Raw genomic sequence first — 57,671 nt, 5'->3', positions numbered from 1 at the left:
TCTTTCACTAACATCATTTAAAATAGTATAACCTAGAATATAATCATCAAAATTAGAATTATCATCTAATTTATAAGCATCTTTTTTAAGTATAAATGCAAGTTCGCATTCATAGTCTAATTTTTCGCCTTTTATATCAAGTATTTCAAATGGATTTGAAAACTCATTTACTCTTTTTGCAAAATACACTGCTTCTTCTCTTTTGCCATCAAACTCAACACCTTTAAAAGCGTAGCTTTCTTTTGCGTGTTCAAGATAATTAATTCCTAAGCAAATAATATCTTGATAAGGAGCTTTAATAGGTGCAAGTAATTTAACTTCACTTAACATAAAAGCATCTTCAATTAAGTCTAATTTATCAAAATAAGAAGTATAATTTTTAAAATATCCAACCTTACCATTATCTCCTAAATGCCCATGATAAACAACATTATCTTTAATAAATCTAATCAATTTCATCTTAACCCCTTTTTACTAGATTTTCTAAAATATATTGCTCTAATTTTGTTTTTGGAATGTTTTGTTCTTTTGCTTTTGTATAAATTTCTACTAAAACTAAATTATATTTATCGTATTCAAAGTGTGGCAAGTGAAGTTGCCAAGCTGCTTTTATTTGTTTTAGGCTTGCTATTTTTCTAGTATAAATTTTAAAAATATCAAAGCATATAAAAATAGCTGAAGTTACAAAAACAGCACTTAAAATACTAAAGTGAAAATCAATTTTTTCAAATAAAAAATGAGTTGCTAGTGTAAGCGGAGCAAGAACAATAAAACAAAAAATAAAATATATAAAATAAGTATTAAAATAATTAAACTTAAAATGAAGCTTAGCAGGGTCAATTAGCATTCCCTCATTATAAAGTAAATTAGCTTCTACTAAATCTAAAAACTTAACAGGTTCATTTGAAAATTTAAAAAGCTTATTTATTAATAATTCTTTCATTTTAATCCTTAAAAATTTCATTATATTTTGCAGCTGAGAGTTCAAAAAATTCTTTAGCTTTTTCTTCGCCTAAAGATTTTTTAACACATTCTTCAAATTCTGGTAAAAGATTTAATAATTTATCTTTTAGCTCATCGCTAGCTAAGGTTTTAATATTATTTAAGACTGAAATTAAAGCTAAGGCTTTTTGCTTATCACTTTCAGGCATTAAATTTGCGTATTTATTAAAGATTTCTTCTAAACTTTCGCAAAGCAAGGCACATTTTTCATTTTCGTTATTAATTAAACTAAGCACTTCTTCTTTTGTAAAATTAGGAGTTTTTATCTCTTCCTTTCTTACAAAATCTCCATGTTTATCAAGCTCAGCTAAAACTTTTTTTAAAATTGCTGCAAAAATAGCAACTACTATAATAGTGCCTATTATATAAAGTCCATATTCATCCATTTTTCAACCCTTTTTTAAAAACATTATCATAAATGCTTAAAGCAACTGCAATAAAAATTATAATAAATGATATTAATTTATCTTGATTTATTGGCTCATTGTATAAAAAAATAGCAACTAAAAAAGAAATTATCGGGCAAATATATTGCATATATGAAAGCAAGGTTAGGCTTAATTTTTGCGTTGCATAATTAAATCCTAACATAGGCAGTAAAGTTACAAGCCCACTAAGAACTAATAATAATCCTAAATAATCAATATCAAAATGAGCTAAAGTTCTTGGAATATAAAATAAATATATTAAAGCAAAAGGAGCTATTAATAAAGTTTCAAGAAAAAAGCCATAAATACTACTAACATATACTTTTTTACGAATTATGGTATAAAAATTAACAAGCAAAGCTAAAGTAATTGAGAGTATTGGCAAACTTCCTAAAGTAAATACTTCATGCAAACAAGAATACAAAACCAAAACAATACTAATTACTCCTAATTTACTCATTTTCTCTTTTAAAAATACTCTAGCAAATAATATCCCAAACAAAGGGCTAATAAAATAACCCAAAGAAGTTTCCAAAATCAAATTCTTTTGAATCATATAAATATAAAGACCCCAATCTCCACTAATTAAAGCCCCACAAAGAAATAAATTAATAGCCATTTTTAAAGATTTTAATTCACTTAAAGCTTTTTTAAATTGCCCTATAACTATTAAAAATATAGCTAGAAAAATAACAGACCAAATAATCCTATGTGACATTACAACAAAGGCATCAAGAGTATCAAGTTGTTTATAAAAAATAGGAACTAATCCCCAAAAAGTAAAAACAATAAAAGCTACAAAAAATCCATAATTCATTAAAATTGTTCCTTAAAATGTAAAACTTATCTCATATAATCATAGTTTATCAAAATAAAAAAGGAGAAACAATGACTTGGTCGCTAGATTCATACAAAAATTATAAAGCACTTCAGCAACCTGTTTATGAAAATAAAGAAGAATTAGAAAATGTGGTAAATGAATTAAAATCATATCCACCTTTAATTTTTGCAATGGAAGCAAATGAGCTAAAAAACGAATTAGCAGCAGTTTGCAGGGGGGAAGCATTTTTACTTCAAGGTGGTGATTGTGCTGAGAGTTTTAGCGATTTTAGTGCAAACAATATTAGAGATTTGTTTAAACTTTTTTTACAAATGGCTTTGGTTTTACAATTTGGTGGGTCAAAAAAGGTAGTAAAAATCGCTCGTATGGCAGGACAATTTGCAAAGCCTAGAAGCTCTGATTTTGAGAATAAAGACGGAATAAGTTTGCCTAGCTATCGTGGAGATATTATAAACGATTGTGCATTTTGTGAAAGTGCAAGAAAACCAAAAGCAAAAAAAATGCTAAAAGCATATATGCAAAGTTCTGCAACACTTAACCTACTTCGTGCATTTAGCGTAGGTGGACTTGCTGATTTAGCTCAAGTTCATAAGTGGAATTTAGGCTTCGTAAGACGTGCTGATATTGATGATAAATACGCTGAACTTACGCAAAGACTAACTCAAGCGCTTGATTTTTTTAAAGCTTGTGGAATTACTAGCTTAAATGATTCAAGATTACATGAAACAAAGATTTATACAAGCCATGAAGCATTACTTTTACCTTATGAAGAAGCACTTACAAGGATTGATAGCTTAAGCGGTGCTTATTATGATTGTTCGGCTCATATGCTTTGGATTGGCGAAAGAACTCGTGGGCTTGATGATGCTCATGTTCATTTTTTAAGTGGAGTAAAAAATCCAATAGGCGTAAAAATAGGACCAAATGCAAGTGCTAGCGATATACTTGCACTTGCTGATAAGCTAAATCCGCAAGATGAAGCAGGAAGACTAAATATAATTATTAGAATGGGTGCAAGTAAGATTAAAAACCTTGAAAATATCTTTAAAGAACTTAGTAAAGAGCAAAGAAATATAGTTTATAGTATAGACCCAATGCACGGAAATACTCAAAGTATAAATGGCTATAAGACTAGAAAATTTGATGATATTTTAGATGAAGTAAAGGCGTTTTGGCATATTGCAAGAGCAAATAATATAAATCCTGGTGGCGTTCATTTTGAAATGACAGGGCAAAATGTTACCGAATGCTTAGGCGGTAGCGTTGGAGTTAGCGAAAGTGATTTAGCAAGACGCTATGAAACTCAGTGCGATCCTAGATTAAACGCTGATCAAGCGCTTGAACTTGCATTTTTAATAGCTGAATTAATGAAGCAAAAATGAAAAACATTGTTCTAATAGGTTTTATGGGCTGTGGCAAAAGCACAACAGCAAGAAGATTAAGTAAAATTATTAAAAAAGAAGTAGTTGATACTGATTATGTAATAAAACAAAGAACAGGGCTTGAGATTAAAGAAATCTTTGCTAAATATGGCGAAGAATATTTTAGGAATTTAGAACAGGAATTAAGAGATGAATTAGCCACTAAAAGTGATTTAATCATCTCTTGTGGTGGGGGTTTTGCTAATTTACAAGACTTAAGAAAAATGGGTTTTGTAGTGTTTTTAGACCTTAGTTTTTATAAAATCGCAAATAGGCTAAAAAACGATACAAAACGCCCATTATTTGATGAAAAGGCAAAATTACTTTACGATAAAAGAATGCCGCTTTATAACAATGCTTGTGATATAAAAGTAAATATTTTAAATCTAAAAGCAAGAGAACTTGCTAAGATTTTAGAAATTTTTTTAGGCACAAATATTACAAACGATGTTAGAAAGGCTTTTATAAAACCAAATGCAAATCGTAAAGCAAAGCCTATTAAAAAAGATAAATTTAAACTAAATCCTAAAATTAAAATAAATTACCAACTATAACTAAAAGCTAGTCTTAAATCAAAATAATTAGGAATTTGGCTAGATACTTTACATACATCTTTATCGCACTTGCTTGATTTTAAGCCACTTGCAAGTGCTAAATCAAACACATTAAATAAATTAAATCCGGTGGTTAAAATTAAACCTTCATCTTTTTTAAGATCATAAGCAAATCCGCCCCTTAAATTAAAACTATCATTAAAATTGTATTTGATACCGCCGCCTAAAAGTTGTGATTTTGGCTTTCTAGTTGATAAAGTATTATTAGAAGTTAAATCACTATCAAAAGCAAAAGTATATTTATCATACATATAAGCAAAGCCTAATCTTATCTGATGATTTAATCTTATATATTCATTATTATGAAATTTTATCTTAGGTGTATTTATATTTTTAATCACTAAACCTGTGCTAAAATCTTCATAACTATATAAAAGACCAAAATCAAGCCCTATTGTATTTGTAGTCCTTGCGTTGTTTAAATCTTTTCTTATATTTAAATCACTTGAGTTTATTCCATTAATATCAAGTTCTATGCCTTTATTTATAGAATAAGCTTTAATATTCATATATTTAAAACTAGCCCCAACACTTAATTCTCCAAAAGGCAATGCAAAACTATTAGCATAAGCAATAGGCACTTCTGTTGTCATTAAAGTTGTTGCTTTTAAAGGATTTTTCACCCCTTTTTGCAAGGCTGAATTATTTAAATACTCACTCTCACTAACGCTACTAGCATATAATTTATCACCTATTTTAAATAGCTTTAAATAAACAAACTCATCTTTATCTTTTACTTTAATAATCAAACTACTCTTATTAGAATTAAGACCTGCATAAGTATTAATATGAATGCCATTAAACACGCCTAAAGATAAAGCACTATTAGAGCTTAAACTTTGATTATAAGTAATTGCACTCATAATATTTGCATTTATTTCATTATCATAAACAGCATTATAGATTAAATCTAAATCATTTGTTGTATTGTTATCTAAAAATGTTTTTAAATCTATATTTCCTATACTTAATAATAATTCATCTAAACTAGCATTACCATCTTTTGAAACTTTAATAACTTCTAAAACATTAGAAGTATCATAATCATTTATAATATTTTCTAATAAAGCTTTATCAACGCCTAAATTATTTAATTCATTACTAGTATTATTTGTAGAAATTAATAATTCTTGTCTTATTAAATCATTTAGACCTTTATCTTGCAATAATTTATCTTGAATGCTTATTATCGTATCATCAAAAGAATTTGAATTATGATTCTTCTCATCATTAAAAGCATTTGCCAAAAGGTTTAAATCTTCGTTATTGCTATTTAAATTTCTTGCTATAAAATCATCAATAACACAATCAATGTTGCCAAATTTATCATTGTTAGCTCTAGCAGTAGAGATTGTAAAAATATTCTTAATTTTACTAACGCTATTTTCTATATTTTTATTTGTATCTTTACTTATATTTGATAATTCTAACAAATTTTTTTGGTAAAAATTAGCACCAAAAGTAAAATTTATACCATTTTTCGTATAAATAATACTAGATGGATTATAATATAAAGCATAATCATTGTTCTTTAATGCAACCCCTGCATAACCCATACTAATAGAATCATTACCAACGCCTATAAATTCCAAAGCCAAAGCATTAGCACAAATTAAACTAAATAAAGTGATTTTTTTCATAATAATCCTTGTTTTTTATATATTATACATAAAAAACAAATCATATTTATAATTTTTTAGGGGCATTAAGCCCCTTATATTAGCCGTTAAACTTAGTGTTATAATCAAGATAAACAACATGAGTTGCAAGGTATTCATAAAGTCCGTGCTTACCATCAGCACCACCTATACCACTCTTTCTAAATCCTGCGTGAAAGCCTTGCATAGCTTCAAAGTTTTCACGATTGATATAAGTTTCACCAAACTTAATCTCACGGCAAGCTCTCATTGCTGTGTTTAGATTTTCCGTATAAATACTACTTGTAAGACCATATTCACAATCATTTGCCATATCAATAGCTTCATCTAAAGTATCAAAGCTTGTTACTGGTAAAATCGGAGCAAAGATTTCTTTTTGCATGATATCACTCTTATGATCTGCATTACTTAAAAGTGTTGCAGGATAGAAGTATCCGCTTGTATCTGTAATCTTGCCACCAACTTCAAGTTTAGCACCTTGCTCTAATGCACGTTTTAGCATTGCATCAGCATTTTTAACCCCTGCTTCATTAACAAGTGGTCCCATATCAAAATTACCTTTTGCAGTATTTCCAAATGTAATTTTGCTAAATTCTTCTGCCATTTTGTTAATAAACTCATCATATCTTGATTTATGCACATATACGCGTTCTGCACAATTGCAAACTTGTCCGTTATTGCAAATTCTACTTGCTTTAATTGCAGGAATTACTAAGTCCATATTTGCATCTTTACATACGATTGCAGGTGCTTTTCCACCAAGCTCAAGATTTACCTTTATAACATTTTTTGCAGCTGCTTGCATAACCCTAACTCCAGCTTCAACGCTACCTGTTACACTTACCATTCCAATAAGTGGGTTTGAACTAAGCTCATCGCCTACTTCACTACCTTTTCCACTTACAAGCGAGAAAACGCCTTTAGGAACTCCAGCCTCATGAGCAAGTTTTGCAAACTCAAATGCGTTATTTGGAGTTTCGCTACTTGGCTTAATTACTATTGTATTTCCTGTAACAAACGCAGGTGCAAGTTTTCTAACTATTAAGAAAAATGGGAAGTTCCAAGGTAAAATCCCCGTTGTAACACCGATTGCTGTTCTAAATAAGAAAATATTCTCATTTGCTCTATCACTTTGAATAATTTCGCCTTCATAAGTTCTAGCAAAACCTGCCATATAGTCTAAATAATCAGCTGCAAAATCAATCTCAACCTCAGCTAAACCTCTAACTTTTCCTTGCTCTTCTTGTAAAATATCAGCTAGTTTTACTCTATCACGGCGAATTAATTGTGCTATTTTTTTAAGATATCCTGCACGCTCTATAGCTGGAAGCGCTTCCCACTCTTTACCTGCTCTTTTTGCTGCTTCAAGCGCTCTTTTAGCGTCTTCTCTTGTGCCTAGTGGATATTCACTAACTTGCTCTTTTGTAGCAGGATTATATACAGCTGCCATTTCTCTTTTTTCGCGTACGAACTCACCATCAATATACATTTGATAACTTTTCATAATGTCTCCTTTAAAAAATCATTTTGAAATATCTTATCAAGGTTTATTAATCATTTTTGTATATTCAAAAAATTTTATGATTTTTTTACGAGAATGTGAAAAATTGTAACAAATTTAAAAGAATTTGAAATAGGAATTTCAAAATGAAATTCCTAAAATCTTAAGCTTTTTGATTGAAATCTTTGTATAATTTAATTAAATTTGTAGTTGAACTATCGTGTTCGTGACTTATATCACTTCTTAATTCTTCTAAAATTGTCTTAGCTAAAGTCTTGCCTAATTCAACACCAAATTGATCAAAGCTATTTATCCCCCAAATCACACCTTGAACGAAAATTTTATGCTCATAAAGTGCAATTAAACTTCCTAAATTTCTAGGGCTAATTCTTTCTAATAAAATCGTATTGCTAGGGCGATTTCCCGAAAACTCTTTATGTGGGATTAGCTTTTCTATCTCGCTATCACTTAGGTTGCTTTGTTTTAATTCAGCTCTTACTTCTTCTTTAGTTTTACCTTTCATAAATGCTTCAGCTTGAGCAAATACATTACTAATTAATATTTCATGATGTTCTGGCATATCATGTGGCTTTTCTAAACTTACAATTAAATCAATAGGACTTATGTGAGTTCCTTGATGAAGTAGTTGAAAGAATGCGTGCTGAGCGTTTATTCCTGTTTCGCCCCAAATAATAGGAGATGTTTCATAATTAATTAATTCTCCATTTTTACTAACTTGCTTTCCGTTACTTTCCATATCAAGTTGTTGAATAAATCTTGGAAAATGCTTTAAATACTCATCATAAGGAGCGATTATATGTGAACCACCACCATAAAAATTAATATACCAAATACCTATTAAAGCCAAAATCACAGGCAAGTTTTTAGAATACTCAGCCGAGCTAAAGTGTGAATCCATTAAATACGCACCTTCTAGCATTTGCCAAAAATGTTCTTTTCCTAGATAAATCATAATAGGAAGACCAATTGCTGACCATAAACTATAACGCCCGCCTACCCAGTTCCAAAACTCAAACATATTATTACTATCTATACCGAATTCTTCAACTGCTTTTTTGTTAGTTGAAACTGCTACGAAATGCTTAGCTACAAAGCGTTTATTAACAGCATGATTTAAAAACCACTCTCTTGCTGTTAAAGCATTTGTTAAAGTTTCTTGAGTTACGAATGTTTTTGACGCTATTATAAAAAGCGTAGTTTCAGGATGAACGTTATCTAATACATTTTGTAATTTTGAGCCATCTACGTTTGAAACGAAGTGCATTTTTAGTCTTGGATGTGCGTATTTTTTCAAAGCATCGCAAGCCATTAAAGGTCCTAAATCAGAACCACCAATTCCAATATTTACAATATCAGTTATTACTTGATTTGTATAGCCTAACCATTCACCTGTTCTTACTGCGTGCGAAAATTTTTCCATTTTATTTAGCACTGCATTTACATCATCCATTATGTTTTCATTATCTACATAAATAGGAGTGTTTATGCGATTTCTAAGAGCAATATGTAAAGCTGCTCTATTTTCTGTGGTGTTAATCTTTTTACCACTAAACATATCTTTGATATTTTGCTCTAAATTAGCTTCTTTTGCTAAGTCAATTAAAGTATTTAAAATCTCATCATCTATTCTATTTTTAGAATAATCAACCTTAATTCCACCAACTTCTAAAAAGTATTTATTAGCCCTATTGCTATCTTTTGCAAATAGTTCTTTCATGTGAGTATCTTTTGAATTATTATATAAACTCCATAATTTCTCAAAACTTTTTAATTTACTTAACATTTTTATCCTTTAAATGATTTTCTAAAGCCACACTCGCTCCATTTATCCCCGGGTAATTTGATAAAACTACAAAAACAGGAATAGCTGCTAAATAGCTATCAAATCTACCTTTATTCTCAAATCTTGCTCTAAATGATGAATGCTTAAAATATTCTAAAATCTTTGGAATTATTCCACCACAAATATAAACACCACCCCTAGCACCTAAGGTTAATGCTAGATTTGATGCAATTGTTCCTAACATTGCGCAAAATATATCAAGGCTTAATCTACATAAAGCTGATTTTTCACTCAATGCAAGTTCGCTAATCTTACTTGCACTTAGAGTTTCGTTTATGCCTTCTTTGTGTGCTAGAGCTTCATAGATTAATTCAAGTCCCATTCCACTAAGCAATCTTTCAGCTGAAACATGACCAAATTTATTTTTTGCATAATGCCAAATCATTGATTCTATCTCATCAAAAGGTGCAAAGCTAACATGCCCGCCTTCGCCTGAGAGTGCGATATAGCCATTTTTACTAGGTATTAATCCGCTAACACCTAAACCCGTGCCTGGTCCTAAAACTGCTTTAGGAGAGTTTTCTTCTATAAAAGAGCCACCAACTTGCACTAATTCATCATCTTTTAATTTTGTAATAGCAAGTGCTTGAGCTGTAAAGTCGTTTAATACTAATAAAGTTTCAAGCTTAAGTGCTAATCTTGTAGTGCTAATTGAAAAAGCCCAATGATTATTTGTCATTTGAATATAATCACTAGTAACCGGATTTGCCATAGCAAATGCAGCGTGTTTAATTTCAAGATTTTTATCCTTTAAATAGGCTTTTACTGCATCTACAATTGTCTCATAATCTTTGCATTGTAAAACTTCAATATTTTTTATAATTCCTAATTCAAATTCTATGGCAAATCTAGCGTTTGTCCCACCAATATCGGCTAATAATCTTGGATATTCATTTTGCGTAATAGACATCTAAATTTCCTTTTGAATTAATTACAAAACTTATAGGGTATTTTTTGTTTTGCTCTTTACAAGCATTTAAAAATACTTGATATTTTTCATCGCCACTTATGTTTAAAAATATTCTTTTTGCTTTTAAAATACTTTCTAAACTAAGGCTAATCCTATCATAATTTGAAGTTTTTACTATGTGATAAGCTGTATTTGTATCGCTTAATAATTCATCTAAATTAGCTGCTGTTGGAAATATTGAAGCAGTATGAGCATCAGTTCCCATTCCTAAAATCAAAATATCAGGAGTTTTATAAATACTATTTGCATAGCTTTTTAAGGCATCAAAATCATTTATTAATTCATCTTTTATACAAGTAATAAAATTTGCCTTACTTGCATCATTTTGTAATAAATATTCTTTAACTAGATTTGTATTACTATCATTATGATTTGTAGGAACTATCCTTTCATCTACTAAAAATATATTTACCTTACTCCATTCTAATTTTTCACGGCTAAGCTTAGCAAATAAATCCTTTGGGCTCTTGCCACCTGATACATAAAAATTAACTTCGCCTTTATTATTAATACATTCATTTAGCGAAAAAACTAATTCTTTATATAAAGCAACTTCGCTTATGTTTTTGTCATTAAAAGTAAATAATCTCATAATTTAAACTCGCAATCTTTAAAATTTATACCATTTGTATATGCAGGGTATTCTTGCATATTAAAGTCTTTATCATCAATTACGCTTTGAACCCATTTCCAAGCACTCTCAAGCTCTTCTTTTTCATTAAATGAACTTAAATCCTTATTGATTACATTTAGTATTAATCTCTCATAAGGTGGCATTTTTTCAATATCGCTAAATCCGATTTCAAATTCCTTGTAATTATCATTAATATTAAGCAATAATTTCATCTTAGGATTTGGTTGGATTTCTATATATAAATAGCCGTTATTTTTAAAATTAATCGTAAAATACACCCTATTTTCAGCCATTCTCTTACCAGTTCTAAGATAAATCGGCACACCTTTATAATTTTCTTGATTTGAGCTTGTTTTAATAGCTACGAAAGTTTCAGTCAAGCTATCTTTTGCTACATTTAATTCATCTTTATAGCTTAGGCTATCTTCGTTTTTAGTATATTGAGCTTTTATAACATCACTTTTGTTTATTTTTTCTAAAGAGTTAAAAAAGTCTAGCTTTGCCTTTCTAATATTTGTAGAATTAACATCTATCATAAATAAAGCTAACATTTGTAGCATATGGTTTTGCAACATATCTCTTAAAGCACCACAGCTATCATAAAATTCTCCACGACTTTCAACCCCAAGTCTTTCTAATACGCTAAGCTCAATGCTTTTTACATAATCTTTATTTAAAAAGGCATTAATATGTGGATTATTTTTTCTAAATTCTAATAATTCTTTAACCATATTTTTACCAAGATAATGATCAATTCTATAAATCTGCTCTTCTTTATAGTATTTTGCTACGCTTTCATTAATTGCTCTACATTCATCAAGGCTCATTCCTAAAGGCTTTTCAAGAACTATTCTAACATTTGCTTCATTCATATTAAGCTCGCTTAGATTTTTACAACAAGTGATAAAAAACTCAGGCGAAATAGAAAAATATATAACATTATCAACGCCATTTCTTAGGCACATTTTAAGCTTTTTAAAATCATCAATACTATTAATATCAACGCTTTCATAAGTGATTTTTTCTAAAAAACTGTTCCATTTTGTAATATCTTTTAAATGTATTTTTGATTTATCATTTAATTTTTGCTTAAATTCATCTAAGCTTAATTTACTTCTGCCTGTTGCAATGATTTTAAAATCTTCGTGAAGTAAGTCGTTTAAAAACGCATCATAAAGTGAAGGAAAAATCTTCCTTAAAGCCAAATCTCCAGTAGCTCCAAACAATAAAAAATCAAAATTAATCTTCATAAAGTTTCCTAAAAATTAAATTATTTTTGTAAATATACAAAAAAGGATTTAACATTAATAACGTTTATTTATCTATAATAAATCAAATATTTTAAATAGAAAAGAGTTTTTATGACAAATGCAAAATTATTAGAAATTACCGAAAAAATAATAAAAAGAAGCGAAAAATCAAGAAAAGATTATTTAGACTTAATAGAAAATGCAAATTCTAAAATAAATCGCAGTAAATTAGGCTGTGCAAATCTAGCTCACGCTTATGCTGCAATTCCTAAGAGCGTAAGAGAGAAATTAAACAACGCAAATAGCACTCATTTAGCGATAATTTCAAGTTATAACGATGTTTTATCAGCTCATGAGCCTTATAAAGATTATCCTTTAAGCATAAAACAAGCTTGTATTAAAGAAGGCGTTAGCGTTCAAGTTGCAAGCTGCACTCCTTCAATGTGTGATGGTATCACTCAAGGTTATGACGGAATGCAACTTAGCTTATTTTCTCGTGATGTAATCGCAATGAGCACAGCAATTGGACTATCTCATAATATTTTTGATGGTGCATTTTACTTAGGAGTTTGTGATAAGATTGTTCCTGGACTTTTAATGGGAGCGCTTAGATTTGGGCAATTACCTGCTATGTTTATTCCAAGTGGTCCTATGCCAACAGGAATTAGCAATGCTGATAAAAGTATTGCTAGAGAAAAATACGCTCAAGGTTTAATTAGCAAAGAAGAATTATTAAATACTGAGATGAAAATGTATCATAGCTCAGGCACTTGCACATTTTATGGAACGGCTAATTCAAATCAAGTTATGATTGAATTACTTGGACTTCATATGCCAAACTCAGCCTTTATAAATCCTAATACAAAACTAAGAGAAAAATTATTAACTTATAGTGCAAAGCATTTTGCAAAAGGTGTAAAAGATAAAAGCATTTTACCAATAGGAAAAATGATAGATGAAAAAAGTATAGTAAATGCTATCGTTGGACTTATGGCAACAGGAGGTTCAACTAATCACACCTTACATTTAATAGCTATTGCAAAAGCTGCGGGAATTATAATTAATTGGGATGATTTTAATGATATTTCAAATATTACCCCACTTTTAGCTAAAGTTTATCCAAATGGCAAGGCTGATATAAATGACTTTTATGAAGCAGGTGGATTATCATTTGTAATAAATGAATTATTAAATAATGGCTTATTACACGATGATGTAAATACGGTAGCTGGATTTGGCTTAAGTAATTACACAAAAGATCCTATCTTAAAAAATGATGAAATTACTTATGAAAAATGTCTTGAAAAAAGCAGAAATGCTGAGATAATTACAACTTATGATAAGCCATTTAGCACTACTGGTGGGCTAAAGGTTTTAAGTGGAAATATAGGTCGCTCGGTAATTAAAGTAAGCGCAGTAAGCAATGATAATTTATATATAAAAGAAAGAGCGATTGTATTTAATGACCAACTTGAATTAATGGCAGCTTACGAAAAAGGTGAATTAAATAAAAACTTCATAGCAGTTGTAAAATATCAAGGCCCTAAGGCAAATGGTATGCCAGAGCTTCATAAACTAATACCACCTTTAGGAGTATTAATGTCTAAAGGATACAAGGTTGCATTAATTACTGATGGAAGAATGAGTGGAGCAAGTGGCAAAGTGCCTGCTGCAATTCATACAAGTCCTGAAGCATTGCTTGATGGAAATATTGCAAAGATTAAAGATGGGGATTTAATAGAATTTGATGCAATCAATGGCACTTTAAATGTATTAGAAGATGATTTTTTAACTAGAAATATAAATCATATTGATTTAAGTGCAAATGAATTAGGTAGTGGTAGAGAGCTTTTTAAAGCTTTAAGAAATAATTGTTTAAGCGCCGAAGAAGGCGGAGTAAGTTTTTAAGGAGAAGAAGATGAATGCAAGAGAAATTTTAAAAGTAAATCCAGTAATTCCTGTAATTGCTATTGATGATATAAATGATGCTTTGCCTTTAGCAAATGCTTTAGTTTTAGGTGGTGTAAGAGTGCTTGAGATAACCCTAAGAACTAATGCAGGACTTAAGGCAATTGGGCTAATTAGCAAAGAAATTCCTGAAGCAATTGTTGGAGCTGGAACGGTAATAAATGCTAAGCAATATAAAGATGTTGTAAATGCTGGTGCAAAGTTTGCAATAAGTCCAGGAATAAATGAAAAATTACTAAGAGAAATTGATTATAAAATACCTTTAATAGCAGGTATTGCAAGTCCTGGAGAGCTAATGCTTGGGCTTGAATATGGTCTTGATACATTTAAGCTTTTTCCTGCTAGTGTTGTTGGTGGTGTGCCTATGTTAAAGGCTATTTATGGACCATTTAGCGATGTTAGATTTTGCCCTACTGGTGGAATTAGCGAAAGCAATGCTAAAGAATATTTATCACAACCAAATGTGCTTTGTGTTGGGGGTTCTTGGCTTGCACCAAAAGAGCTTATAAAAGCTAAAAAATGGGATGAAATTAGCGAAATAGCAAGAAATTCATTAGAGCTTAGAGCTTGAGAATTTAGCTAATTGCTAAATTCTTGAATAAGTCTAATTCCTAATTCAAATTCCTTGCTGATTTCTTTGCTAAATCTAAAATCGTGCAAGTATAAAAAAAGTGAATTATCTTCATAAATTAGGCTTATTTTTTTGTTTAATTCTTTTGCGATTTGACTTATCTTTTCAAGTTTTTTAGGTGTAAAATACTCATATATTTTAATTTTATCTTCACAATAAACTTGAAAATATTTATTAAAATCCGTGTTATCTAGTTTGCATAAGCCATAATTTTTATCTAATTTTTTAAAAATCTTGCTTGAATGTATAGCAAAAGGCTTTTTATCTACATTATCTTTTTTAAACAAAACTCCATTAAAAAGCTTTATTTTATTCTTTTCTTCTTTTTTACTAATATTAAGCTTTGCAATACTTAAATCATCTTTAAAATAGACATAATCAACTCTTAAATCATCATAATTTATATGCTTTATTTTTATATTTTTGCTTAATTTATCAAAGCCATTTGAGATAAAAAACGGCTCAATAATATTTTTATGATTAATATAAGATATTAAAAACGATGTGATAATTATAGTTAGTATACCAACAAACAAAATAGCAACATTTTCATAATTTTTAAAAATATAAAAACCTGCATATAAAACAACTAAAATAACCCCGATTATTCTTAAAATATTTAAAATACTTATCATTTTTACTCGCTAAATTCTTGTATTATTTTTAATAAACTAACATATTCTTTTTTAATATTTGATGTAAAGAAAAAATTATGGATATAAATCTCAAAATAATCTTTACTATAAATTATGCTAAATTTTTTATTAATATTACTTGCAGCTTTTACAATATTTGCTAATTTTTTAGGGGTAAAAAACTTAAAATCATTTATCAAATCATTTGAATATACGCTAAATTTCTTATTAAATTCTATATTATCACTAGCAAATGATTTTTCAAAAAACACCCACTCATCTTGATATAAAGACATAAGCCTTTTGCTTGCAAATATTCTAAAATTATGCTTTATTTTTCTATTAACTCTTACATAAACACCAAAAAACAAAACATCAAGATAAGAAAAATTATAAAAAGGTTCTAAATCTTTAAACTCATAAAAGCAAAGTCCTAAAATATCAATATCATTATTTTGATAAGAATAAAAAATCTTAGCTTTTAAAGGCTTAATCAAGGAGTTTTTATATAAATCTTTATTATGAATTATTTTAAAATTTTTATAAAAAAATGGTATTACATAAACATAAAAATTAAAACCTAAAACAAATAAAATTACCAAAAACCACGCTATAAACAAATATATTAAAATGCTAATTTCATTAAAATCATTTAAAAACTTATAAAATTCATAGCCTATTAAAGCTATGAAAAATAAGCTAATGATTTTAATCATTAAATAAATCTTTTACATTTGGATTAATTTTAGCTTGCTCGCTTGCTTCGTAAAACTCAGCCTTTTTAAAATTAAACATATTAGCAATTATTATCGTTGGAAAACTCTCACAAGCGCTATTATAAGCATTTACAGAAGAATTATAAGCTCTTCTAGCTGCACTAATTTGCTCTTCACATTCTCTTAAAGCGTTTTGAAGATTTAAAAAATTCTCACTAGCTTTAAGCTCAGGATAATTTTCTACTTTTACATTAAGACTTTTTAAAGCTTGGCTTAATTCATTGTTTATATTAAATTTTAAAGCTTTATCATTTATATTTAATGCGTTTTCTCTAAGTTTTGTAATGTTTTCTAAGGTTTGGCTTTCGTGTTTTAAATATTCTTTTAAAGACGCTACTAAATTAGGGATTAAATCATATCTTTGATTTAGCAAAACCTCAACACTTGAATAAATACTTCTTACATCATTTCTTTTAGAAATTAATGAATTGTATGTGCTAATTCCTAAAACTAAAATCAAAACAACTAAAGCTAAAACTACATAAATTACTTCCATAAAAACTCCTTTTTTAGCTAATTATACAAAGATAAGCCCTAATAAAGAATTTAAAACAGGAATTTGACATTCCTATTTTAAATTCCTAAAACTCAATTCTAATTGTCTTTACCTTGCCGTTAAATTTATAATCATCTTTATTTAAAGAATTTACTCTATTAAGCTCTTCACAAGCTTGATCTAGGCCATTTTTACAAGCGATTTTATAATAATCTTTCATATCTTCTAAACTACCATCAAAATCAAAGTGTAAAAACTGCTCTACCATTTTAGCCTTTTGCATACAAATATCACTATCAATTTCACAAGCTTTTAGGTTATAAATTTTATATTTTCCATTATATTTATCGGCGTTTAAATCTGCATATTTTAAACACGCATTTGCGTTCTTTTCATCACAAAGTTTGGTTAAAATCTGCTCATTTTCGCTGCCTTTATCTATGGCTTTTTGGCAATTATTTGTCTTTAGACATTCTTCTTCAGCTGCTTTTAACTCACCTGCTTTAAGCTTTTTATATTCATACTCTACGCAAGATTCATAATCGCCCGCATCGCAAGCTTTTTTAATATACTTTAAATTATCCCTAAAATTATTTGCCACAAAAATACAAGCCTTTATAAAATCAAGCTCGCAGGCTTTTTCGAGATTTTTTTTCATAGTTCCTCTTGCTATATTTCTATAATTCATCACATATTCAAAGCAAACATTAGGATAATCATCACATAATTTATCTTTTAGTTTTTCAACTTTATTATCATCTTCATTTTTAGTAATCATTGTAAAATTATTTGCACAAGCTTTTTTGTAATTATAATCATTTGTGTTTAGACAAAAATCTATCTTACTAGGTGCTTTTGAAATCTCATCTAAACACGATATCAAATCACCACTTTTGCACTCATAATCGCTATTTGCATAGACAAAAACCAACAAGAAAACAATCGATAAAAGCTTTTTCATAACAATTCCTTTTCATAAATTGGCATTAAATAAGTTTTTGATAATTCCTTGCATAAATTCTCATCGTGTTTGCAAGTAAAATCAATTAGCTTTTTTACTTTTTCGTAATTATTGCTTTTATATTCAAGCATACAAGCGTCTTTGCAAAAATTTATATTATCATTAAAACACAGATTTTCATAAACTGGCGAATATTTAAGATAAAATTCCTTACTAATATCATTAGCCAACATATAATCCTTACAAGCTTTTAGATTATTTATAGAGCATTCTTCATCTTGTGGTTTATCATAATCTTTAGCTAGTTTGTCGTATTTTTTCATAGCTTTATAATCTTTTTTATCACTGCTAAGTTTTGCTAAATATTTACAAGCAAGGCTAATTTTGTTCATACAAGCATAATCTAAATATTTATATTTTTTAGCTTCATTTTTCTCTTTTAGGGCTAATTCTAAGCATAAGCTAGGATTTTTTTCACACATCAAATCATCATCTAATCTATATTTATACTGCACGAAAACATAGCAAAAATCATCGTTTTTATGATATTCATTTTTGCATTTTTGCTCTAAAAAATTATAAAAATATTTTTTATCTTTATCGCTTTCGTTTTTCATAGCGTGCAAAATATCAAAGCAGCCATATCTATCTAAGCAATCTAGCTCTAATGCCTTGTAATAAAGGCTTTTATCTTTTAACTGAGAGTTTTCATAAAGCGTTTTTATATACTTGCAATACTTATGTTTTTTCTCCTTGCAAGCATTTAAATACAATTCATTTAGCTTATTAGCCTCATCTTCGCTAAGCGATAAATATATCTCATTTACCCCAGCACATACATCGCTAAATTTAGCTAAAAACTCGTATTCATTAAGGTATTTTGAGTAAAGCTCTTGACATATTTCATTAGCATTTAAGCTAAAAAACACTAAAAATATTAATAATTTTTTCATTTTTCAACCTTTTTAAATATACAAAAATTCTCTTCTAGCAAACACGCCTTTTTATATAAATCATCTGCAAAAATCTTTAAATCATCTATATTTAAAGCCAGTGTAAAACAAGCCTTAGAATTATCATCTAAACAAAGATTATAAAGCTTTTCATATTTTTCATTTGTTTTTACAAAATATTTTAAATTTTTGTGCTTTATGCTTTGTTTTCTAAGATAATCGCAGGTGTATTTTTTGCCGTCTTTACAATATCTTGCAAGTCTTTCGTAATCTATCACTTCATCATCAAATGAAGCCACGCAATCAAAATCATTGCCGTATTCACAAGATAATTTATTATAAAACCTACTTTTATTTATATCTAAAATATAAATATCAGCAAGCTTATTACAAGCTTTTGCATAGGCTAATTCGCATGATTTTTCTAAATACATTTTACCATCAAAATACTTTAATCCTAGCTCATAGCAAGCTTTTGCATCGTTATTTTTGCAAGCTATTTTAAGATTTTGTAATTCTTGATTTTTTGCCAAAATATCATCAGCTAAGAGAAATTTATTTAAAAGTATAAAAAATATAATATATCTCATAAAAATCCTCAGTGGAATTTGAAATAGGAATTTAAAAATTCCTATTGTATGTAATGTAAAGAGTTTTTAAGCTTTTTTAATCTTTCTAAGTCTTTGTGCTTTAATATAAGCAAAGCTTCAATTACTTGAACATATAAGGCTCTTAATTCTACTAATTCATCTTGATTTAGGGTATTTAGCCAGCCACTTGAAATCTTTTCTTCAAGCTCGCTAGCTAAATTGCTAAATTCATCAAAATCATTATTTACTAATGCTAATTTAATTTTAGTAATCAATGTTTGCTCTCTAAGTATGAAATTACGCTTAATGCAGCGTTTGCTCCATCAGCTGCAGCACACACAACTTGTCTTGGTGCATCAACTCTTAAATCACCAGCAGCAAAAAGCCCTTCAACACTTGTTCTCATTCTTAAATCAACCTTTACAGCATCTCCTACCATTTCACATAAATATGAGCCATCGGTTTGTTTTAATACTTCATTTCTTACATCAAGTCCAACGAATGTAAATATTCCAGGAACTGCTAAATCTTTTTTACTTCCATCATTAAATACGATTTTTACACCTGTAACACCAGCGTTATCGCCTACAACTTCTTCTACTTTAGCGTTTAAAATAAACTCAATTTTTTCATTTTTCTTAGCTCTTTCAACGGTTGATGGAGCTGCACGAAAGCCTTCTCTTCTATGGATTAAATATACTTTAGAGCATAGATTTGCTAAATAAAGTGCTTCTTCAAGTGCTGTATCGCCACCACCTAAAACAGCTACTTCTTTTTTTCTATAAAACGCACCATCGCAAGTTGCACATGTGCTTACTCCACGACCAAAAAATTCATTTTCACCTTTAAATCCTGCTTTTTTAGGTGCTGCACCTGTGCAAACTATAACAGCTTTTGCATCTTCGCTTGAATTATCGCTAAAAATAATTTTAAAATTTTCGCCATTTTTTTCAACTCTAGTTACTTCTTTTTGCTCAATTTTAAGACCAAATCTAGTGCTTTGCTCAGTCCAAGGCATCATAAAGCTAATTCCATCCATTACGGTAGCAACCCCTGGATAATTCTCCATTTCACTTGAGCTTGTAATTTGTCCGCCTGGCATAAATTTTTCATACATTACTACATTTTTAAGCCCACCACGAGTAGCATAAAGCCCTGCACTAAGACCTGCTGGACCTCCACCTATAATTGCTAAATCTAACATAAAATTCTCCTAATTAATAATTTTTATTATTTAATATTATCTAGCTTAAGTTAATCAAGTTTTAAAAAATTATCATAATTTATTTCGTTAGCAAATAACCTAATTCTAAATTTATTATATTTTTTATTTATAGGACTTCTGCTTTCATCAAACTCAGCTATTTTTATACCTGCAATATCGCATAATAAGTGTATTAAATCATCACTCATAAATGCTAAATCTTTAGATAATATTAATTTATCTAAAAGTTCTTTATGATTTGTTTTAAAAGAATTTGAATAAAGAATTATAAAAGGAATATCAGCAATTATTTTATCACTTACTCCATGTCCTAATAATGATTTTGTCTTATCATCATATAAACTTTCTGCATGATCACTTAAATAAATTATCAAAGTATCATCATCTTTAAATCTTTCATAAATTGAATAAATAATATAATCAGTATAAAGTATAGAATTATAATATTCGGATATGCTTTTTTTATCTTTTATATTTTCTTTTATATCACTTTCGCTAAATTTTGAAAATGTTTTAGGATAGCGTTTTTTATAATTTCCATGATTTCCTAAAAGATGAATGCTAATAAAATTATTATCGCTTAACTTTAAATCATTTAAAATAGGAAGTAAAACTTCATCATATTTTGCATAAGCTAAAGTTTCGCTTGAGCTTATATATTGATTAGAAAAATACGCAAAATCACTCATTATTCCGATACTTGCAGCGTTATTACCCCATTCGCTTACATAATCTTGATTTGAAATCCAAAAAGTTTTGTAATTTGCTAATTTAAAAAGATTTACAATATCTAAATTTTCATAAAATTTTCTTTCTTTTAAATTATCTAAATTAGCAAAATTAAGCATCACACTCATAACTGGATTTGTAGATGAATAAGGAGCTATTACATCAGAATAAATTATTTTATTTTCAATACTTAATAAATTAGGTGTTGTGTGTAACAATTGTCCATAATCTTGATAAGCACTTCTTCTTGAGCTCTCACCTATTATTAAAACTATATTTTTTATATTTTCTAAAGCTTTTGTTTTTGAATGCGAATTTGCTATCTGCATATAAGAATTTCTCATTTTTAATGACTCAACTAAGATTTCATTATTTGCAAAAACTTCTTTATGAAATTTAATAAAAGGAATATTAAAATACCTTTCAAAATCATATTTTAAAGCTCTTCTTAAATCGTTTCCAAAGTTAATAAATAAAATCAATACAATAAAAAATAAATTAAATTTATTACCAATTTTTTTAATAATTTTAATTTTTAAAATAAAGAAAGAAAATACTAATACAAAAATTAAAGCAAAAATAGTTTTTGAATTAAAATACATTATCAAAAATTCTATGCTTTCGTTTAAATTAGTGTTAAATAAACTTTCTAAAAAACTTGGATTAATAAAAGTGTGAAAATTGATTACTAAAAAAGTCTGAATAAGAATAATTATAAGATTATAAATTATTAAAAGCTTTAAAATACCCCCCCCAAGCTTATTTAAGGCAAATTTCTTACTTATTAAAAATACTATTAAAAAAGCTAATAAAGTTAAAAATATTGCACTAATACTGCTAGGCTTTGCATACTTAATACTTAAAATAAAGTCTTGATTAATATTTATTTTAGAAAACAAAGCTAAGCAAAAAATATTGCTTAGCGTAAAATATAAAAATACTCCAAAATGCCTTAAAACAAATTCCGTAAAATTATTTTTCATTATTTCCCTTTTTTTGCAAGATATTTAGCGTAGTATTTACTATACTAAATGCTAAAGCTGTATAAATATATGCTTTTTCTACATGAATATTTAGACCTTCTACAATTAAAACCCCGCCAACTAAAACTAAAAAAGTTAAAGCAAGAGTTTTTAATTCTTGAAATTTCTCAACCAAATCGCCTATCCACTTACTAGCAAACATCATAAACATAACAGCAATAATAACAGCTAAAATCATAATGCTTAATTCATTAGCAATTCCAACTGCAGTAATCACGCTATCAAGTGAAAATACAATATCAATTAATGCAATTTCAAAAATAACTACGAAAAAATTTGCACTAGCTTTGAAATTATCGTGATTGCTAGTTTCGTGTTTATGCATTGAAATTAATTCTTTGATTGATTTTACAATTAAAAACAATCCACCTCCGATTAATACAATATCTCTACCGCTAAAATCTTGACCTAAAATACTAAATAAAGGCTTTGTAAGTTTAATAATCCAAAAGATACTAAATAAAAGCGCAATACGAGTTAGCATAGCAAAAGCAAGCCCTAAAATACGCCCACGATTTTGTAAATGTTTTGGCAATTTGCTTACTAAAATTGTAAGAAATATAATATTATCTATACCTAAAACTATCTCAAGTAATACTAAAGTTACAAAAGATAATATACCCTCAGTTGTAAAAATCCATTCAAACATAATTGTCCTTTTTATTGATTAAAAAATGCTATCCTAACCGAAATTTTTTAAAGGAGATTAAATGAGATTAGAACACGATTTTTTAGGCGAATTAGAAATCGCTGATGACATTTATTATGGAGTGCAGACTTTAAGAGCTGTTCAAAACTTTGATATTTCAGGAAAGCGTCTAAAGGATTTTCCTAGACTTATCGTTTCATTTGCAAAAGTAAAAAAAGCAGCGGCACTAGCAAACCACGAATTAGGCTTAATTAATGAAGATGTAAAAAACGCTATTTGTTTTGCTTGTGATGAATTAATTGCAGGAAAATATCAAGACCAATTTATAGTTGATATGATTCAAGGTGGTGCAGGAACTTCAACAAATATGAACGCAAACGAAGTTATAGCAAATATAGCTTTAGAAAAATTAGGACATAAAAAAGGCGAATATAAATATTGCCATCCAAATGATCATGTGAATTTATCTCAAAGCACAAATGATGCTTATCCAACATCTTTAAGAGTTGCTTTATATGATTATTTAAGCGATTTAATGAAAGCTATGAGTTATTTAAAAGCAGCTTATGAAAGAAAAGCAATTGAGTTTAAAGATATTATTAAAATGGGAAGAACTCAACTTCAAGATGCTGTTCCTATGACTTTAGGAAGAGAATTTAAAACCTTTGCTGTAATGCTTGGTGAAGATATACAAAGAGTAAGCGAAGCAAGAAGCCTTATTTTAGAAATCAACTTAGGTGCAACAGCTATTGGAACAGGAATTAACTCTCACCCTGATTATCCACCAATCGTTGCAAAACACCTTCAATACATAACAGGTGCAAATTTCGTAATAGCAGATGATTTAATAGAAGCTACACAAGATACAGGAGCTTTCGTTCAAATTAGTGGGGTTTTAAAAAGAGTTGCTACAAAACTTAGTAAAGTTTGTAATGACTTAAGATTACTTTCAAGTGGTCCAAAATGCGGCTTAAATGAAATTAACTTACCAAAAATGCAACCAGGCTCATCAATTATGCCAGGTAAGGTAAATCCTGTTATTCCTGAAGTGGTAAATCAAGTTTGCTATTATGTAATAGGAGCTGATGTAAGCGTTACTTTAGCTTGCGAAGGCGGACAATTGCAATTAAATGTATTTGAACCACTTGCTGCTTATAGTTTATTAAATAGTATTTGTATGCTTGAGCGTGCTATGAAAACTTTAGCTGATAAATGTATAGATGGTATAACAGCAAATAAACAAATATGCGAAGATTTTGTGATGAATAGCATAGGAATTGTAACTGCTCTTAATCCTTATATAGGTTATGAAAATAGCGCAAGTATTGCAAAAGAAGCATTACAAACTGGTGCAAGAGTTTATGATTTAGTTTTAGAGCGTAAATTAATGGATAAAGCTAAATTAGATAAAATTTTAAGCCCTGAATTTATGCTAAAACCTCATATGGGAGAGATAAAATAAAAAAAGAATTTGAAATAGGAAATTGAAAATCCTATTTCAAATTCCAAAAATAATAAACAATAATTTAAGCTAAATAATAAAAATTATTATTTATTACTTTTGTTTAAATTTAGCTAATTTTTTTTAGTTAAACTCTAATTTTAATAATCGCAAGGAATTATCTATGTATAAAATGATATCAAGTATGAAACTAAGTGTGATTTTATTTTTGCTATTTGCCTGTGCTAGCGCTTTAGCAACTTTTATAGAAAGCAAATACGGAACTCCTACCGCATGGGCTTTAATATATGCTAGTCCTTGGTTTGCAGCTATTCAAGTGCTACTTGGAATTAATTTATTTTTCGCACTTTTTAGATATAAAATGTATGAGAAATTACCACTTTTTATATTCCATATTAGCTTTTTATTTATGCTACTTGGCTCAGCACTTACTAGATATTATGGTTTTGAAGGATATATTCATATAAGAGAAAATGAAACTTCAAATATCGTAAGCTCAAGAGAAGCATTTTTTAGTATAGCAGCTACAAAAGATGGCAAATATTATTCTAATGATGAGTTTAAATATATTAGCGTTTTAGGAAACAATGATATAGATATTAATCTTGATTTAGATGGCAAAATAGCTAATTTAAAATTAGAAAAAGTTATTTTACACGCAAAGCCAAATTATAAAGAAGAGCTTGGCGGAATGCCTTTTGTTTTATTAAATGTTTCAGGCGAACAAGGTTCAAGTGCTTTAGCTTTAGAAGAAGGAAGGTTTGTGGTTTTAGGGCAAACCGTAATTTCAAATAAGAAAAATATTTCTATGAACGCAAGGCTTTTAGAGTTTAATGAAAACAAAATTAAGGCTAATTTTGACTTAGATATATTTGATGTAAAAACCAAAAAAAGTATTAAATTATTAGCAGAAAATGAATTTAGTTTAGAAGATGGAATGGTTATTTCATTTGATAATTACAAAATAGGCTTTGATAAGTTTTATAAGCACGGAGTAAAATACTATGAAGATAGTAAAGAAAAAGAATATCCTAATGCTTATTTAGTAAAAGTAACCTATGATAATGAAAGCAAATACGCTTATTTATTTGAAGGTGAAGGACAAAAGATAACTTTAGCAAATCAAACTTTTAGCATTTCATATACTGCAAAATTATTAGAACTTCCTTTTAGCTTTACATTAAATAAGTTTGAGTTAGAGCGTTATATGGCTTCAAATTCGCCAAAATCATACGCAAGTTATATTAGAATAAACGATGAAGATAACAGCAAGGATTATAAGATTTATATGAATAATGTATTAGATCATAAAGGTTATAGATTTTATCAAAGTTCTTACGATAAAGATGAATTAGGAACGATTTTAAGTGTAAATCAAGACCCAGGCAAAATCCCAACTTACATAGGATATTTTTTATTAGGTTTAGGGCTATTCTTTAATTTAATTTCAAAAAATTCTCGTTTTATGATACTTACAAAAAGATTAGCAAAAATTAGCTCACTTGCAATATTATTTGCTATTTGTGTGCCTAATTTACGCTCAGATGAGCTTGATGAAGCTATCAATAATGCTAACAAAAACCTACAAGCAATTAGCTTAGAACAACATGTGCAAGATTTAAGTATTTTACCTATACAAAAAGACAATGGAAGAATTGCTCCATTTGGTTCATTAGCACTTGATTTGGTTAATAAAATTCATAAATCAAGCACATATTTAGGCAAAGATGCTACCGAAGTGCTAATTTGGATTATGAGTGATTTTAAAGACTTTTCAAAAGAAAAATTCATATATTTAAGCAATCAAGAAATAAGAGATTTTTTAAATCTTGGCAAAGGCAAATATGCTAGTTTTTATGATTTTTTCCCAAACAATGTTTATGCTTTAAAAGATGAAGTTGAAAAAGCTTTAAGAATGAATCCAAACAAGCGTGGAACTTACGAAAAAGAATTATTAAAAGTTGATGAGCGTTTAAATATTTTATATTACGCATCACTTGGTGGCTATGTAAGAGCTAGTTTTGAAGATGGAAAAGCTTTAAATGTTCTTGAAAGTAGCAAGCCTGATTTAAAAGCTTATTTTTTATCTTTAATAAATGCTTATAAAGACAAAAATTATGCATTAAGTTCAAAAATCTTAAACGAAATAAAAGCAGATCAAGGAACTAATGTTGATAATGCTAAGTTTAAACTTGAAGTAATTTTTGATAAAGTAGGAGTATTTACAAAGCTAAGCCCTGTTTATTTAATAAGTGGTTTAATTTTATTAATCTTAGTATTTGTTAGAATGATTAGCGGAAAAACAAGCTTAAAATTAGCATTTAAAATAGTGTATTACTTAAATATTTTAGTATTTATTGTGCATACTATCGCACTTGCTATTAGAGGGTATTTAAGTGGCCATGCACCTTGGTCAAATTCATATGAGAGTTTATTATATATTGCGTGGGCTTTAGGACTTAGTGGTATTGTGTTTTCTAAAAAAAGCCCTATTTCATTATCGCTTACATCAATTCTTGCAGCAATTGTTTTAATGGTAGCACACCTTAGCTCAATTGATCCTCAAATTGGAAACCTTGCACCAGTATTACAAAGCTATTGGCTAACAATTCACGTTAGCGTTATAACTGCTAGTTATGGATTCTTTGGGCTTTGTTCTTTACTTGGAATTTTTGTATTAATTTTATTTGCAATGCTAGGTAAAAACAAAAAATTAAATGAAAGAATAAAAGCAAACATAAAAGAAGCAACAATGATAAACGAAATGGCTATGATTTTAGGCTTATCATTACTTACTTTAGGAAACTTTTTAGGTGGAGTTTGGGCGAATGAATCGTGGGGAAGATATTGGGGCTGGGATAGCAAAGAAACTTGGGCTTTAGTATCTATTTTAGTATATGCAGCTGTACTTCACATTAGATTAATTAAAGGAATAAATAATCAATTTTATTTTGCAGTTTGCTCTATGTTTGCGTATTTGAGTATAGTTATGACTTATTTTGGAGTAAATTATTTTTTAAGCGGAATGCACTCTTATGCTGCAGGAGAAGCTGCTAGCGTGCCTGTTTATGCTTATGTTTGTGTAGGTGTTATGATATTGCTTACTATAATTGCTAGTAAAAACAAGAAGGAATCAGAACTTTTATGAAAGAAAATATAATTGTAGGTGCTGGTGTAGTTGCTTTTTTATTTATTATTATTTTAGTTTTTTATTTCATCATAAAAAGCTCTAAAAATAAAAGCGTTGAAAGTGTTGAAAGTAAAACTTCAAACAAACCAACGAATGCTTTAGATGATTTAATAAAAGCTGCAAAAAGTGCTAATTCATCAGCTTCATTAAACAAAGTTGTTTTAGCTTTTATTCAAACTCAAAGTCTTGAAGCTAAAACAACAGGACCTTTAAGCGAAGATGCAAAGAAAAAGCTAGGTTTTATAAGTGCAGTATGTGCAAATAAATGTGCAGAAGCTAAAATCATAGCTTTTTTAAATCACGAACTAGGTAAAAGGTATCCAAGTTATAGAAGAGAAATTGATTTATACGAAAATTTAGGGCTTGCTAAAAGAAGGATGAAGTAAATTGAATAAACTTTATTTTAGGTATCTAGCGAGCCTTTATCTTAAAAATTGTTTAATTTTTATTATTGCTTTTGTAGGTTTTTATTTATTTATTGATTTATTAATAAATTATAAAAAACTACATATTAATACAAATATATTTTTGTTATATATTCTTTATACTATGCTTACGGCTTTTTATTATATCTTGCCGATTGCTTTAATATTGGCGTCAATTTTTACAAAGATTTCTTTAATTAAAAAAAATGAATTCATAGCTTTTTATTCTTTAGGACTTAGCAAAAACGCTAGTGTAATTCCAACATTATTTATATCTTTAATTATTACTTTTTTTGCAATTTCGCTAAATTACACAAACATAGCTTATGCAGAAAACTATAAAAGCAATATTTTAAAATACGGATATTTAAGCAAAGAGCAAATGGATTTGTTTTTTAAATATCAAGATGATTATATTTATATAAAAAGCTATGACAAAGCTAAAATGCATGATATTAAAATAATGAAAACTCAAAATAATGAAATAAGCAAAATAATCACAGCAAAAACTGCTTCTTTTATCAATAATAACTGGGTTTTAGAAGATGCAAATATCACGGAATTTAAATTAGGAAATAGCTTTGATGATACTTATATAATAAATCAAAAGCTTGATCAAGAAATCATCTTAAAAGACTTTAAGCCTGAGATTTTAGATAATTTAGGAACTGATGATAGCTCATTAAAAGATGCTTTTTTTTACCTTAATAATTTTGAAAGTAACAAAAACATAGCAAGAGCTAGTATTTATAAGCAAAGCATATTTTTATTATACGCTCCATTTTTTGCTCTTATTATTTTTTATAATATCCCTATTATGCCAAGATACAATGATTTAAACATAATTGCTTTAAGCTATATATGCTTATCTTTATTAGTTTATGGAGTTTTATTTTTATTATTAAGATTTGCAAGTAATGGTGCTATAAATCCAGAAATTGCTATTCTTTTACCAATAAGCATAATTATTGTATATTCATTAATGAAGTTTAATAAAAATAAGTGATTATTAAGGAGAAAAAATGGACTTTTTAAAACTTGCAAATGGTATTAATACGCCTTTTTATTTATATGATTTTAATGAAATAGAAAATAGATTTAATAGTATCAAAAAAGCCTTTAGTGGGGCAAAAAATAATATTTTTTATGCCGTAAAAGCAAACTCAAATTTATCATTACTTAAATTATTAGTAAATCTTGATAGTGGATTTGACTGCGTTAGCGCAAACGAAATAAGAAGAGCTTTAAAGGTTGGCGCAAAACCTTATAAGATTATCTTTAGCGGTGTAGGCAAGAAAAAAGAAGAATTAGAGTTTGCAATAGAGCAAAAAATTTTATATATAAACATAGAAAGCAATGCTGAATTAGAACTTTTAGAAAGTATTGCAAAAGAAAAAAATGTAATTGCTAACATAAGCATTCGTGTAAATCCAAACATTGATGCAAAAACTCATCCATATATCTCAACAGGACTTAAAGAAAATAAATTTGGCGTAAGCATTGAAGATGCAAGAGCAATGTTTTTAAAAGCACACAAGTCTGAGTTTTTAAACCCTATCGGAGTTCATTTTCACATAGGCTCAAACATTTTAGAGCTTGATAGCATTATTCAAGCAGCTATTTTGGTTGAAAAATTCATCAAAGAATTAAACACAGCAGGACTTAATATAAAATTCTTTGATATAGGTGGCGGTGTAGGAATTAAATACAAAAATGATGAAATAGAACCAAACTTAGATGAATTTGCAAATATTATTAAAAATATAGCAAGAGCACAGGATTTAACAATATGCTGTGAGCCAGGTCGCTATATCGTTGGTAATGCAGGATATTTAGTAAGCAAAGTTTTATATGAAAAAACAAATGAAGGTAAAAGATTTGTAATATGTGATGCTTCTATGTGTGAATTAATTCGCCCAAGTTTATATGAAGCTTATCATGAAATTTTAAGTTTTCCTAGTGAAAATAAGCTAAATGAAAGTTCTTTAGCTGATTTAGTAGGTGGAGTTTGCGAGAGTGGAGATTTTTTAGCAAAAGATGTAGTTTTACCACCACTTAAGCCAAATGATTTAATAGTTATTAAAAGTTCAGGAGCTTACGGATTTGTAATGAGCTCAAATTATAATTCAAGAACAAAAGTCGCTGAATATGCTTTATATAACAATGAATTAAAATTAATAAATAAAGCTCAGAGTTTTGATGAATTAATTGCTAATGAATTATGTTGTTTGTGAGTTTGTTATGAATTTAGAAGATATTAGAAAAAATATTAATAAAATTGATGATGAAATTATCAAATTATTAAACCAAAGAATGGAATTTGTAAAGCAAGTTGGGATTTTAAAGCACCAAGAAGGAAGCCCTATTTATCGTCCTGTAAGAGAAAACGAAATTATAAATAGACTTAGTGAAAATTCTAATGGTTTATTAGGTAAAGACGCTATTAAAGCAATCTATCAAGAGATTTTTGCAATTTCAAGAAATCTTGAACTCCCTCAAAGAGTAGCCTTTTTAGGACCAATCGGAACTTATACTCATCAAGCTGCAAGGCTGTGGTTTGGAGCACTTAGTGAGTATATTGAGCTTGCAACTATTGAAGATGTATTTACAAGCCTTGAAAATGATGAAGTATCTTATGCTGTTGTTCCTATTGAAAACAATACAGAAGGTGGAGTTGGAGCTACTCTTGATGCTTTAGCAAAATACGATGATATTTTAATATTTGCCGAAAATTATTTAGATATTCATCACTCGTTTGCAAGCACGGTTGATGATATTAAAGATATTAAAGTTATTTTTTCACACCCACAAGGCTATAATCAATGTAAAAAATTCTTAGAAGCTCATAATATTTTAAGCGTTGAATTTGTCCCTGCAAAAAGCACAGCTGCTGCTGCAAAATTAGCAAAAGAAACTCCAAACTCTGCAGCAATTTGTTCAAAAATAGCAGCAAAATTAAGCGATTTACCTTTAATGTTTGAATGTATTGAAGATAATAAGGCTAATAAAACTAGATTTTTAGTTTTAAGCAAGCATTGTGCCGAAAAAGGAGCTAATTCAAAAACATCAATTCTAGCAAATACAGCCCATAAAGCTGGTGCTTTAGTTGATTTACTTAATGAATTTAAAGAAGCTAATATAAACCTTACAAAAATTGAATCAAGACCATTAAAGAAAAAGGAATTTGAATACGGATTTTACATAGATTTTGAAGGTCATTACAATGATGAAAATGTTCAAAAAATCTTAAAAGGTAAAGAAAATATCAAATGGCTTGGCTCATACTTAAAGAATGATAAATGATTAAGCAGTTTTTACAAGGTATAGGCAAGTTTTATTCAGGACTTGAGAAAAAGCAAAAAATTACTATTATTGCAGCTATTGTTGCAACCGTTGCTTTTATAGTATTTTTACTTGTATATAACTCAGGAAATAATAAAAGCTATGCAGGTTATGCAGTATTATTTGATGAATTAGATACTAAAAATTCAGCTGCAGTAGTATCAATATTAGAAAAAAATCAAGTAAATTACATTTTAAAAGATGAAAGCACTATTTTAGTTCCAAGTGCTGATGTTTATAAACAGCGTTTAGAAGTCGCTAGTGCAGGAATTTTAAAAGATAATAAAGTTGGTTTTGAAATCTTTGATAAACAAGAATTCGGAGCTACTGATGAAGAGCAAAAAATCAAGTTTAAGAGAGCTTTAGAAGGCGAATTAGCAAGAACAATTGAAAGCTTAAATCCTATTCATAAAGCAGTAGTTCATATAGCATTTGGAAAAGATTCTTTATTTGTAAAAGAAAAAGAGCCACCAACAGCATCGGTTGTTTTAAATATTAAAATGGGAATGAAATTAAGCCAAAAGCAAGTTTTAGGAATTAAAAATCTTGTTGCTTCATCGGTTGCAAGCTTAACTCTTGAAAATGTAAAAATAATAGATCAAAATGGCGTTAATTTAGGTGCTGATGATGTTTCATTAGATGTAGATGAATTAAGCGCACAAATTAATTATAAAAAAGATTACGAAAACGCATTAGAGCAAAAAATCATAAATGTATTAGCTCCTGTTCTTGGTGGCTGGGATAGAGTTGTGGCTAGAGTTAATGCTGATTTTAATTTTGATAAAGCAAATAGTCAAAGCGAAGTATTTGATCCAAACTCAGTAGCAAGAAGTGAACAAAGCTTAGAAGAAAAAAAAGAAGGTAAAAAAGGCAAAGAAGTAGGCGGAGTTCCTGGAGCAATCTCAAATATAGGTCCTGTTCAAGGCATAGAAGATGGTGAAAATAAAGAAACTTATAGCAAAAACCAAAGCACAATAAACTATGAAATATCTAAGAAAATTACAACCGTAAAAGGTCAATTTGCTAATTTAAACAGAATTAGTGCAGCCGTAGTTGTAGATGGAAAATACGAAATTGATGAAAATGGCGAGATAAAATATGTAGCAATTAGCGAAGATGAGCTTAAAAAATTAAATATTTTAGTAAAAAATGCAATAGGATTTAATGAAAGTAGAGGCGATAGTGTAAGTGTTGATAATATTAGATTTAATAATATTAAAGCACCTGTTCCACCATCAATTAAAATTACTAATTTCTTAGAAAGCTATATAATGCCATTCATTCCACCTGCAAAATATATTTTTGCAATGGTTTTAATGTTTGTATTTTATAAAAAGGTTATTTCTCCATTTGTTAAGAAAATGCTTGAAGATAAAGTATTTACACCTGAAGAATTAGAAGAAATTAAGCGTGAAGAAAATTACGAAGATGAAGAAGATGCAATTGAGAAATACCAACAAGCTAAAAGAAGAGTGGAAGAACAACTTGGAATTGATGCTGGATTTAGCGAAGATGAATTACAATACGATATCTTGCTTGAAAAATTAAAAACAATTAGCACAGAAAAAAGTGATGAAGTTGCAATGCTATTTAAGAGCTTGCTTAAAAACGATGCTGAGTTTAATCAATCTCAAAAGGATATGTAATGGCAAATCTTACAAACGAACAAAAAGCTTTATATAATGATTTAAGTATCTTAGAAAAAATTGCTATATTTTTAATCCAAATGGGAGAAGAGCCTAGCACATTGATTTTTTCTAACCTAGATACTGAAATGGTTATAGAAATTACTAAGCATATTGCAAATGCAAGAAGCGTTGATAGAGCTGTTGCTACTGCTGTATTAGAAGAATTTCATACCTTACTTAAAACAAATCAATATATTAAAAATGGAAGTTTGGAGTTTGCAAAAGAGATTTTATATAATACTTATGGTATTGAAGAAGCTGAAAAAATCTTATCGAAATTAGCTAAGACTTTAGATGGAAATCAAGCCTTTTCATATCTTAGTAATATTAAACCACAGCAATTAGCAGACTTTATCGTAAATGAGTATCCACAAACAATAGCTTTAATTATTGCACACATGGAGCCAACTAGAGCTGCTGAGACTTTGGAATTTTTTGAAGATGATTTAAGAAGTGAAGTAATTCATAGAATTGCAACTTTAGGTGATATTAGCCCAAGCATTATTAAAAGAGTTTCAACCGTGCTTGAGAGTAAATTACAATCTCTTACTTCTTATAAAGTTGAAGTTGGTGGAACTAGAGCTGTTGCTGAAGTACTTAATCGCTTAGGTCAAAAGTCAAGCAAATCAACTATTGCTTACTTAGAGCAAACCGATGAAAAACTTGCAACTACTATTAAAGATATGATGTTTACTTTTGATGATATTACCAAGCTTGGAACTACTGCAATTCGTGAAATTTTAAAAGTTGCAGATAAGAAGGATTTAATGGTTGCTTTAAAGGGTAGCACAGAAGATTTAAAAGGAATGTTCTTATCTAATATGAGCCAAAGAGCTGCAGAAAGCTTTAATGAAGAAATGGGCTTTTTAGGAGCTGTTAGGGTAAAAGATGTTGAAGAAGCACAAAGAAAAATCGTTGAAGTTGTTCAAAAGCTTAATGAAAGTGGCGTGATACAACTAGGCGAAAGTGATGAGATGATAGAATAATGAAGACTATTATTACTAATAAAGCAAAAGAACATCATGTTCAAAACTATAAGTTTAAAATATTAAGCTCATTTGATAATGAAGAAACAAAGGAAGCACCAAACGTTGAAATTGAGCAAATAAAAGAAGAGCCGACACCACCGCCCCCACCTCCTCCACCACCGCCTCCTCCGCCAAATCCAATAAACGAGGAAATGCTACAAAAAATGGAAGAGCTAAGCTCAAATGTGGTAAAACTTCAAATGAAACTTGAAAAACAAGAAGAAGAATTTGAAAAAAGACTTTTAAACGAAATTGAAGTAGCCAAAAAAAATGCTTATGAAGAAGGCTTAAACGCAGGTAAATCTCAAAGCGAAGATAAAATAAACGAGCTTAGCATAAGTGTTGCAGCTAGTGTTAAAAAGCTTGAGAATAAATGTCAAGAATTAAGCGATTTTTGTGAAAAAACAAAAGCTGATTTAAATGAAGCTGCATATTTGATAGCAAAAGAAGTAATTAATAAAGAACTAGAATCAAGCTCAGCAAAAATTGCTCTTGCATACGCAAATACAATAATGCAAGGAATTGATAAGAGTATTAAAATAAAAATAAGTGTAAATCCTAAAGATTTTGATTATTTACACCAAGAATTATCATCAAATAGGATTGAAATAATTGCAGATGATGCTATTAATAAAGGCTGTTTGATTGTTAATTCAGATACCTTAAATACTCAAATTAATTTAAAAGAAAGATTAGCACAAGCAAGGAGTATGATATTAGATGAAGAATAAAATAGATAGTATCAAAACCCTTAATGAAGATGAATTAAAAGAATTATGTAGCGAAATTAGAGCTGAAATTATCAAGCAAGTTAGTATAAATGGCGGACATTTATCATCTAATTTAGGTGTTGTTGAGCTTAGCGTTGCTCTTCATCATTTATTTGATGTGAAAAAAAATCCACTAATTTTTGATGTATCTCATCAATGCTACGCTCATAAGATTTTAACAGGAAGAAAACTTGATAATCTTAGGCAATTTAACGGAATTAGTGGCTATACAGAGCCAAACGAAAGTGAATATGACTTTTTTATAGCAGGGCATTCATCTACTTCAATTTCACTAGCAACTGGGGTTGCAAAAGCATTTAAACTTAATAAAAGCGATGCAATTCCTATTGCAATTATTGGCGATGGCGCTATGGGAAGTGGCTTAGCATACGAAGCTTTAAATGAATTAGGGGATAGAAAATATCCTAGCATAATAATTTTGAATGATAATAAAATGAGTATTAGTAAGCCAATAGGTGCAGTTTCAAGATTTTTATCACAAAGCCTATCAAGTCCTATTTATCAAAAATTTAAAAAAGGCATTGAAGCTGTGCTTGAATACTTGCCTGAAGGTGCGAAATATACTGCTAAAAGATTTGAAGATGGCTTTAAATTAATAACTCCTGCAGGAATGTTCTTTGAAGAATTAGGGCTTGAATACATTGGACCAATTGACGGGCATAATATTGCTGATTTAATTACTGCTTTAAATCTTGCAAAAAGTCTTAAAAAGCCTGTATTGTTGCACGTTCAAACAATCAAAGGCTATGGCTATGAGTATTCGGTAAATGATGAAGGCGATTGGCATGGGGTTGGTGCTTTTGATATTAAGACAGGAAAGAGCTTAAATAGTTCAAGTAAAGCTAGTGCAACAGCAATTTTTAGCGATATTTTAGACGAACTTGCAAGTAAAAATGAAAAAATCGTAGGTCTTAGTGCTGCTATGCCAAGTGGCACAGGAATGGATAAATTAATTGCTAAATACCCAGAAAGATTTTATGATGTAGGCATTGCTGAAGCTCACGCAGTTACTTCAATGGCAGCTATGAGTAAATGTGGTTTTGTGCCTGTTGTAGCGATTTATTCAACCTTTTTGCAACGCGCATACGATAGCTTAATCCATGATAGCGCTATACTTAATCTTGATATGGTTTTTGCACTTGATCGTGCAGGAATTGTAGGAAATGATGGTAAAACTCATCAAGGAGTTTTTGATATTTCTTATCTTTCTTGCATACCAAACTTTAAAATTTGTGCTCCAACTAACACAAAAAGCTTTAAATTATTGCTTGAATACGCTACAAGTAAAGTTGGTCCTATAGCTATTCGTTATCCAAGGGGTGCATTTAGTCTAGATGAAAGCTATGAAGCAAGCTTAAAGGCTCATTATATTAAAAACGCTAATTCAAATATTAGCTTTTTAGGTTTTGGAGAAGGCGTTGCAAAGGCTTTAGAAGTTAGCAAAGAAATTAATGCAAATGTTATTGATTTGGTATTTGCAAAGCCACTTGATGAAGACTTTTTATTAAATCTATCAAAAAGCTCAAATGAATGGCATATATTTAGCGATAGCGTAAAAATAGGCGGTCTTCAGTCTATAATTTCAAGCTTTATACTTAAGAATAATCTTGATATAAAATTAATATCTTATGAATATGAAGATGAATTTATTACTCATGGAAACACAAAAGAAGTTTTACAAAGTCTTAAGCTTGATGCAAATAGTATTATTAATAAAATTAAAGGCGATAAATGATAGTAAGTGCAGGTTTAAATGAGACTTTTGAATGGGCTAGTCCTATTGGAATAGGAAGCAATTGCTCTATAAAACTTAGCGAAATAATACTTAAGCAAAATCCAAAAAGACTAATTTTCGTTGGCTCGATGGGGCTTTATGATAAAAGCAAAGAATTATTTAGTATTTATGAATTTAATAAGGCCTGTAATATTGAGCTTAGTGCGTTAGATGATTTAGCATATACACCAATTAAATTTGATGAAATTCCTAATCTAAATTCTTCTAATTTTATTTGCAAAAATTATGAATATGCAAAAAAAATGCACGAAAAATACGGCTTAATTGGTGAAAACATGGAATGCTTTAGTTTTTTTAGCACAGCAAGATATTTTAATATTAAAGCTAGTGCAATTTTAATCGCTACTAATTATTGCGATAAATTCGCACACGATGAGTATTTAAAAAATACAAAAAAAGCAAATGAATTATTAGAAAATTACTTAGAAGATAAAGGGCTTTTATGAAAGAATTACTAGATTTTTTACCAGAAGAATATGGACTATCTCCAAAATATCTAAATAACGAATTAGCTAAATTTGTTTATCAAAAATATATAGATGATTTTAGCGATGCTACAAGCTTATCAAAAGCCCTAAGAGAGCAATTAAAAAGCGAATTTAATATAATGCCATTAAGCTTAAAAATCGCTCAAACAAGCATTGATGGTAGTATAAAATTCTTATTTTCTTTACATGATAATCACACAATAGAAAGCGTTTTGCTTCCTATGAAAAAAGAGCGTATAGAAAACGGAATTAAAAAAAGTGCAAAATATACGATTTGTATAAGCAGTCAAGTTGGGTGCAAAAGTGGTTGTTCGTTTTGCTTGACTGGTAAAAGTGGGCTTATTAGAAATCTTAGCACGGCTGAAATAGTAGCTCAGATTTTGTTTATTAAAAAATATGCAAAAATCCCTTACGAACAAGGAATAAATATTGTTTTTATGGGAATGGGAGAGCCACTTGATAACTTAAAAGCAGTTAGTAAAGCAGTTAAGATTTTCTCACATAATGATACTTTAGCAATATCACCACGCCGTCAAACAATCTCTACAAGTGGTCTTGCAAAACAAATTGAAGAATTAGGCAAAATGAACTTAGGAGTATTACTTGCAATCTCACTTCATGCTGTAAATGATACTTTAAGAGATGAATTAATGCCTATTAATAAGGCTTATAATATTGAAAGCGTTTTAAATGCGGTAAGAAATTTCCCTATTGATGCTAGAAAAAGAGTATTATTTGAATATTTATGCTTAGGCGGAATTAATGATGATTTAAGCCATGCAAAAGCTTTAGTGAAATTGTTGCACGGAATTAAGGCTAAAATTAATCTAATATATTTTAACCCACACGAAGGAAGTATTTATAAACGCCCAAGTGAAGAAAAGGTAATTGCTTTTAGAGATTATTTACAAGCACACGGACAAAACGCTACCATTAGACAAAGCAAAGGACTTGATATTAGTGCAGCGTGCGGACAATTAAGAAATAACGAGGATGAAAATGCAAAAACCAGCCTTTAGAATAGCTCAAATTTTAGTAAGACTTTATAATGAAGAAGTTGTAAATAAACACGAATTAGCAGCAGAGTTTGGAGTAAATGCTAAGACAATTCAGCGTGATATTAACGAAAGACTATCAAGACTGCCGATAATTGCTAGAAGAAATGGAGATTATACTTTAGATAAATCATACATCAAAAGCAATCACGAAGAAATCAAAAAATTAATAAAAATATTTGATATTACTATGCTTCCTACTAGAATTAGTGATGAGTTTTTGGATACTTTATACAAGCAAAAAGAACTTCCTATCAAAAGCATTAAGCATAATGAAATTGATGATATTAGCTTGATTTATGAAGAATTAACTAAGGCTATTTTAAATAATTTAAAAGTTAAAACCAACTACAACGCAAAAGAAAGAATATTAATGCCTTATAAATTAGTAAATCATCAAGATATTTGGTATTTACTAGCTTGTGAAGGAGCAGAGCTTAAAAGCTTTACTTTATATAAAATGAAAAGCCTATCAGTAAGCAACGAAGAATTCACACCAAACGAGAGCACAAAAGAACTGATTGAAAACAATTCAAGCAGTTTTATATCAAGCAATGTTACTGAAGTTATTTTAGAGCTTGATTATGTAGCAAAGGAATATTTTTTAAAAAGAGCAATATTAAAAAATCAAAGAATAATCTCAAGCCATTTAGACAAGATTATAATTCAAACCGAAACTTGCTACGAAGATGAGTTAATAAGATTAGTATTTCAATGGATTCCGCATATTAAAATACTTGAGCCAAAAAGTCTTGCAAACGAATGCAAAGCAAGAATAAAAGAATATTTAAAACAAATATGACAAAACAAGATATTTTTAAAATTATTTGCGAAGAATTAAAATCTTTAGAACTTAGCAATTTAAATTATGAAAATATAAACATATTTAAAGAAAGTATTTTAAAAGATGGCGAAATTATTAGCGAAGAAGAATTAAGATATATTGATTATGCTAATTTGCTTTTAGCAATTAATTCTAAAAAATCTTTAATTCATACAGTAAATATCATAAGTAAGCTTAAAAATTATGATATGAACGAATATAAAATAGCTTTAGAAAAATGTCTTAAAACCATTGAAAATACACAGTATTTTAAGGAATTAGAAAAAAGCCTATTATTACTATCATTGGCTGAAGCCATAAACAATACTAAAAATTAAAAGAATTTGAATTAGGAATTAGACTTAATTTAAGGTGTTGAAAGTTTTATAATATTTTTAAGTTTTTAATTAAAAGAGCTCTAGTTGTGAGCTCTTTTGTAGTGGTTTAATACATTTCTTTTGCTTTTATTTTTTTAAGGTTTTTTCAGCAATTTTTATCATGGCTTTAATGCTTAGTATATCCCCTTTTATATCTTCTGCTAAGTTATAGTACATATAATAAGCTTCTTTATTGTCTTTATATTTTTCAACACGTTTATTTATTTCTTTTTGTAATGGTGTTATATTAGCAATAAATTCATTAGCGTGTTTGCACATTATATCATAATCAGCATCTGTTTTTACATTCTTACGTAGTCTTATCATTTTTTTTATAAAATCGTTTTCAGTTCCTGCGATTCCTACGATTTTGTGATATTCTTATTTTAATTGATTGTAGTTCATCTTTGAATAATCAGTTACTTTTTTGCTTACTTTGGTTGTAGTGTTTGTTTTTACACCATCAGTAGTTGCTGCTGTTGCAGTAAGTGTTGTAGCTGTTAAAAGCACCATTGTCAATGTTTTAAAGTTTAATAATTTTTTCATTTTTTCTCCTTTTTAAATTGATTTTTTAGATTTTTGTTTTTAAATAAATTAGTTTGATTTCATTGTGATTTTTTATCCATAGCAACTCCTTTGATTTAATAGAAGGTTATTGTAATACCCCCCCCCATTAATGAAAAGTTAATAAAGCTAAATAAATAATTTTAAGGATAAGAATAATTTGGATTTGAAATTTCATTTTTTTACAAACTACTGCTTTAACTAAGCAAAAACTAAAAGTAATATGAGTTAATTTAATATAGATTTATATATTTTGTTTTTATATTTGATGAAAAAGTTTGAAATTGTTTTTTAATTTCCTATTTCAAATTCTTTAAAAATTTTGTGGAATTTGAAATAGGAATTTAAATACTAAAATTTTTGCTTTGATTTGTTAATACAGCGATAAATGCTTGATTCTGAAAGGTTTAAAAGATTAGCGATTTCTGTAATTGAGCCTTTTATATTAAATATACCTTTTTCATAAATTTTATCTACTATCTCTTGTCTTTGTTTTGGCTTTAAATTAGTATTTTTTAATTCATTTACACTAAGTCCTGTAAGCTCTAATATAAGCTCATTTAAATCAAGGCTTAATACTTCTTCATAAGCTGCTTCTTCAATAGGTGCATCATTGCCTAAAATCTGTGCTGCTATGTTTTCTATCCTAGTTTTATCATAGTTTATACATAGCATTCCACTTAATTTGTTGCCTTCTTTGATAAAAAAAGTGCTACCTTTTATATTTTTGCCACCTGCACTTGCTTTATAATTGCTTAAAAAATCTCTTTCTTCATAAATCTTTTTATTTACAAGTTCAAGTGCAAATCCTGTTATAGGAGAATTGATACTTCTTCCACTTATATGGTTGTTTGCAATTTCTGCGATACTCATACCATCATCATTTATATCATGCAAAACCACTTCATAATCTTTGCCCAAAGCATGAGCTAAAAAATGCACTAATTTTATATATTCACTTCTTGTTTGTTGATTCATAAAGCCCTCGGTAAATGTTTTGTAAATTATACTTATTAAAAGTAATAATAAGCCCTATTTCTAGGGCTTTTATAATAGCTCATCACCTGTTTTAATAAATTCAGCCATTTCAGCGTCTGGCACCATACTTCCGCCTGTTGCCCATATTAAATGGATTGCGTTTTTGTGTTCTGTATGTAGCTCATTTGCGATTAATAAGCCTTTAACACCTGCTAAAGCTGAAGGCTCAAGCTTAATGTCTTCACTTCTTGCAAGTAAGCTTAAATATCTATACATATTCTCATCACTTACCGTAAAGCTTCCATCAATCACACGCTCTAAAACTTTTCCAACAAGCCCACTAGCACGACCAACAGCAAGTCCATCAGCAGCAGTAATATTATCAAGTCCGATATCTGCAACGCTTATATCATTATGTTTTCCAGTAGCAAGTCCAAGTATCATGCAAGGGCTATGTGTAGGCTCTGCAAAAAAGCATTTTACATTCTCGCCAAACTCAGCCTTAAGACCATAAGCAACACCACCAGGGCCACCACCAACACCGCAAGGAAGATAAACATAAAGTGGTCTATCTTTACTAATAGTAATGTCTAGTGCTTGTAATTGTCCTTTTAATCTTTTTGCAGCAACACTATAACCTAAGAATAAATTATGTGAATTTTCATCATCTATAAAATAGCAATACGGATCACTCTCAGCACTCTTTCTTCCTTGCTCAACTGCAACGCCGTAATCGCTCTCATAAGTAATTACATTGCAACCATGCTCTCTTAACATTTTTTTCTTCCATTCTTTAGCACAATCACTCATATGAACTTCTACTTTAAAGCCTAGTTTTGCACTCATAATTCCTATTGAAAGACCAAGATTACCTGTTGAGCCTACTGCGATTTTGTATTTGCTTAAAAACTCTTTATATTTTGGATCAGCTAGTTTTGAATAATCATCATCAATACTAAGCATATTATTTTCTATTAATAAATCTTCTGCGTGTTTTAATACTTCATATATTCCACCACGAGCTTTGATTGAGCCTGAAATAGGTAAATGTGAATCAAGTTTTACATATACATCGCCATTAATACTAGCGCCACTTAATTTCTCAAGCTCTTTTTTATAATTATTTATGCAAGCTAATGGACTTTCTATAATTCCATTTGTTTTGCTTGTAGCTGGGAAAATTATCTTAAGTAAAGGTGCAAAGCGATTAAGTCTTGCTCTTGCGTCTTCAACTCTATCAAGCTTGATTGCACCACTATTTAATTCGCCTAAAACATCATTACTAAGATTAGGATTAACCCAACTTGTTTCTTTCATTGCTTTTAGATTTTCAATTAACATTTTAACTCCTTATAAAATTATTGATAAAACATAGCTTAAAATTAAACCACTTACACTTGCTACTAAAGTTGCACTTGTAAAGTATTTAAACATAGCCTTTACGCTCATTCCTAAGCTTTCTTTTACTAGCCAAAATAAACTATCTGTTACAATAGTACAACCTATCGCACCACTTCCTATTGCAAGGCATAAAACTTCTTTGCTAACATTGCTATCCATTTGTAAAACAATTCCTGCTGCACTAATCATAGCAACCGTTGCACTTCCAACACTAGCATGTAAAATAATAGCAATTAACCATGCTAAAAATACAGGATTTAAGCTTAAACTTCCTAAAACTTGCTTTAATGCTTCGCCGATTCCTGATGCGATTAATATCTCATTAAACGCCCCGCCTGCACCGATGATTAATAAAATTGAAGCAATTTGAGTAAATGAATCTCCACTAAAATCCATTAGATTTTGCATAGAATAACCTTGTTTTAAACCTAAAGTATAATAAGCTACAAATACGCTTATTAATAATGCAACGATAGGATTTCCGATGAATGCAAATACTGCACTATCCTTAAATACTAAAGTCTTAAGTAACATTAAAACCAAAGGTAAAAGAATAGTAAAATAAGTAATTGCTGTGCTTGGCATAGATTTTGGAGTTATTACTTCTTCATTAAGCGCTACGCTCTCATCATCTTTTGAAAAATCAAAAAACTTTAAGAAAATTACACCACCAATGAAAGCGCAAATCATACCAACAACAATGCTCATCCAAATAACTTGACCTATATCAGCACCTAAAGTAGCAACAATGCTAGTAGCTGCTGGGTGTGGTGGAACCATACAATGAACTGCCATAAGTGAAGTTGCTAATGCTATACCTATTTTTATTCTACTAACACCTATTTCTTTAGCAACAACTAATACTAAAGGAACTAATAAAACAAATCCAACTTCAACAAACACAGGAATACCTGCAATAAATCCAACCAACATCATAACAACATCGGCTCTTTTTTTGCCAAGTAGATTTAGTAATGATAAAGCTATTTTTTGAGCTCCACCACTAACTTCTAGCATTTTTCCTAAAATACTTCCACAACCAATAATTACTGCTAAAAATCCTAGCGTGCCACCTACTCCATTTTCTATAATAGAGCCAATTTTTGTCAAATCCACACCTGTAACAAGTGCAACAAAAATACTTGCTAAGCTTAAAGATAAAAATGCGTGAATTTTAAGCTTTGCAATACAAAACACAACAAGAACAATAGAAGCTATTAATACCGAAATTAAAGCAAAATTGCTCATCTTTTCTCCTTTTTTAAAATATCATCTAATGATTATACCCCCCCCAACTTTAAAAATTTCTTAAAATAATAAAATTTTTGATTTTTTTTAATAAAATTTTTGAAAATTATCAAAATTACTAAGTTTTATTACTAAAAGTAACAAAATTTTATTAATTTTATAAAAAATAATAAAAATTTTTTATTATTTATATACAATAGTTTAAGTTTTCAATGAAAGGAAATTTTATGAGATTTAGGTGGCTTATAGCTTGTGTGTTTTTCCTAATAGGTTTAATTGCCTATATGGATAGAGCGAACATTTCCGTTGTTGCTAGCTTTATGATGGAAGAATTTAGTATTGATAAAACCCAGTTTGGCTTGCTAAACTCTGCATTTTTTATAGCCTATGCAGCAGCTCAAATTCCAAGTGGTATTTTAATTCAAAAATTTGGCAATAAATTTATGACAATTTTTGCATTGATTTTATGGTCTATTTTTACTATTTTAACACCACTTGCAGGAACTTTTATGTTGCTTTTAGTGGTTAGATTTTTATTTGGCTTAGGAGAAGCTCCTATATATCCAAGTAACGCGGCATTTAATAATAACTGGTTTGGCAAGCAAGAAAAAGCAAGAGCTGCTTCATTTTTACTAGCAGGTTCGTATTTTGGACCGGTAATCGCTCCATTTATTTCTGTATGGTTAGTGCAAAATTATGGTTGGCATAGTGTTTTTTATGTATTTGGTGTGATTGGGATTTTAATAGCCATTATTTATTGGTTTATAAGCTCATCAAAGCCAGAAGATAATAAATTTATTAGTAAAGAAGAACTTGCATACATACAAAGTGAAAGGTTTGTAGATAATATTAAAAAAACTCCATGGAAAGTATTTTTAAAAAATAAAGAATTTTACGCTTTAGGAATTGCATACTTTTTTTGTGTTTATATGACAGGTATGTTTATGACTTGGCTTCCTACATTTTTACTTGAGGCTAAGGGTCTTGATTTAAAAGCTATGGGATTTTATGCCGGAGCTCCTTGGCTTGCTATTTGTATATTTGTTGCACTTGGCGGTGGTATCAGCGATAAGATTTTAAAAATCTCAAACAGCTTTAAAAAAGCTAGAACTTATTTAGCAGTTGCTGGATTTTTAATATTTGATATATGTTTATTTTTAGTTATATATGTTGAAAACACAATGCTTAGTATTTTATTTTTAAGCCTTGGTTTTGGATTTTTAGGACTTCCTGTTGTTGTATCTTGGGCTGTTGCAGCCGATAAAGGTAGAAGTCAAGCAGCAGCTGTTAGTTCTTGGATGAATTTATGGGGAAATGTTGGCTCAGCGTTTTCACCTATTTTGGTTGGCTGGATGGCACAAAAATACGGATGGAATATAGCAATATTATTTAATATAATTCCTGTAACACTTGCCATGATAGCTTATTTGTTTGTCAAACCTGACAATGCTTTAACACAAGAAAATTAACTTTAATAAAAGGAGAAAATATGTTTATTTTAAACAAAAGAGTTAGTAAGGTTTCAACTGAAATCATCAATCTTTATAAAGAGGTTTGCCCTTCAACTATAGGGCATATGCAAGACCATGGTTTTATTAGAAGTTTAAAGCCACTTCATAGTGGAAAAAAACTAGTAGGCACTGCAGTAACCGTTAGAATACCACACCTTGATTCTACTGCTGTTCATAAGGTATTTGATATTGTAAATGAAGGTGATATTGTAGTAATTGATACAAATAAAGATTATGAAAGAGCACCTTTTGGAGAATTGGTTTGCTATATGGCAAGACATAAAAAAGTTGGTGGGGTAATCATCGATGGTTGCGTAACAGACTTAAATGCTATTAAAAATCTTGGTGTTAATGTATGGTTTAAAAATGTTAGTGCTTTAACAACTAGAATTAAAGGAATTGAAGGCTCAATCAATGTTCCTGTTGCTATTGATAATGTGGTTATTAACCCTGGAGATTTAATAGTAGCTGATGATGATGGAATACTAGTGTTAAATCCAGATAATGATAATGTTGAAGAGCTTGGCAAAAGAGCAATCAATGTTCAAGTTGGAGAAATTGAAACAAAAGCAAAAATAGATAAAGGTATTCCACTAAGCGAGATTTTAGGTGCTGGAAAGTATTTTGAGGGTTTATGATGAATAAATTAAAAATCGCTTTAGCTCAAATAAAAACTGATAGAGATTATAAAATCAACCTTGAAAAAATAATTAATTTTATGCAAGAATCAAAGCGTTTGGGTGCTGAGCTTGTGGTGTTTCCAGAAACATCACAAGCCTTTATACCTAGCAACGAAGGGATAAATTTTAACACTATCGCTCAAGACATAAACGAAGAATTTGTAACAGGAATTATAAATAAAAGCAAAGAGCTAGATATTGCTGTTGTTTTTGGGCTTTATGAAAAAGATAATGATAAAACAAAAAACAGCGTAATTTTTGCTGATTGTGGAAAAATCATTTACAAATACTCAAAAACTCATCTTTATGATGCATTTAGTTATGATGAAAGCAAAGATATAAATGCTAGCAATGAAAAAATCAAAGCTTTTGATACAAGATGGGGCAAAATGGGGATAATGGTATGCTATGAACTTCGTTTTCCTGAAATCGCTAGAACTTTAGCACTTGATGGTGCAAGGCTTATACTTGTTCCTACTGCTTGGGTTGATGGTAAATATAAAGATGAGCATTTTATGTTATTTACCAAAACAAGGGCTTTAGAAAACACCGTTTATCTTTGTGCAAGTAATCAAACAGGTAACATCTACACAGGTCGCTCGGCTTTAATAAATCCGCTTGGGCTTGAAGAAATAAAGCTTGGCGTTGATGAAGGTCTTCAAGTATTTGAGATTTGCTTTGATAAGATTGATGAAGTTAGAAAAGTTTTACCTTGCATATCTCAAAGAAAACCTAATTTATATAATCTATAAATAATAAATTTCGTATGTTAAACATACGAAATTTATAACAAGTCAATTAAAATTATTTCATTACTAGCAAGTGCTTTCAAATCATTTGTAAAACCACTTTTGCTAAATAAAATATATTTTTTAATAGGTAAATTGCTATCTATTTTTTTAGCCTTTGTTTGTAAATCTTCTAAAACATTAATTCCTACTGCTTTATTTTTATATTTGCATTCAGCAACTATTAAATAATCTTTTGCAACTCCAATAGCATCAATTTCAGTATCCTTATCCCACCATCTACCACATTTTAAAAGTTCTTTATATGTATTTAAAAGATAATTAATAGCTAAATCTTCATAAACTTTACTTACAAATTCAGCAAAATTTGTCTTAATTATATTAATTACATAATCTGTATTATCAAGTTCTAATTGAGATTTATGAGGCAAAACATAAGCAAAATAAAATCTTAAAAAATTATCTTTTATAAAATATAAGCTTTTTTTTGATTTTTCTGGATTTTTTTCAGTTATAGGATTAATTTTATAAATAATATCAAGCTCAATTAATTTATCTATAAAAGATGTTATATTGTTTGGGTTTTTGCCTAATTTACTAGCAATATTTCCAATTTTATGTTCCCCACTTGCAATAATTTTTAAAATTGAAAAATAAGTAATTGGTTCATTTATTTCGTTTTGCAATACAAAACTAGCCTCGTTATATAAATAAGAATTTGGATTTAGAATATTTGCTTTTATGTTTTCATAAATATCCCCCTTATCATTTATAAGTTCAAGATATTTTGGAATACTATAAAAAACACTATATATTTCTATAAGTTCATTTTTAGTTTTATTTGGAAAAAAATCTTTAAGGTATTTAAATTCTATAGCTTCAAGTTTAATAGCACTTGTTCTTCTGCCATATAAAGGAGAATTATACGATAATGTATACTCATACATCATAGATATAATTGAACCACATAAAATTAAGTGAATATTTTTGTTTTTAAAAATTTCATCACAAATATACTGAAATTGCGATGGTATAGAATTATCAATCTTTGCAAGATATTGAAATTCATCAATTACTATTACTATTTTTTCATTTATTTTGTTGGCTATGTATAAAAATAAAGTTTTAATATCATTTATTTGAATTTGTTTTAACAAATCATCATTATAAAAATTAGCTAATTCATTTTTCATTCTATTAATTGTAATATTAATATTTTCAAGACTTGATAAAAAATAAAAAGCTTTTTTATCCTTTATATATTCTTTTATAAGCCTTGTTTTTCCAACCCTACGCCTACCATAAAGAATTGTAAAAGTAAAACCACTCCTATTAAATTCATCGTTTAAAGTTTTTAAATGTTTTTCTCTATTAACAAACATATTTAACCTTTATCGTTTTTAAATTATTATAATCTAAAAACGATAAATTTTAATTTATTCAAAACTTTTTATATTTTCTAAATTTAAGACTTGTTTTTTAATCTTTTCTGAAAGATGTTTATTGTTAATGTTTGCATTAAATTTTTCAAGTAACTCATCTAAACTTAATGCGTTATCTGGATTACCTTTATTGATTTTTACTTCTTTAATGATAGTGCTTCCATCATTAAGGGTTGCTTTTAATTTTCCGCAAAAATACTTTGGAAACCCTTCTGAGACATATTTTTCATACTTTATTTTTTTAGCAAAATTTACAATCTCACTGCGTTTTAAATCATCATACGAACTAAGATTTATCTTGCCATCTATAAACATATAGCTTATTAGATATGCAAATGAAAATTTTGCTTCATAATCAGTTTTAGGATTGTGCTTTTTTTCTATAGGGTCACATATAAAGGTAATTGGCACAGCATCAACATAACATAAAATCTCTTTTATATCATCAGGCTTTATTCCATCATTTCTAAGCTCTTTGGCACAATCAACAAGTCCATGAGCAAAATGACAACTTGGATATGGCTTAATTGATACTTCTTTAACCATATAATCTTTTCCTAAATTTTTATCAAGTCTTGTTTTATCACACTCAGATTCTATACCAAATGCTCTAAAGATATTATCACGACCTTCAAAAATACTAACAGGACCAAAAAGACCAGCTTTAGCATAATCACAAGCTCTAATTCCATTTAAAACCGCACTTGCTATATGAAGTATTTTAGAATTGCTCCCATTGCTTAAAAATTCATTTATCCCACCTGCAAAACTAGCGGCAAAACCTAAAGCATTAATTGTTTGTGAAACATTTAAATCATTTATAACACAAGCTGCTGCACTTGCTCCAAATACACCAGCTATAGCGCTTGTATGAAAACCATTTTTATGAAAAGTTCCATTACTAGCAACACCAACTCTTCCAGCGACTTCCCAACCCATAATAAAAGCTTTTAATATTTTTTTACCATCATTTGTTTTAGAAAATCCATAACTAAGACATAGCGGAGTTAAAATCGCACTTGCATGAAGTATAGCTTCTGTCAAAGTATCATCAAAATCAAGCACATGAGAACTCATAGCATTTATCATAGCTGCATCAAGCGGGGTAGCTTTAAAATCGCTACCCCAAATGCTTGTATTACCATTTTCGCTTTTAAATGCTTTTATAGCTTTTAAAATTGCGTCGTTTTTGCAACCTGCAAGAGCAACACCTATGGTATCTAGCATTAGCTCTTTTGCTCTAGTTTTAACATCAGCTGGTATATCTTCATAACTTGTATTTACTATAAAATCAGCCAACTTTTCACTATAAAGCATATTTAATCCTTTAAAATCTCTGCGTTTTTAATTTTTTCTAAAAACTCATCAACTAATTTTGGTGCATATCCAACATAAGTTGTAGCATCTAATAAGGTATCTATCGCTTTTTCATCTAAAACTTCTCTTACTCTACTATCTGCTAATAAAACTTCTTTAAATGTTTTGTTATTTTCAATTCCTTGCATTGCGTTTTCATACACAATCTCATGAGCGTGTTGTTTTCCAAAATGCTCACTTAGTGCAAACATAACTCTTTCTGCTAAAACAAAACCTTTTAATGTGTTAAGATTGTTTAACATTGAGTCTTTTTTGACTTCTAATCCACCTAAAGCTGTTTTCATATTATCAAGCACGCAAGAAAGCATTAAAAAGATTTCAGGGATTAGTTTCCATTCCATTTTCCAAACCTGACCATCTCTTTCATGCTCGTGTCTTTCAATATCGCTTAAAATTGCAATATTTGCTTTTAATGTATTGCTAACAGTTACAGCATTTTCGCTTATCGCAGGATTTCTTTTATGTGGCATTGTAGAGCTTCCTACTTGACCTTTACCAAATGGTTCAGCAACTTCATTTACTTCATTATGAGATAAGATTAAAATCTGATGAGCTATTTTATTAAATGTCGCATTTATGTTTGCTAACACATATCCAAGCTCAATTAATCTATCTCTTGCTGGTTGCCAAGAAATATAAGGAACTTTTAACCCTAAACTCTCAAGTGTTAATTTTTCTACTTCATTATGCTTATCGCTTAGACTTGCTTTTGTTCCAACAGCACCAACTATAAGTCCTACATAAAGTCTTTCTTCGCATTCAAGTATTCTTTCATAATGTCTATTAAGCTCATCAAGCCAAATAGCAACTTTATGACCAAAAGTAATAGGCAATGCTTGAAGTGCTAAAGTTCTTCCCATCATAGCTGTATTTTTATGCTCTAGTGCAAGATTTTTTAAAGATTTTGCTATAGTTTTTAAATCATCTTTTACAAGTTTCATAGCTTCTTTAAATTGTAATATAAATCCTGTATCCATAATATCTTGAGTAGTTACTCCAAAATGAACAAACTCTCCATATCCATTCTCGCACGCTTTTTCCAAACCCCTTACAGTTGGAACTAATGGATGCTTTGTCTTTTTATATTCATTAAATATAAAATCCATATCCATATATTTATAAAAAGATTTTTTAGCTATCTCTATAGCTGCGGCTTCTGGGATAATTCCAAGTTTTGCTTGAGATTTAGCAAGTGCTGCTTCAACATCAAGCCATTTTTGAATTCTATTTTCTTCACAAAAAATATCACGCATAGCTTTTGTGCTCCAAGAATCACCCAATAATCTCATATCAAATACACTAATACCTGTCATAATTTCTCCTTTTATTTAATTTTATTAAATGCTTGCTCTAAATCAGCTATTAAATCACTAACATCTTCTAAACCTATATGAAATCTCACAAAAACTCTATTACTATCAACTTTAGTAGCTGTTCTTGGTGGCATTGTAACAGTCGCAAGACTTTCATAACCGCCCCAACTAGCGCCTATTGAAAAATACTCTAAATCATCTACAAATTTAATAGCTTGGTCTTTGCTAATTCCTGATTCAAATTCTATCGTTACCATACCATTTGTTCCTATGAAATCTCTTTTAAATATCTCATGGTTTGGATGAGTTGGTAATTTTGGATAAAAAATTGTTTTAATTTCTTTTCTTGTCTTTAAAAATTCAACAACTTTATCTGTATTCTCCTCATGGGCCTTTAATCTTATACCAAGAGTTCTCATACCTCTAAGAACTAAATAACAATCATCAGGGCTTGTAGTAAGTCCTAGTGCTTCTGGTAGCTCATTAAAATTTTTCCACTCTTTTTCATTTACAATAACACAACCCATAACAACATCAGAGTGTCCGCTTAAATACTTAGTAGCTGCAATCACACAAATATCAACTCCAAGCTTTATAGGATTTGATAAATAAGCACTTGAATATGTGCTATCAATCGCAACAGGAATATTGTGTTTATGAGCTATTTCGCATAACTTTGGAACATCTATAATTTCATACATAATAGAACCAGGGCTTTCGCATAAAATAAGCTTTGTATTTGGCTTGATTTTACTTTCAACATCGCTAGCATCAGCTTTTAAAAACTCAATTTCTACACCAATTTTATTTAAAAACAAATCACAAATTGTTCTAACAGGTCCATAAATTCCATCAGTTATTAGAAAATGTGCTCCTGAACTAGCGTAATTTAATAAAACCATAGCTAGTGCTGCAAGACCTGTTGGGAAAAGTTGGGCTCTAAAACCTCCCTCAAGCTCGCAAAGTAATTTTTCTAGCTCAAAATTTGTTTCAGTTCCTCTTGCACCATAGCTTAAAACTCTTTGCGTTTTTCTAAGCTCACGATATTCTTGCCAAGTTTTATGGTCTTTAAAAAGTATAGTTGATGCTCTCATAACACTAGGATTTACTGCTTTTACAGGTAAATCTTTACCACGACCTAAATGAATTAACTTTGTTTTATTCTTCATGTTTATCTCCTTTTTTTAAATATAAATACAAGTGCAAATAATATTAACAATACCAGCAATTATCATAGGTATTGCAGTTCTTTTAACAACAGCAAAAGGACTAACTTTTGCAATTCCTGCAATTGCTAAAATAGCAGGAGCGATTGGGCTTACGCATCTTCCAAAACCTGTCATAATTTGAATAGGTGCTATCATCATGATAGTTTCAACATTAAATGATTTTGCTATATTTGGAATAAGTGGCGCAAAACTAAAGAATGCTGCGTTTCCTGAACCCATTAAAAACGCTGATACAGAAAGCAAAATTGATACAAAAATAATAATTGCTAATACGCCAAAACCTGCATCCTTTGCAAGATTTATTAAAGTATCAACAAATCCTATTGATAAAAGCCCAGCAGCAAAAACCTGACCGCACACTATAAGACTAACTGTTATTACAAATAAATGACCCATGCCCTTAAAAAATATCATAATTGAATTTAAGGTTTCTACAACACTTCTATATCTAATCATCTCAAAAATAATTGCTGCAAAAGTTGAAATCATCATTGCAACAGGGACATTCATTTTAATATTACTACCAACAACTTTTGAAAAACCTAGTATTAATACTAATGGAATAATTGGTAATATTGCATAAATTTTTGGAGGAAATTTAGTTTTATTTTCATTACCTTCACTTAATTCTTTTTCTATTTCTTCTTTATTAAAGATAAAATTATCCTTTTTATCAAAATATTTAGAAGTAAAATAAATCGCAATTGCAACAGCTATTATAATAGGTATTGTTGTAGGTAATTGGTGATGAACAAAATATGTAGCTGGATCAACCCCTGCTGTTTTTGCAGCTAAAATAACATTACCACTTCCAGGCCCATGGTCAATATATTGGCAAGTTCCAATAACTGTTAAAGCTGATAATTTTGAAACTCCAGTTCTAACTAAAATCGGATACATAGTAACCATAAGTAAAAGTCCAAGACCAGCATGAGATGGTATAAAAATTACTAAAAATTGCGTAACAAAATAAGAAACTATTAAAAGCATATACGGAGATTTAACCATACTAAGCGGCTTTTCAAAAACCTTAAATAAAGCATAGCTTGCTCCAACATGCTCCATGTAAGCACTAAAACCAGCAATACACATAAGCGTAAGCCCAAGACCGCTAAGAGTAGAAGATAAGTTTTTGTTAAATACTTCAAAAAGATTGAAGAACCAAAAATTTAAGCTCCCTTTAGCATCTAAAACTTTGCTGCTAAAAATTGCTTCACTATTATGCATAGTTGCGATCAATAGTAAAAACAAACCACTAAGTAACAAAGCCATATGGGCATTTATCTTTTTAGAAAGCATAAATACCAGCAAAGCGATTGCTACAAACGCAAAAAAAATGCTGAACATTTTAACTCCTTTAAATAAAATTATTATTTTAAAAGTAAATTTAATAAAATTTTCTTAAAATTAGATAAAATTAATAAAATTTTTGTAAAAAATAGTTTTTTTTTATTATTTTTTCTAAATTAATAATTTTTTGTTACTATTTTGCAAAATTTTTTTTAAAAAAGGAGAAAAAATGAATTATCCAAAGGCGATAGGTCCTTATAGTGTATGTGGAGTATCAAACGATTTAGTATTTGTAAGCGGTCAATTACCAATAGACCCAACGACAGGAGATTTTGCAAAAGGCGATATTAAAGAACTTACAAGACAAAGTCTAAGAAACATTAAAGCTATCTTAAACGAGCAAGGTTTAGATATGAATAATGTTATTAAAACGACGGTTTTACTAGCTGATATAAATGACTTTGCAGCAGTTAATGAAGCTTATGCTGAGTTTTTTAAAGAGCCTTTCCCAGCTAGAAGTGCATTTGCTGTAGCAGCTTTACCAAAGGGTTCAAAAATAGAAATAGAAGCGATAGCTAAAAAATAATTTTCCGGTGAAATTCCGGATTTAAATTCCATAAAATATTTTAACTTTTAAAATCAAGTTTTTATTAATTATTTATAAGCTACAATCAAGTCTTTAATTTTAAGGAGTGTAATATGCTAAACAATTTATTAGTTTTTGATTACGAAGACGTGCAGTTAATCCCTGCAAAATGTATAATCAACTCAAGAAGCGAGTGTGATACTAGCGTTAAGCTTGGAAATAGAACATTTAAACTACCAGTAGTTCCAGCAAATATGCAAACAATCATTGATGAAGAATTAGCAATTTCATTTGCTAGAAGTGATTATTTTTATATTATGCATAGATTTGAGCCTGAAAAAAGGTTAGATTTTGTAAGAAAAATGCAAGAAATGGGACTTTTTGCATCAATTTCTGTTGGAATTACTCAAAAAGAATATGAATTTATAGATGAATTAAAAGCTAATGAGCTTTATCCTGAATACATTACTATTGATATTGCTCACGGACATAGCGATAATGTAATTAAGATGATTAAATACATTAAGGCAAACTTAAAAACGAGTTTCGTAATAGCAGGAAATGTTGGAACACCTGAAGCTGTAAGAGATTTAGAAAACGCTGGAGCTGATGCAACTAAGGTTGGTATTGGACCTGGTAAAGTATGTATTACTAAACTTAAAACCGGTTTTGGAACAGGCGGTTGGCAATTAGCAGCTCTACGCTGGTGTGCTAAAAGTGCTAAAAAGCCGATAATTGCAGATGGTGGTATTAGAAATCACGGAGATATCGCAAAATCAATTCGCTTTGGAGCTACTTTTGTAATGATAGGCTCACTATTTAGCGGACACGAGCAAAGCCCTGGAAAAACTATTGAAATTGATGGCAAAAAGATGAAAGAATACTATGGCTCAGCAAGTGAGTTTCAAAAAGGTGAGCGTAAAAATGTAGAAGGTAAAAAAATGTATGTTCCATTTAGAGGAAATATCTTTGATACCTTAAATGAAATGAGAGAAGATTTACAAAGCTCAATTTCTTATGCAGGCGGTAAAGAGCTTCGTGATATTAGAAAAGTTGATTATGTAGTGGTTAAAAACTCAATCTTTAATGGAGATACTATCTAATTAATAAATTTTCCTAATTTAGCGATAAATTAGGAAAACTAATATCCTAATTCAAATTCCAAGCTAATAATTATATTTTTTACAATAAAGAGCAATAATCACATAAATACAAGATATAAAATATAAAAATAAAAAGCTAAAAAAAGCTATTGCATTAACAATATTATAAAATAATCCAATCCTATCAAGGGTAATAAAACTAATATAATAAGTTAGAATTGAAATAACAAAAACAAATCTAAAAAATCTCTTATTTAGCTTAGAAAAATAATTAAAAATATAAAAAATCTCACAATACAAAAACGGAGTAAAAAGCACAAACATCAAAAACAAAAGCGAAGTTGTGATAGAAAGAATCAAAATATATTCTCTTGCAATAAAAGTTATTAAAATAAGCAAAATCGCAAAAAGATTAAAAAATATAAAAATATAGGTTTGCTTTTAGCATTAAAATCAAAAATAAATGCGTTTGCAAATGAGCTTGAAGCTTTTATTTCGCTTATATTTTTATCCTTAAAACATGATAAAATTAGCATAAAAATTATATTTAAAACAAAAGTTGAAATAAAAAATAAAATAAAGCTACAAATATCAAAAATAATAAATCCAAAAATCACAAAAAACCTTAAATATTTATTAGCGATAACAGCGTTTAATCGCTGAATATTAGTTATTGTTAAAAACAAATTAATCACAAAGGCTAAATATAAATACAAATAAGGATAAACATTGCTAGCAAGATTAAAAAATGGGTCATTATTAAATGTAAAAATAGTGTATTTAGCTAAAATAAAGCGAATAAAAACTCCAAAACATTTTAAAACGAAAAATGACAAAATACATAAAATTATAATATTCATACTTGATAGAATATGGGTTGTAGAACTTATTTTTGATTTTAAATCCATATTAAGTGCAGTTATAACGCTATCTTTCATTTTAATTCCTAATTCAAATTCTTTTAAAATTTCTTAGTAATTTTGATAAAAATATTTTAATACACTAATTTAGTCTTAAAAAATTTTGCTAAGCCTAATTCCTATTTCAAATTCTTTGAAACAATCGTGGAATTTGAAATAAGAATTTGATTTTAAAAAAGCTTTAAATACCTAAGTATTTTTTGCGAATTTCATTATTTTCTGCTAGTTCTTCGCCCTTGCCTTCAAGAACGATTTTTCCATGCTCTAACACATAAGCTCTATCGCTTATTTTTAAAGCTTGTTTAGCGTTTTGTTCTACTAATAAAATAGTAATTCCTTCGTTTTTTAAAACCTTAATTATCTCAAAAACTTCTCCAACTATCTTAGGCGCAAGCCCTAAGCTTGGTTCATCTAGCATAAGTAGTTTTGGCTCTCCCATTAAAGCCCTTGAGATTGCTAACATTTGGGCTTCTCCGCCGCTTAGATTTCTTGCTAGAGTATTATTTTTTTGCTTTAGGCGTGGGAATAATCTATACATTTGCTCTTTTAAATGCTCGTAATTATCCGCATTATAAAATGCACCCATTTTAAGATTATCTTCTATGTTAAGATTTGCGAAAATTTTTCTTCCTTCAGGAACTAAACTTATGCCTTTTTGAACTAGAGTGTGGGTTTTGTGACGCTCTATTTCATAGCCTAAGAAATTGATTTCTCCACTTCTTTTTGGAATGTTTAAAATCGCATTTAAAGTGCTTGTTTTACCTGCTCCATTGCTTCCTACTATACTTACAATTTCGCCTGAATTAATATGAAAACTTATATCATCAACAGCTTTAATAAGTCCGTAATGAACGCTTAAATTTTTTACCCTTAGCATTAAAAATCTCCTAAATAAGCTTTTATAACTTCACTATCTTGCACAGCATCACTTGGCTTTCCTAGAAAAATACTCTTGCCATAATCAAGCACTAAAACTCTATCGCACAAGCTATTTACAAACTTCATATCATGCTCAATTAATACTATACTAAGCTCTTGCTTTAGCTTACAAATAATCTCTGCAAGCTCAATGCTCTCAGCCCCATTCATTCCAGCAGCAGGCTCATCTAATAATAATAATTTTGGCTTTAAAGCTAACGCTCTTGCAATCTCAAGCTTTCTTTGCTCTCCATAGCTTAATTCTGTTGATTTTGCATTTGCTAGATGAGAGATTTTAAGCTCATCTAAAATGTGATATGCTTCTTCTTTTGCTCTTTTTTCTTCTTTTTTGTATCTTGCAAAATGTAAAAAAGCTTCAAAAATATTATAATTTATACTTTGATTTAAGCCTATTAATACATTTTCTAAAACACTCATAGAAGCAAATAATCTAATATTTTGAAAAGTTCTAGCAACCCCTAATCTAGTAATTTGTAATTGATTTAATTTAGTAATGTCTTTACCATCAAAAATAATTTCTCCAGCACTTGGCTTATAAGCTCCTGAAATTATATTAAATAATGTGGTTTTTCCGGCTCCATTTGGTCCAATAAGCCCAAAAACTTCGCCTTTTTTTACGCTTAAATTAGCATTATTTATAGCTTTTACTCCACCGAAATTCTTATCTATATTTTTAAGCTCTAAAATCATTTTTTAAACCTTTTAAAAATAATATCGCTTAGCTCTTTATCGCCAAAAATACCACGCCTTGCAAATAGCATTACAAAAATTAATGCGATAGAAAATACAAGCATTCTAAGACCTGGTAAGCCTTGTGTTTGGTATCCAAATATATTCATAGGCTCATCTAAAAATCTTAGCCATTCACTTCCACCTATTACTAAAATAGCTCCGATAATTGCACCCGTTGTGCTACCTAAACCACCTAAAACAATTATTATTAATAATTGAAATGTGAATAAAAAGTCAAATTGCTCAGGTGTAACGCTAGTAATATAACAAGCTAAAAGCCCACCTGCAATTCCTTCTAAAAATGCA

57 protein-coding genes (2 of these 57 cut by a window edge) are annotated in these 57,671 nt (G+C 29.1%); 23 read left to right on the top strand and 34 right to left on the bottom strand.

Features of this window, described 5'->3' with window-relative positions; genetic code table 11:
* The 4 genes in view from AVANS_RS02875 to rarD are tightly spaced (at most 1 nt apart) and all read right to left on the bottom strand, a layout consistent with a single transcriptional unit that may run on beyond the window.
* Positions 1–459: the 5' portion of a fumarylacetoacetate hydrolase family protein gene (locus AVANS_RS02875; protein ID WP_239818156.1), read on the bottom strand. The gene continues 357 nt to the left of window position 1, outside the view; only the first 459 of its 816 coding nucleotides appear in the window; the start codon lies at positions 457–459; the stop codon falls past the left edge of the window.
* Between the two features lies 1 nt (position 460).
* On the bottom strand, positions 461–943 hold the full coding sequence (locus tag AVANS_RS02870; protein ID WP_239818155.1) for a hypothetical protein: 483 nt from the start codon (positions 941–943) through the stop codon (positions 461–463).
* A 1-nt stretch (position 944) separates the two neighbouring features.
* Positions 945–1,388, bottom strand: coding sequence for a hypothetical protein (locus AVANS_RS02865; RefSeq protein ID WP_239818154.1), 444 nt, complete (start codon positions 1,386–1,388; stop codon positions 945–947).
* The gene (rarD, locus tag AVANS_RS02860; RefSeq protein WP_239818153.1) at positions 1,381–2,247 is read right to left on the bottom strand and encodes an EamA family transporter RarD; all 867 of its coding nucleotides are present in this window, start codon (positions 2,245–2,247) and stop codon (positions 1,381–1,383) included. Before rarD ends, AVANS_RS02865 begins: the two co-directional genes overlap by 8 nt.
* A gap of 71 nt (positions 2,248–2,318) precedes the next feature.
* Here rarD and AVANS_RS02855 point away from each other — a divergent pair, with 71 nt between their 5' ends.
* Both AVANS_RS02855 and AVANS_RS02850 read left to right on the top strand, forming a co-directional pair.
* Positions 2,319–3,653, top strand: coding sequence for a 3-deoxy-7-phosphoheptulonate synthase class II (locus AVANS_RS02855; RefSeq protein WP_239818152.1), 1,335 nt, complete (start codon positions 2,319–2,321; stop codon positions 3,651–3,653).
* A complete protein-coding gene (locus AVANS_RS02850) occupies positions 3,650–4,246 on the top strand; it encodes a shikimate kinase (protein ID WP_239818151.1) in 597 nt (198 codons plus the stop codon). The genes AVANS_RS02855 and AVANS_RS02850 overlap by 4 nt, the downstream gene beginning before the upstream one ends.
* Here the strand turns inward: AVANS_RS02850 and traF are convergent.
* The 6 genes from traF to AVANS_RS02820 form a co-directional block, all read right to left on the bottom strand.
* A complete protein-coding gene (gene traF / locus AVANS_RS02845) occupies positions 4,234–5,946 on the bottom strand; it encodes a conjugal transfer protein TraF (protein WP_239818150.1) in 1,713 nt (570 codons plus the stop codon). The genes AVANS_RS02850 and traF overlap by 13 nt on opposite strands.
* 79 nt (positions 5,947–6,025) lie before the next feature.
* Positions 6,026–7,468 (bottom strand): aldehyde dehydrogenase, encoded by a 1,443-nt coding sequence (aldA, locus tag AVANS_RS02840; RefSeq protein WP_239818149.1) that lies wholly within the window; start codon positions 7,466–7,468, stop codon positions 6,026–6,028.
* A 160-nt stretch (positions 7,469–7,628) separates the two neighbouring features.
* On the bottom strand, positions 7,629–9,269 hold the full coding sequence (gene pgi / locus AVANS_RS02835) for a glucose-6-phosphate isomerase (RefSeq protein ID WP_239818148.1): 1,641 nt from the start codon (positions 9,267–9,269) through the stop codon (positions 7,629–7,631).
* On the bottom strand, positions 9,259–10,239 hold the full coding sequence (locus AVANS_RS02830; RefSeq protein ID WP_239818147.1) for a glucokinase: 981 nt from the start codon (positions 10,237–10,239) through the stop codon (positions 9,259–9,261). Before AVANS_RS02830 ends, pgi begins: the two co-directional genes overlap by 11 nt.
* Entirely contained in the window at positions 10,220–10,891 is a 672-nt protein-coding gene (gene pgl, locus AVANS_RS02825) for a 6-phosphogluconolactonase (RefSeq protein ID WP_239818146.1), read from the bottom strand. The genes AVANS_RS02830 and pgl overlap by 20 nt, the downstream gene beginning before the upstream one ends.
* Positions 10,888–12,183, bottom strand: coding sequence for a glucose-6-phosphate dehydrogenase (locus AVANS_RS02820; RefSeq protein WP_239818145.1), 1,296 nt, complete (start codon positions 12,181–12,183; stop codon positions 10,888–10,890). Before AVANS_RS02820 ends, pgl begins: the two co-directional genes overlap by 4 nt.
* Before the next feature lie 111 nt (positions 12,184–12,294).
* On the opposite strand from AVANS_RS02820, the gene edd reads away from it, so the two are divergent.
* Complete coding sequence (edd, locus tag AVANS_RS02815) at positions 12,295–14,091, top strand: phosphogluconate dehydratase (RefSeq protein ID WP_239818144.1); 1,797 nt, start codon at positions 12,295–12,297, stop codon at positions 14,089–14,091.
* 10 nt (positions 14,092–14,101) lie between these two features.
* The gene (locus AVANS_RS02810) at positions 14,102–14,722 is read left to right on the top strand and encodes a bifunctional 4-hydroxy-2-oxoglutarate aldolase/2-dehydro-3-deoxy-phosphogluconate aldolase (RefSeq protein WP_239818143.1); all 621 of its coding nucleotides are present in this window, start codon (positions 14,102–14,104) and stop codon (positions 14,720–14,722) included.
* A gap of 8 nt (positions 14,723–14,730) precedes the next feature.
* Here AVANS_RS02810 and AVANS_RS02805 read toward each other — a convergent pair whose 3' ends face one another.
* The 10 genes from AVANS_RS02805 to AVANS_RS02760 form a co-directional block, all read right to left on the bottom strand.
* Positions 14,731–15,417, bottom strand: coding sequence for a DUF3137 domain-containing protein (locus AVANS_RS02805; RefSeq protein WP_239818142.1), 687 nt, complete (start codon positions 15,415–15,417; stop codon positions 14,731–14,733).
* A gap of 2 nt (positions 15,418–15,419) precedes the next feature.
* Positions 15,420–16,133 carry a DUF3137 domain-containing protein gene (locus tag AVANS_RS02800; RefSeq protein WP_239818141.1) on the bottom strand — a complete coding sequence of 238 codons (714 nt, stop codon included), beginning with the start codon at positions 16,131–16,133 and terminating at the stop codon, positions 15,420–15,422.
* Positions 16,126–16,689 (bottom strand): LemA family protein, encoded by a 564-nt coding sequence (locus AVANS_RS02795; protein WP_239818140.1) that lies wholly within the window; start codon positions 16,687–16,689, stop codon positions 16,126–16,128. Before AVANS_RS02795 ends, AVANS_RS02800 begins: the two co-directional genes overlap by 8 nt.
* Before the next feature lie 85 nt (positions 16,690–16,774).
* The gene (locus tag AVANS_RS02790) at positions 16,775–17,650 is read right to left on the bottom strand and encodes a hypothetical protein (RefSeq protein WP_239818139.1); all 876 of its coding nucleotides are present in this window, start codon (positions 17,648–17,650) and stop codon (positions 16,775–16,777) included.
* A complete protein-coding gene (locus tag AVANS_RS02785; RefSeq protein WP_239818138.1) occupies positions 17,647–18,603 on the bottom strand; it encodes a hypothetical protein in 957 nt (318 codons plus the stop codon). Before AVANS_RS02785 ends, AVANS_RS02790 begins: the two co-directional genes overlap by 4 nt.
* Positions 18,600–19,193, bottom strand: coding sequence for a hypothetical protein (locus AVANS_RS02780; protein WP_239818137.1), 594 nt, complete (start codon positions 19,191–19,193; stop codon positions 18,600–18,602). Before AVANS_RS02780 ends, AVANS_RS02785 begins: the two co-directional genes overlap by 4 nt.
* A 41-nt stretch (positions 19,194–19,234) precedes the next feature.
* The gene (locus AVANS_RS02775) at positions 19,235–19,468 is read right to left on the bottom strand and encodes a hypothetical protein (protein WP_239818136.1); all 234 of its coding nucleotides are present in this window, start codon (positions 19,466–19,468) and stop codon (positions 19,235–19,237) included.
* A complete protein-coding gene (trxB, locus tag AVANS_RS02770; protein ID WP_239818135.1) occupies positions 19,465–20,397 on the bottom strand; it encodes a thioredoxin-disulfide reductase in 933 nt (310 codons plus the stop codon). Before trxB ends, AVANS_RS02775 begins: the two co-directional genes overlap by 4 nt.
* Positions 20,398–20,447: 50 nt before the next feature.
* Positions 20,448–22,130, bottom strand: a complete 1,683-nt coding sequence (locus AVANS_RS02765; RefSeq protein ID WP_239818134.1) for a phosphoethanolamine transferase — start codon at positions 22,128–22,130, stop codon at positions 20,448–20,450.
* Complete coding sequence (locus tag AVANS_RS02760; RefSeq protein WP_239818133.1) at positions 22,120–22,839, bottom strand: TerC family protein; 720 nt, start codon at positions 22,837–22,839, stop codon at positions 22,120–22,122. The genes AVANS_RS02765 and AVANS_RS02760 overlap by 11 nt, the downstream gene beginning before the upstream one ends.
* A gap of 61 nt (positions 22,840–22,900) precedes the next feature.
* Here AVANS_RS02760 and aspA point away from each other — a divergent pair, with 61 nt between their 5' ends.
* The 14 genes from aspA to AVANS_RS02690 all read left to right on the top strand — a co-directional run bounded on the left by aspA (position 22,901) and on the right by AVANS_RS02690 (position 39,264).
* Positions 22,901–24,301 (top strand): aspartate ammonia-lyase, encoded by a 1,401-nt coding sequence (gene aspA, locus AVANS_RS02755; protein WP_239818132.1) that lies wholly within the window; start codon positions 22,901–22,903, stop codon positions 24,299–24,301.
* Positions 24,302–24,464: 163 nt separating this feature from the next.
* Positions 24,465–27,449, top strand: a complete 2,985-nt coding sequence (ccsA, locus tag AVANS_RS02750) for a cytochrome c biogenesis protein CcsA (RefSeq protein ID WP_239818131.1) — start codon at positions 24,465–24,467, stop codon at positions 27,447–27,449.
* A complete protein-coding gene (locus tag AVANS_RS02745) occupies positions 27,446–27,877 on the top strand; it encodes a hypothetical protein (protein ID WP_239818130.1) in 432 nt (143 codons plus the stop codon). The genes ccsA and AVANS_RS02745 overlap by 4 nt, the downstream gene beginning before the upstream one ends.
* A 1-nt stretch (position 27,878) precedes the next feature.
* Positions 27,879–28,922 carry an LptF/LptG family permease gene (locus tag AVANS_RS02740; protein ID WP_239818129.1) on the top strand — a complete coding sequence of 348 codons (1,044 nt, stop codon included), beginning with the start codon at positions 27,879–27,881 and terminating at the stop codon, positions 28,920–28,922.
* A 16-nt stretch (positions 28,923–28,938) separates the two neighbouring features.
* Positions 28,939–30,150 carry a diaminopimelate decarboxylase gene (lysA, locus tag AVANS_RS02735; protein WP_239818128.1) on the top strand — a complete coding sequence of 404 codons (1,212 nt, stop codon included), beginning with the start codon at positions 28,939–28,941 and terminating at the stop codon, positions 30,148–30,150.
* Positions 30,131–31,219: a prephenate dehydratase gene (pheA, locus tag AVANS_RS02730; protein WP_239818127.1), complete on the top strand. Its 1,089-nt coding sequence runs from the start codon at positions 30,131–30,133 to the stop codon at positions 31,217–31,219. Before lysA ends, pheA begins: the two co-directional genes overlap by 20 nt.
* Positions 31,216–32,904: a flagellar basal-body MS-ring/collar protein FliF gene (gene fliF / locus AVANS_RS02725; protein WP_239818126.1), complete on the top strand. Its 1,689-nt coding sequence runs from the start codon at positions 31,216–31,218 to the stop codon at positions 32,902–32,904. Before pheA ends, fliF begins: the two co-directional genes overlap by 4 nt.
* On the top strand, positions 32,904–33,932 hold the full coding sequence (gene fliG, locus AVANS_RS02720; RefSeq protein ID WP_239818125.1) for a flagellar motor switch protein FliG: 1,029 nt from the start codon (positions 32,904–32,906) through the stop codon (positions 33,930–33,932). Before fliF ends, fliG begins: the two co-directional genes overlap by 1 nt.
* Positions 33,932–34,705, top strand: coding sequence for a FliH/SctL family protein (locus AVANS_RS02715; protein WP_239818124.1), 774 nt, complete (start codon positions 33,932–33,934; stop codon positions 34,703–34,705). The genes fliG and AVANS_RS02715 overlap by 1 nt, the downstream gene beginning before the upstream one ends.
* Entirely contained in the window at positions 34,695–36,500 is a 1,806-nt protein-coding gene (dxs, locus tag AVANS_RS02710; RefSeq protein ID WP_239818123.1) for a 1-deoxy-D-xylulose-5-phosphate synthase, read from the top strand. Before AVANS_RS02715 ends, dxs begins: the two co-directional genes overlap by 11 nt.
* Positions 36,497–37,006, top strand: coding sequence for a purine-nucleoside phosphorylase (locus AVANS_RS02705; RefSeq protein ID WP_239818122.1), 510 nt, complete (start codon positions 36,497–36,499; stop codon positions 37,004–37,006). Before dxs ends, AVANS_RS02705 begins: the two co-directional genes overlap by 4 nt.
* On the top strand, positions 37,003–38,067 hold the full coding sequence (gene rlmN, locus AVANS_RS02700; RefSeq protein WP_239818121.1) for a 23S rRNA (adenine(2503)-C(2))-methyltransferase RlmN: 1,065 nt from the start codon (positions 37,003–37,005) through the stop codon (positions 38,065–38,067). The genes AVANS_RS02705 and rlmN overlap by 4 nt, the downstream gene beginning before the upstream one ends.
* Positions 38,048–38,905 (top strand): WYL domain-containing protein, encoded by an 858-nt coding sequence (locus AVANS_RS02695; protein ID WP_239818120.1) that lies wholly within the window; start codon positions 38,048–38,050, stop codon positions 38,903–38,905. Before rlmN ends, AVANS_RS02695 begins: the two co-directional genes overlap by 20 nt.
* Entirely contained in the window at positions 38,902–39,264 is a 363-nt protein-coding gene (locus tag AVANS_RS02690) for a hypothetical protein (protein ID WP_239818119.1), read from the top strand. The genes AVANS_RS02695 and AVANS_RS02690 overlap by 4 nt, the downstream gene beginning before the upstream one ends.
* Before the next feature lie 126 nt (positions 39,265–39,390).
* Here AVANS_RS02690 and AVANS_RS02685 read toward each other — a convergent pair whose 3' ends face one another.
* The 5 genes from AVANS_RS02685 to AVANS_RS02665 form a co-directional block, all read right to left on the bottom strand.
* The gene (locus AVANS_RS02685) at positions 39,391–39,630 is read right to left on the bottom strand and encodes a hypothetical protein (protein ID WP_239818118.1); all 240 of its coding nucleotides are present in this window, start codon (positions 39,628–39,630) and stop codon (positions 39,391–39,393) included.
* Between the two features lie 54 nt (positions 39,631–39,684).
* The gene (locus AVANS_RS02680) at positions 39,685–39,849 is read right to left on the bottom strand and encodes a hypothetical protein (protein WP_239818117.1); all 165 of its coding nucleotides are present in this window, start codon (positions 39,847–39,849) and stop codon (positions 39,685–39,687) included.
* Positions 39,850–40,218: 369 nt separating this feature from the next.
* Positions 40,219–40,845: a PAS domain-containing protein gene (locus AVANS_RS02675; protein WP_239818116.1), complete on the bottom strand. Its 627-nt coding sequence runs from the start codon at positions 40,843–40,845 to the stop codon at positions 40,219–40,221.
* Positions 40,846–40,914: 69 nt separating this feature from the next.
* Positions 40,915–42,186 (bottom strand): D-serine ammonia-lyase, encoded by a 1,272-nt coding sequence (locus AVANS_RS02670; protein WP_275583452.1) that lies wholly within the window; start codon positions 42,184–42,186, stop codon positions 40,915–40,917.
* 9 nt (positions 42,187–42,195) lie between these two features.
* Positions 42,196–43,494: a gluconate:H+ symporter gene (locus AVANS_RS02665; RefSeq protein WP_239818115.1), complete on the bottom strand. Its 1,299-nt coding sequence runs from the start codon at positions 43,492–43,494 to the stop codon at positions 42,196–42,198.
* 227 nt (positions 43,495–43,721) lie between these two features.
* Here AVANS_RS02665 and AVANS_RS02660 point away from each other — a divergent pair, with 227 nt between their 5' ends.
* The 3 genes from AVANS_RS02660 to AVANS_RS02650 are packed head-to-tail and all read left to right on the top strand — an operon-like array spanning position 43,722 to position 46,437.
* Entirely contained in the window at positions 43,722–44,963 is a 1,242-nt protein-coding gene (locus AVANS_RS02660; protein ID WP_239818114.1) for an MFS transporter, read from the top strand.
* A gap of 20 nt (positions 44,964–44,983) precedes the next feature.
* A complete protein-coding gene (locus tag AVANS_RS02655; protein WP_239818113.1) occupies positions 44,984–45,643 on the top strand; it encodes a hypothetical protein in 660 nt (219 codons plus the stop codon).
* Positions 45,643–46,437 (top strand): nitrilase-related carbon-nitrogen hydrolase, encoded by a 795-nt coding sequence (locus AVANS_RS02650; protein ID WP_239818112.1) that lies wholly within the window; start codon positions 45,643–45,645, stop codon positions 46,435–46,437. Before AVANS_RS02655 ends, AVANS_RS02650 begins: the two co-directional genes overlap by 1 nt.
* Before the next feature lie 32 nt (positions 46,438–46,469).
* Here AVANS_RS02650 and AVANS_RS02645 read toward each other — a convergent pair whose 3' ends face one another.
* Genes AVANS_RS02645 through dcuC form a run of 5 tightly spaced genes read right to left on the bottom strand, consistent with a single transcriptional unit; the run spans position 46,470 to position 53,142 of the window.
* Complete coding sequence (locus AVANS_RS02645) at positions 46,470–47,816, bottom strand: ATP-binding protein (protein WP_239818111.1); 1,347 nt, start codon at positions 47,814–47,816, stop codon at positions 46,470–46,472.
* A gap of 54 nt (positions 47,817–47,870) precedes the next feature.
* The gene (locus tag AVANS_RS02640; protein WP_239818110.1) at positions 47,871–49,193 is read right to left on the bottom strand and encodes an MmgE/PrpD family protein; all 1,323 of its coding nucleotides are present in this window, start codon (positions 49,191–49,193) and stop codon (positions 47,871–47,873) included.
* Between the two features lie 2 nt (positions 49,194–49,195).
* Positions 49,196–50,566 carry an adenylosuccinate lyase gene (gene purB, locus AVANS_RS02635; RefSeq protein ID WP_239818109.1) on the bottom strand — a complete coding sequence of 457 codons (1,371 nt, stop codon included), beginning with the start codon at positions 50,564–50,566 and terminating at the stop codon, positions 49,196–49,198.
* Between the two features lie 11 nt (positions 50,567–50,577).
* Positions 50,578–51,735: a cystathionine beta-lyase gene (gene metC / locus AVANS_RS02630; protein ID WP_239818108.1), complete on the bottom strand. Its 1,158-nt coding sequence runs from the start codon at positions 51,733–51,735 to the stop codon at positions 50,578–50,580.
* 15 nt (positions 51,736–51,750) lie between these two features.
* Positions 51,751–53,142: a C4-dicarboxylate transporter DcuC gene (gene dcuC, locus AVANS_RS02625; RefSeq protein WP_239818107.1), complete on the bottom strand. Its 1,392-nt coding sequence runs from the start codon at positions 53,140–53,142 to the stop codon at positions 51,751–51,753.
* 172 nt (positions 53,143–53,314) lie between these two features.
* Between dcuC and AVANS_RS02620 the strand changes: the two genes are divergently transcribed.
* Positions 53,315–53,671 carry a RidA family protein gene (locus tag AVANS_RS02620; RefSeq protein WP_239818106.1) on the top strand — a complete coding sequence of 119 codons (357 nt, stop codon included), beginning with the start codon at positions 53,315–53,317 and terminating at the stop codon, positions 53,669–53,671.
* A gap of 113 nt (positions 53,672–53,784) precedes the next feature.
* Positions 53,785–54,774 (top strand): GMP reductase, encoded by a 990-nt coding sequence (locus tag AVANS_RS02615; protein WP_239818105.1) that lies wholly within the window; start codon positions 53,785–53,787, stop codon positions 54,772–54,774.
* 386 nt (positions 54,775–55,160) lie between these two features.
* On the opposite strand, the gene AVANS_RS02610 is transcribed toward AVANS_RS02615, so the two are convergent.
* From AVANS_RS02610 to AVANS_RS02595, 4 genes are all read right to left on the bottom strand, one after another.
* Entirely contained in the window at positions 55,161–55,712 is a 552-nt protein-coding gene (locus tag AVANS_RS02610; protein WP_239818104.1) for a hypothetical protein, read from the bottom strand.
* Positions 55,713–55,875: 163 nt separating this feature from the next.
* Positions 55,876–56,571, bottom strand: a complete 696-nt coding sequence (locus AVANS_RS02605) for an ABC transporter ATP-binding protein (RefSeq protein ID WP_239818103.1) — start codon at positions 56,569–56,571, stop codon at positions 55,876–55,878.
* Complete coding sequence (locus AVANS_RS02600; protein ID WP_239818102.1) at positions 56,571–57,323, bottom strand: ABC transporter ATP-binding protein; 753 nt, start codon at positions 57,321–57,323, stop codon at positions 56,571–56,573. The genes AVANS_RS02605 and AVANS_RS02600 overlap by 1 nt, the downstream gene beginning before the upstream one ends.
* Positions 57,320–57,671, bottom strand: partial view of a branched-chain amino acid ABC transporter permease gene (locus AVANS_RS02595; RefSeq protein WP_239818101.1) — the 3' portion only. Its footprint extends 668 nt past the window's final position; 352 of the gene's 1,020 nt are visible here — the last part of the coding sequence; its start codon lies beyond the right edge, outside the window — the gene reads right to left on this strand; its stop codon occupies positions 57,320–57,322. Before AVANS_RS02595 ends, AVANS_RS02600 begins: the two co-directional genes overlap by 4 nt.

This window comes from Campylobacter sp. RM5004 (genome assembly GCF_022369455.1).
Lineage (GTDB): Bacteria > Campylobacterota > Campylobacteria > Campylobacterales > Campylobacteraceae > Campylobacter_E.
Note: the sequence above shows the minus strand (reverse complement) of the source record. Positions and strands in the feature narration are given on the sequence as shown.

Coding starts and splice junctions, on each gene's coding strand:
- purB (WP_239818109.1), bottom strand. CDS start 50,566: ATGACAGGTATTAGTGTATTTGATATGAGATTATTGGGTGATTCTTGG.
- AVANS_RS02865 (WP_239818154.1), bottom strand. CDS start 1,388: ATGGATGAATATGGACTTTATATAATAGGCACTATTATAGTAGTTGCT.
- traF (WP_239818150.1), bottom strand. CDS start 5,946: ATGAAAAAAATCACTTTATTTAGTTTAATTTGTGCTAATGCTTTGGCT.
- AVANS_RS02600 (WP_239818102.1), bottom strand. CDS start 57,323: ATGATTTTAGAGCTTAAAAATATAGATAAGAATTTCGGTGGAGTAAAA.
- AVANS_RS02870 (WP_239818155.1), bottom strand. CDS start 943: ATGAAAGAATTATTAATAAATAAGCTTTTTAAATTTTCAAATGAACCT.
- pgi (WP_239818148.1), bottom strand. CDS start 9,269: ATGTTAAGTAAATTAAAAAGTTTTGAGAAATTATGGAGTTTATATAAT.
- AVANS_RS02665 (WP_239818115.1), bottom strand. CDS start 43,494: ATGAGCAATTTTGCTTTAATTTCGGTATTAATAGCTTCTATTGTTCTT.
- lysA (WP_239818128.1), top strand. CDS start 28,939: ATGGACTTTTTAAAACTTGCAAATGGTATTAATACGCCTTTTTATTTA.
- AVANS_RS02695 (WP_239818120.1), top strand. CDS start 38,048: ATGCAAAAACCAGCCTTTAGAATAGCTCAAATTTTAGTAAGACTTTAT.
- dcuC (WP_239818107.1), bottom strand. CDS start 53,142: ATGTTCAGCATTTTTTTTGCGTTTGTAGCAATCGCTTTGCTGGTATTT.
- AVANS_RS02645 (WP_239818111.1), bottom strand. CDS start 47,816: ATGTTTGTTAATAGAGAAAAACATTTAAAAACTTTAAACGATGAATTT.
- AVANS_RS02715 (WP_239818124.1), top strand. CDS start 33,932: ATGAAGACTATTATTACTAATAAAGCAAAAGAACATCATGTTCAAAAC.
- aldA (WP_239818149.1), bottom strand. CDS start 7,468: ATGAAAAGTTATCAAATGTATATTGATGGTGAGTTCGTACGCGAAAAA.
- AVANS_RS02790 (WP_239818139.1), bottom strand. CDS start 17,650: ATGAAAAAGCTTTTATCGATTGTTTTCTTGTTGGTTTTTGTCTATGCA.
- AVANS_RS02820 (WP_239818145.1), bottom strand. CDS start 12,183: ATGAAGATTAATTTTGATTTTTTATTGTTTGGAGCTACTGGAGATTTG.
- AVANS_RS02810 (WP_239818143.1), top strand. CDS start 14,102: ATGAATGCAAGAGAAATTTTAAAAGTAAATCCAGTAATTCCTGTAATT.
- AVANS_RS02785 (WP_239818138.1), bottom strand. CDS start 18,603: ATGAAAAAATTATTAATATTTTTAGTGTTTTTTAGCTTAAATGCTAAT.
- AVANS_RS02850 (WP_239818151.1), top strand. CDS start 3,650: ATGAAAAACATTGTTCTAATAGGTTTTATGGGCTGTGGCAAAAGCACA.
- AVANS_RS02655 (WP_239818113.1), top strand. CDS start 44,984: ATGTTTATTTTAAACAAAAGAGTTAGTAAGGTTTCAACTGAAATCATC.
- AVANS_RS02780 (WP_239818137.1), bottom strand. CDS start 19,193: ATGAGATATATTATATTTTTTATACTTTTAAATAAATTTCTCTTAGCT.
- AVANS_RS02650 (WP_239818112.1), top strand. CDS start 45,643: ATGAATAAATTAAAAATCGCTTTAGCTCAAATAAAAACTGATAGAGAT.
- fliG (WP_239818125.1), top strand. CDS start 32,904: ATGGCAAATCTTACAAACGAACAAAAAGCTTTATATAATGATTTAAGT.
- dxs (WP_239818123.1), top strand. CDS start 34,695: ATGAAGAATAAAATAGATAGTATCAAAACCCTTAATGAAGATGAATTA.
- AVANS_RS02620 (WP_239818106.1), top strand. CDS start 53,315: ATGAATTATCCAAAGGCGATAGGTCCTTATAGTGTATGTGGAGTATCA.
- AVANS_RS02805 (WP_239818142.1), bottom strand. CDS start 15,417: ATGATAAGTATTTTAAATATTTTAAGAATAATCGGGGTTATTTTAGTT.
- AVANS_RS02745 (WP_239818130.1), top strand. CDS start 27,446: ATGAAAGAAAATATAATTGTAGGTGCTGGTGTAGTTGCTTTTTTATTT.
- AVANS_RS02765 (WP_239818134.1), bottom strand. CDS start 22,130: ATGAAAAATAATTTTACGGAATTTGTTTTAAGGCATTTTGGAGTATTT.
- AVANS_RS02670 (WP_275583452.1), bottom strand. CDS start 42,186: ATGTTAATTGAAAATCTAAAAGCAATGAAAGAAACAAGTTGGGTTAAT.
- AVANS_RS02660 (WP_239818114.1), top strand. CDS start 43,722: ATGAGATTTAGGTGGCTTATAGCTTGTGTGTTTTTCCTAATAGGTTTA.
- AVANS_RS02610 (WP_239818104.1), bottom strand. CDS start 55,712: ATGAAAGATAGCGTTATAACTGCACTTAATATGGATTTAAAATCAAAA.
- fliF (WP_239818126.1), top strand. CDS start 31,216: ATGATTAAGCAGTTTTTACAAGGTATAGGCAAGTTTTATTCAGGACTT.
- edd (WP_239818144.1), top strand. CDS start 12,295: ATGACAAATGCAAAATTATTAGAAATTACCGAAAAAATAATAAAAAGA.
- trxB (WP_239818135.1), bottom strand. CDS start 20,397: ATGTTAGATTTAGCAATTATAGGTGGAGGTCCAGCAGGTCTTAGTGCA.
- AVANS_RS02795 (WP_239818140.1), bottom strand. CDS start 16,689: ATGGAAGTAATTTATGTAGTTTTAGCTTTAGTTGTTTTGATTTTAGTT.
- AVANS_RS02685 (WP_239818118.1), bottom strand. CDS start 39,630: ATGATAAGACTACGTAAGAATGTAAAAACAGATGCTGATTATGATATA.
- pgl (WP_239818146.1), bottom strand. CDS start 10,891: ATGAGATTATTTACTTTTAATGACAAAAACATAAGCGAAGTTGCTTTA.
- aspA (WP_239818132.1), top strand. CDS start 22,901: ATGAGATTAGAACACGATTTTTTAGGCGAATTAGAAATCGCTGATGAC.
- AVANS_RS02855 (WP_239818152.1), top strand. CDS start 2,319: ATGACTTGGTCGCTAGATTCATACAAAAATTATAAAGCACTTCAGCAA.
- AVANS_RS02640 (WP_239818110.1), bottom strand. CDS start 49,193: ATGCTTTATAGTGAAAAGTTGGCTGATTTTATAGTAAATACAAGTTAT.
- pheA (WP_239818127.1), top strand. CDS start 30,131: ATGAATTATGTTGTTTGTGAGTTTGTTATGAATTTAGAAGATATTAGA.
- AVANS_RS02800 (WP_239818141.1), bottom strand. CDS start 16,133: ATGATTAAAATCATTAGCTTATTTTTCATAGCTTTAATAGGCTATGAA.
- AVANS_RS02675 (WP_239818116.1), bottom strand. CDS start 40,845: ATGAATCAACAAACAAGAAGTGAATATATAAAATTAGTGCATTTTTTA.
- AVANS_RS02705 (WP_239818122.1), top strand. CDS start 36,497: ATGATAGTAAGTGCAGGTTTAAATGAGACTTTTGAATGGGCTAGTCCT.
- metC (WP_239818108.1), bottom strand. CDS start 51,735: ATGAAGAATAAAACAAAGTTAATTCATTTAGGTCGTGGTAAAGATTTA.
- AVANS_RS02830 (WP_239818147.1), bottom strand. CDS start 10,239: ATGTCTATTACGCAAAATGAATATCCAAGATTATTAGCCGATATTGGT.
- AVANS_RS02760 (WP_239818133.1), bottom strand. CDS start 22,839: ATGTTTGAATGGATTTTTACAACTGAGGGTATATTATCTTTTGTAACT.
- AVANS_RS02690 (WP_239818119.1), top strand. CDS start 38,902: ATGACAAAACAAGATATTTTTAAAATTATTTGCGAAGAATTAAAATCT.
- rlmN (WP_239818121.1), top strand. CDS start 37,003: ATGAAAGAATTACTAGATTTTTTACCAGAAGAATATGGACTATCTCCA.
- AVANS_RS02680 (WP_239818117.1), bottom strand. CDS start 39,849: ATGAAAAAATTATTAAACTTTAAAACATTGACAATGGTGCTTTTAACA.
- AVANS_RS02605 (WP_239818103.1), bottom strand. CDS start 56,571: ATGCTAAGGGTAAAAAATTTAAGCGTTCATTACGGACTTATTAAAGCT.
- ccsA (WP_239818131.1), top strand. CDS start 24,465: ATGTATAAAATGATATCAAGTATGAAACTAAGTGTGATTTTATTTTTG.
- rarD (WP_239818153.1), bottom strand. CDS start 2,247: ATGAATTATGGATTTTTTGTAGCTTTTATTGTTTTTACTTTTTGGGGA.
- AVANS_RS02615 (WP_239818105.1), top strand. CDS start 53,785: ATGCTAAACAATTTATTAGTTTTTGATTACGAAGACGTGCAGTTAATC.